We start from the raw sequence: 54,914 nt of genomic DNA on the forward strand, positions 1-54,914 counted from the left end.
GTCGATCTCTCGGGTCTCCACGACCAGGTGGGGGGTGTGCACGCATCCAGCCTATGCCGCTCAGGCGACAGGGATCTGCGTGGCCGTAGGGTGAGCGGATGAGCGATGCACGCCCCGCACCCGGCACCGAGATGGTCTTCCAGTGGCGCAAGTGGGACGGCTCGCCGCACTGGCGGCACGAGTGCGTGTATCTCGGTGCCGACCGGTGGGGCGATTGGCTCGGACAGCCCGTGGGGTGGCACAGCGTGCGACCGGGCGCGGAGTTCCACGCCGGGGGTCCGAACGTCACCCTGGTTCCGGCCGACGGCGACCATGCCGTGACGGTCAACCGCCGTCACCGCAGGGGCATGCGCATCTACATCGACCTGGGGTGGGACATCCACTGGTCCGACGATCCGCTCCTCGTGACCGGGATCGACATGGACCTCGACGTGGTGCGGGTCGCGGGCGAGCACGGCACCTGGGTCGACGACCGCGACGAGTGGGCCGAGCACAGTGTGCGCTACGGGTATCCCGCGGACGTCATGGCCCATCTCGAGTCCCTGGCCCTCGACCTCGAGACGCGGGTGCGTGCGCAGGTCGCCCCGTTCGACGACGCCACCGTCGACCCCTGGCTCGACCACCTCGAAGCGCTGGGCCTCCCGCCTAGACTGGACTCGTGACCTCGAACGAGAAGAACCGCGCCGATCTCGGCAAGGACCCCGCCCGCGTCAGCGGCATGTTCGACCAGGTCGCCGCGGGCTACGACCGCACGAACACCGCCATGACGTTCGGCAACGACGTGCTCTGGCGGGCAGCCACCACGCGAGCCGTGGCTCCGAAGCCGGGTGAGCGCATCCTCGACCTCGGTGCCGGAACGGCGTCGTCGTCGGCCTCCCTCGCGCGCAGCGGCGCCGAGGTGGTCGCAGCCGACTTCTCCCCGGGGATGCTCGCCGAGGGGGAGCGGCGGCACGGCGCGATGCGCAACCTGTCGTTCGTGCAGGCCGATGCCACCGATCTGCCGTTCCCCGACGCCTCGTTCGACGCGGTCACCATGTCTTACGCGCTGCGCAACGTGAACGATCCGAAGAAGGCGCTTCGCGAGCTGTATCGGGTCACGAGGCCCGGGGGCCGGCTCGTGATCAACGAGTTCTCGACGCCGCCGGGGAAGCTCTTCCGCAGCGCATACAGGTTCTACAACGCGCAGGTGCTGCCCCGTGTCGCCCGCGTGGCCGGCACCAACGGCGATGCCTACGACTATCTGAACGAGTCGATCAGGGAGTGGCCCGATCAGAAGCGGCTCTCCGCGTGGATCCGTGAGGCGGGCTGGAGCGAGGTCGCGTACCGCAATCTCTCGTTCGGCATCGTGGCCCTGCACAGAGCGCGCAAGCCGGAGTGAACCGTCCGAGCGAAACCGTGACATCGGACGAAGGTAGGCTGAGAACGTGACTTCGAGCCCCATCGCCCCGGGTTCGCTACTGGCGAGCCGTCTCGGCTTCAGCGATCGCGTCTTCATCGGCCCCGCCGCCCGCCGCGTCGCCCGCGCCATCGAGGACGGGCTGGAACTCGTCGAGACCGGTCTGGCCGACGACGTCCGTGTCGCCGACCCTCTGGCCGATGCCGCGAGTCGCTATCTGTACGAGGCAGGTGGCAAGCGCATCCGCCCCGTGCTCACCCTCCTCGCCGCCCAGCTCGGCGACGGCAACACCGCCCAGGTCATCGACGTCGCGAAGGCGCTCGAGATCACGCATCTCGGATCGCTCTATCACGACGATGTGATGGACGGAGCCGATCGCCGTCGCGGGGTACCGGCTGCCCACGCCGTGTGGGGCAACAACATCGCGATCCTCACGGGCGACATCCTGTTCTCCCGTGCCAGCCAGTTGATGTCCCGACTCGGTGAGCGCGCGATCCGTCTTCAGGCCGACACCTTCGAGCGGCTCGTCCTCGGTCAGATGCACGAGACCCTGGGCCCGCAGGAGGGCGACGACCCGATCGAGTTCTACATCCAGGTGCTCGCCGACAAGACGGGTTCGCTGATCGCCGCGGCCACTCAGGGCGGTGTGATCTTCTCGAACGCTCCGTCGGAGTACGAGGAGCCGCTGCGCGTGTACGGCGAGAAGATCGGCGTGGCTTTCCAGCTGCTCGACGATGTGATCGACCTCTCAGCGAAGCCCGAGGAGACCGGCAAGGTGCCGGGCACCGACCTGCGCGCCGGCGTTCCGACCATGCCCTACCTCCTGTTGAAGGCGGAGCACGATGCGGGTGCGGTCGATCTCGCGGCGCGCATCGACGACGGTGTGGCCCTGATCGCCGATGGCGCGGACTCCGCGATCCTCGACGGCCCGCTGGATGAGCTGCGCGATCACGCGGTCACGCAGAAGACCCTCGAGCTCGCGCACGCCTGGACACAGGATGCGATCGACGCCCTCACGCGCCTGCCGCGGGGGACCGTGCGCGAGGCACTGACCCGCTTCGCAGAGACCCTCGCCGAACGCTCCAGCTGAATCCGCGCGGGCGGCCCGTCGGGTCGCGCGCCTGTTGCGACGGCATACGAAAGGACCTCCCATGACCAAGCTCAGACTGGCCATCGTCGGTGCAGGCCCCGCCGGCATCTACGCCGCGGACATCCTGCTGAAGGCGGAGCGCAAGTTCGACGTCTCGATCGATCTGTTCGAGCAGCTTCCCGCGCCCTACGGTCTGGTGCGCTACGGTGTGGCCCCCGACCACCCTCGCATCAAGGGGATCATCACGGCCCTGCGCGACGTTCTCGACCGCGGTGACATCCGCCTGTTCGGCAACGTGCGCTTCGGCGAGGACATCACCCTCGAAGACCTGAAGAAGCACTACAACGCGGTGATCTTCGCCACGGGTGCCATCCGCGACACGTCTCTGGACATCCCCGGCATCGACGCTGTCGCCTCCTACGGAGCGGCCGACTACGTCAGCTGGTTCGACGGACACCCTGACGTTCCGCGCGAATGGCCGCTGGATGCGGCATCCGTCGGTGTGCTGGGCAACGGCAACGTGGCGCTCGATGTCGCACGCATGCTGGCCAAGCACGCGGAGGATCTGCTGGTCACCGAGGTGCCGTCGAACGTCTACGAGGGCCTCAAGGCCAGCGAGATCACCGACGTGCACGTGTTCGGCCGTCGTGGGCCGGCGCAGGTGAAGTTCACGCCGCTCGAGCTGCGCGAGCTCGGCGAACTGCGGGACGTCGACATGGTCGTCTACGACGAGGACTTCGACTACGACGATGCGGCGAAGGATGCCGTCGCCAGCAACAAGCAGGTCATGGTCATCGACCGCATCTTGCAGTCGTGGCGCAAGCGCGATTCGGTGAACAACGCCGGCGGCACGGCCTCGCGACGCCTGCACCTGCACTTCTGGGCGAAGCCGGTCGAGGTCCGCAAGGATGAGAACGGTCGCGTCGCGGCTCTCGTCTACGAGCGCACCCAGCCCGACGGCCAGGGCGGCGCGATCGGCACCGGTGAGCTGCGCGAGGTGCCCTTGCAGGCCCTGTACCGCGCCATCGGCTACTTCGGCTCGCCGCTTCCCGGCGTCCCGTTCGACAAGAAGCACGGCGTGATCCCCAACCGTGAGGGCCAGGTGCTCGCGAAGGACTCGAACGAGCGCGTCCCCGGCATCTACGCCACGGGGTGGATCAAGCGCGGGCCGGTGGGTCTGATCGGGCACACCAAGTCCGATGCGATGGAGACCGTGCGCCACATCATCAACGACCAGGGCTCCTGGTGGCACCCGGAGGACCCCTCCGAGGAGGCCATCGTCGAGCTCCTGCAGGAGCGCGGTGTGCGCTGGACCGACCTGGACGGATGGCACCGCCTCGACGAGCACGAGATCGCTCTGGGCGCGCCTGAGGAGCGGGCCCGCGTCAAGGTGGTCCCGCGCGACGAGATGGTCCGCGTCTCCCGCGGCGAGTAACGCCGTCTCGGTCGGGCCTCCCCGTCCCTTCGGCACGCTCCGCTAGCCTGGCGTGAACGGGGGAGGAATGCATGGCCGACTGGATTCCCGATGTGCTCGGTGACGAGTTCCAGCAGCGCACTCTCGACCTCGGTGTCGACGATCAGGGTCCGGTCGTGGCCACGCTGGTGCGCGCGCTGCCGACAGAGCCGGGCCTCTGGGAAAGGGTGCGCGGACACCGTCCGCTCCTCGACGGAGTCGATGTGCTGTACGTGCACGGCTGGTCCGACTACTTCTTCCAGAAGCGTCTCGCCCGCTTCTGGACCACGCGGGGCGCCCGTTTCTTCGCGCTCGATCTGCGCAAGTACGGCCGCAGCCTCCGCGACGGGCAGACGCCGGGATACATCGCCGATCTCGCGATCTACGACGAGGACATCGCTGCGGCACTGGACGCCATGGGGCGTGGGGAAGGAGGCGTCGAATCCGACCGGCGCCTGATCCTGCTCGGACACTCCACCGGCGGTCTGACACTGAGCCTGTGGGCGTCTCGGCATCCGGGAGCGGCCGACGCGGTGATCCTCAACAGCCCCTGGCTGGAGTTCCAGTTCGCCCCGGCGAGAGCGGCGATCGCCCCGATGGTCGAACTGCAGGCGAGGATCCGTCCGATGGAGGTGGCACCGCAGGTCGACCTCGGCTTCTACACGCGAGCACAGCAGGAGGTGGCCGACCCTGACGACCCGATGGAGGTGAACCCGGTCTGGCGCCCGGCGCAGACCATGGCCGTGTACGCGGGGTGGCTGCACGCCATCCTGTCGGGGCACAAGGCCGTGGCAGCGGGCCTGTCCATCACGGCGCCGGTGTGCGTGCTGCTCTCCGCGAGATTCGTGCCCCCGACGCGATGGTCGGAGGACCTCACCTCAGCCGATTCCGTGCTGGTCGTCGACGACATCGCCCGTGCGGCACTCCGTCTCGGACCCAGCGTCACCGTGGAGCGCATCGATGGTGCCCTGCACGACGTGTTCCTCTCCCGGCACGAGGCACGGGAGGACGCCTATCGGCGGCTGGACCGGTGGGTCACCGCATGGCGAGCGGTGCAGTGAGCTCTCACAGGTAGTACATCGCCCGGACGAGGCGCTCTGCGGTGTCGCCGTCCGCACTTCGGACGGCATCGCCGAAGTCGGAGTACACCTGACCCATGCGTGCGCGATCCGACGGCGGCACCACCCAATCGCGGAGGTTGCGGAACAGCACCATGCTCGCGTCGTCGATCAGCGTGCGATGCTGCGAGTTGCCGCTGTGATCGCCGAGGTAGGAGAACACCGCCCAGCGCGCGTTCGACGTCTCGGTGCCGTCCTCGAGTGATGCGTGCAAGCCCTCGACCAGGGCGACGACGTGCTCGCGCTGGGCCATCGTGATCCTCGGTACGGCCAGTCTCGCGGCGATGCCCGCCTGGTAGCCGGCGAACTCGAGCGACTGCGCCACGGTCTCCGGGGTCACCGCCGTCACCTCCGTGTATCGGCTCGGATACATCGTCACCATCCCGAGGCGTTCCAGTCGCTGGAGCGCCTCCCGCACCGGTGTCCGTGACACGTGCAGCTCCTCCGCCACGTCGACGTCACGGATGCGCTCACCCGCGGCCAACGTGCCGTCGATGATCTGTCCGCCGATGTGGTGGAAGACTTCTTCGGCCAGGAGCTGCTTGCTCTCGCCGATGTTCGTCGATCCGGTGCTCCCCATGGATCCGCCCCCAGTTGCCCTTCTGATCCCGAGCGCCCCATGATTCGCCCGGGAGGGCAACTACATCATGAAGTCGCTTCGGATGCCAATATCCACCACCGGAGTCCGCGGTCCGCGTGGGGGCGCGCAGCGCGGGCCCCGGTGGGCTCTTCTTACGTGTGGTCGCCCGCTCGCGGTTTCCGTGGCCGGCGGATGCTCAGCATCCGCCGGCCACCGAAGACGCGAGCGCATGGAACTGCCGCGGCCTCGTCCCCACGAGGGCAAGCTCGCAATACCGAAATCGCGCAGCCCTACGACGGCAGTGCGTCACGCGGCGTTCGCGTCGTCGGTCGAGTCGACCGCTTCCCAGTCTTGGGTACCGAAACCCATATATTGGTATGCAATTCGACAATCTGGCACGCAGTCCAGAAATCACGACGGAGGGGCCGGATGCGATCGCATCCGGCCCCTCCGTCGTCGAGCGCGACGCTTACCGGTAGTTGATGAACTGCAGGTCGAGATCGAGGTCGGCGCCCTTCAACAGCGCGATGACCGACTGCAGGTCGTCGCGGCTCTTGGACTGCACGCGCAGCTCGTCGCCCTGGATCTGGCTCTTCACGCCCTTGGGGCCCTCGTCCCGGATGATCTTGTTGATCTTCTTCGCGTTCTCGGAGGAGATGCCGTCCTTGAGCGTCGAGACGATGCGGAACTCCTTGCCGCTGGCGAACGGGTCGCCGGACTCGAGGCTCTTCAGCGAGATGCCGCGCTTGATGAGCTTGGACTGGAACACGTCGAGCACGGCCTTGGCGCGCTCTTCGGTGTTCGCGATGATGAGGATGCTCTCGCCGCTCCAGGCGATCGACGCACCGGTGCCCTTGAAGTCGTAGCGCTGCTCGATCTCCTTGCGGGCCTGGTTCAGAGCATTCTCCGCTTCCTGGTGGTCGACCTTCGAGACGATGTCAAATGAGCTGTCAGCCATGGTTTCATCCTACTCAGGGGCTCAGCGCGTAGACGTTGTCGGAGACCCGGGTGGCTCCGTCCGGCGTGGGGTAGTCGTCGGGGACGGTCACGAAGTGCCCGGCGGGACCACTCATCTCCACGGGGGCGCCTTCTCCGCCGCACGCCATGCCCCACTCGCCGTCCTCGGGGAAGGCGAGCACGCATACCGCTCCGTGTTCGACGCCGCGCAGCAGCCAGATCGAGCTGCCGGAGTGTTCACCCACCAGGCGGGCCGACGACAGGTCGGCGACGTCTCCGGAGTCCTGCTCCGCCACCGCGTCCGGGACGGCGTCTTCCGGCTCGGCTTCTCGATCCAGGACGCCGTAGCTCGGGGCGAACACGGTGCACCCGCTCAGCGCCATCGCCGTGAGCGCCAACGCGAGCGCTGCCGTGATCCTGCGGATGCGAAGTGTGCCACCAGCCATGACCACAGTCTACGGAGCGGGTTTCGTCGGACCCGTGGAAGCGTTTCCATCCAAGTGAAGCGGATTTCGGTGCATCACGGGTTGATATCGACGGCCTCTCTCATTGCGAACACCCCTGATTTCGATGCATACTGTAAGCGCTTGCAGTCCTTGCAGGTGATCAGCACTGAGAGAGGCACACACCAATGAAGGTGAACAAGAGGGGCATCGTCGCCGCGGGCGCGATCGCCATCGTTTCGACTCTGACGCTTGCCGGCTGCTCCACGGGGACCAGCAACGACGACACCTCCGGCTCCGACGACAGCAGTGCGCTGGTCGTCTGGGTCGACGCCGAGCGGGTCGACGCGCTTCAGGGCGCCGCAGATGCCTATGAGGAGAAGACCGGCGTCAAGGTCGAGCTCACGGGCAAGTCGGTCGATGACATGAAGGACGACTTCATCCAGCAGGTCCCGACCGGCAAGGGCCCCGACATCGTCATGGGCGCGCACGACTGGCTGGGCGAGCTCTCCACGAACGGCGTGGTCGCTCCGATCGAGCTGGGCGACAGCTCCGAGGACTACCTCCCCGTCGCGCTGCAGGCGGCGACGTACGACGGCACCGTCTACATGCTCCCGTACGCCGTGGAGAACATCGCCGTGCTCCGCAACGCCGACCTGGTTCCGGCTCCCGCGACCAGCTTCGACGACATGATCTCCAAGGGGAAGTTCGTCGTCGAGCAGGGGACCGAGGGCAACCCGTACCACCTGTACCCGTTCCAGACCGCGTTCGGCGCCCCGGTGTTCGGCACCGACGACACCGGCAGCTACGACTCCACCGACCTCCAGCTCGGCAGCGAGGGCGGCTTCGCCTTCGCCGACTGGCTGGGCGCGCAGGGCGCAGCCGGCGTGCTCAACACCGACGTCGACGGTGAGATCGCCAAGCAGCAGTTCCTCGACGGCACGGCGGCCTTCTGGCTGACCGGTCCGTGGAACGTGGGTGCGGCCACCGACGCCGGCATCAACGTCGCGATCGACCCGATCCCGAGCCCGACCGGTGAGACCGCATCGCCGTTCGCCGGAGTGAAGGGCTTCTTCGTGAGCTCGGAGTCGAAGAACAAGGTCGCCGCGAACGACTTCCTCGTGAACTACATCGGCACCGAAGACGTGCAGCTCGAGCTGTTCAAGGCCGGCAACGTGCTTCCCGCGCTCACCGCTGCCGCCGACACCGCGGCCGCCGACCCGATCATCGCCGGCTTCCAGGCCGTCGGTGCCGACGCCGTGCCGATGCCCGCCATCCCGGCCATGGGTGCGGTCTGGCAGTACTGGGGCGTGGCCGAGGCCGCGATCATCAACGGCGAGGACCCGGCGACGACGTGGCAGAAGCTCGTCGACGACGTGACCGCCGCGATCAAGTAACAGCCAGGACACTGACTCTGCCGGGGTGGGCGCCTTCGCCCGCCCCGGCAGGATCATGACGAGGACGACATGACTGACACCGAAGAGCGCACAGCTCCTCCGACCAAGCGCCAGCGCCAGGCCGCCAAGATCGCCGAGGCTGCATCCGGGCCGATCGGCTGGATGCTGCTGAAGATCCTCCTGCTGGCGGTCGTCGATGCGATCGCCCTGTACGCCGCGTTCGTGCTGTTCGCGCACCAGGAGTGGTTGATCCTCGGCATCGTGGTCGTCGTCGCGGTCCTCGTCAACTACATCTACTTCTCCCGCAAGCGCATCGCGGCGAAGTACCTCACGCCCGGCATCATCTTCCTGATCGTGTTCCAGGTCTTCACGCTGCTCTACACCGGGTACATCGGCTTCACGAACTACGGCACCGGCCACAACGGAACCAAGGACCAGGCGATCTCCTCGCTCCTCGCTTCGGCGCAGGAGCGGGTCGAGGACTCGCCGACGTACCCCGTCACCGTGGTCGAGCAGTTCGGCACCTACGGCCTGCTGGCGACCGACCCGGACACCGGCGATGCACTCCTCGGCACGGCGGAGCAGCCGCTCGCAGAGGTCGACGCGCAGTTCGAAGGTGACAAGGCCGTCGCGGTCGACGGGTGGACCACGCTTCCCCTCGCCACCGTCTTCACGCTGTCGGAGGAGCTGGAGCAGCTCTCCGTCCCGTTCAGCGACGACCCCAACGAGGGCAGCCTGCGCGCCCCGGACGGGCAGAAGGGCTACCTCTACGTCTCGACGCTCGAGTACGACGAGGCTGCAGACACGATCACCGACACCACCACAGGGATCGTCTACTCCGACACGGGTGACGGTGCGTTCACAGCCGAAGGCGGAGAGCAGCTCCTCCCCGGATGGCAGACGACGGTCGGTTTCGACAACTTCGTGCGCGCTGTCACCGACTCCTCCATCCGCGGTCCGCTCATCTCGGTGACGCTCTGGACCTTCGCGTTCGCGCTGATCTCGGTCGCGACCACGTTCTTCCTCGGTCTGCTGCTCGCGCTGGTGTTCAACAACAACCGGATGCGCTTCCGCAACGGCTACCGCATCATCCTGATCCTCCCGTACGCGTTCCCCGCGTTCCTGTCCGCGCTGGTCTGGGCGGGCATGATGAACGAGAGCTTCGGCTTCATCAACCAGGTGATCTTCGGCGGGGCCGCGATCCCGTGGCTGACCGATCCCACGCTCGCCAAGGTGTCGGTGCTGCTGGTGAACCTGTGGCTCGGGTTCCCGTACATGTTCCTGGTCTGCATGGGGGCGCTGCAGGGCATCCCGGAGGACGTCAACGAAGCCGCCGTGATGGACGGCGCGAACCCGTGGCAGGTCTTCCGCCGCATCAAGCTGCCGCTGCTGCTCGTGACCGTGGCGCCGCTGCTGATCTCGTCGTTCGCGTTCAACTTCAACAACTTCAACCTGATCTACATGCTCACCAAGGGCGGGCCGCGCTTCAGCGATGTGTCCATCCCCGTGGGCCACACCGACATCCTGATCTCGATGGTCTACAAGGTGGCCTTCACGGGTCAGACCCGCGACTACGGTCTGGCGTCGGCCTTCACGATCCTGATCTTCATCGTGGTCGCGACGATCTCCATCATCAGCTTCCGCAAGACCAAGGCCCTCGAGGAGCTGAACTGACATGAGCACCGACAGCCCCATCACCGAGCGTCCCGCCACAACCCGGTCCGCCGAGAAGGCGCAGACCCTCGCTCCGCGCCGCCGCAGCTTCGGCGCCTGGTTCGCCGACACCGGATGGCGTCACCTCGTGGCGATCGTCGTGAGCGCGTTCGCGCTGTTCCCGCTGCTGTACGTCGTCTCGGCCTCGCTGAACCCGAAGGGGACGCTGACGGGCTCGAACCAGCTGTTCTCCGCGATCGGCATCGACAGCTACGTGCGCATCCTCAGCGATCCGCAGAACCCGTACGGCACGTGGTTCCTCAACACGCTCCTGATCGCCGTCGTCACCGGCGCGGTCACGGTCTTCATCGGAGCGTGCGCCGCTTACGCCTTCTCGCGCATGAGGTTCGCCGGGCGCCGCGTGGGCCTCGTGACGATCGTGGTCGTGCAGATGTTCCCGCAGCTGCTCGCCGTGGTCGCGATCTTCCTCCTCATGTCGACGCTGGGGGACTGGTTCCCGGCCATCGGTCTGAACACCCACACCGGTCTGATCCTGGTGTACCTCGGTGGAGCGCTCGGTGTGAACACCTACCTGATGTACGGCTTCTTCAACACGATCCCCAAGGAGATCGACGAGGCTGCCCGCATCGACGGTGCCGGTCACGCACGCATCTTCTTCACGATCATCCTTCGTCTGGTCGCGCCGATCCTCGCGGTGGTCGGGCTGCTCTCCTTCATCGGCACCGTCAACGAGTACGTGATCGCGAGCGTCATGCTCGTCGACGTCGATCAGCAGACGCTCGTGGTCGGTCTGACGAAGCTCGTCGCGAACCCGCGGTATGCGGACTGGTCGGCGTTCTCGGCGGGGGCCGTGATGGCCGCGATCCCGGTGATGATCCTGTTCCTCTTCCTGCAGAAGTACATCGTGGGCGGTCTGACGGCCGGAGCGACGAAGGGCTGAGTCGCTGGTCTGCCCGCCGGCGTCGTGATCCGGTGGGCACGGGTGCCCGCACGGTCGGACTCCTCGCGCTCTCTTGTCTCGCATGCTACCTTGTCTTGCATGACAGCTGATGTCGGCGCTCAGATGCGCAAGGGAGTGGTCGAGTACTGCGTGCTCGGGCTGCTCGCGCGCGAGCCGATGTACGGCTGGCAGCTGGCGGATGCGCTCACCGGCGCGGGCCTGATCGCCAGCATCGGCACGCTGTACCCGCTGCTCGGGAGGCTGAAGGACAACGGGTGGGTCACCACGTTCGATCAGCCCTCCGACAGTGGTCCGGTGCGCAAGTACTACCGGCTCACCGGCAGCGGGATCGATCAGTTGGACCGTTTCCGCGCCCAGTGGACACCATTCGCCCGTGTCGTCACGGGCATCGTCGGAGAGGGACGACCATGACAGAGCTCACCGCAGACGACCTCCGCACCGAGTACCTCGCGCGGCTCGACGAGGCCATGCGCAACCTGCCGCACGGTGTCGCGAGCGACATCCGCGCCGGCATCCTCGAGGAGCTGCAGGGGCTCGATGCCGAAGCGACGGCGGCGCGTATCGCGGATCTCGGCGATCCTGTCGCGATCGCCGATGGGGCTCAGGCGGAAGTCCCGTCCGGGCCGACGATCATCGGCGCGCCCGCGGTCGCCGCGTCCCCGGTGCCGCGTCCGCCGGCGACCTCGACGAGAGGGTTTGCGATCGCTGCGGCGCTCACGTTGAGCTTCGGAGGGATCGTCGTGCCCGTACTCGGCTGGTTCGTCGGCACCGCGCTCGTGAGCGCGAGCCCGCTCTGGAGGACGTGGGAGAAGGTGGTCGCGATCGTCGTACCCTTCGTCGTCACCGGCATCTCGTTCCTCACGGTCTCCACGCTGACGGCCTTCTCCTCGTCGGAGTCGGGTGGGAGCTCCTCGGGGACCGGGACGCCCCCGGAGGTCCCCGCCGTCAACCCGCTCGTGCCCGGCGTGGGGGAGTGGCACGTCCTCATCCTCCTCGGATTCCTCCTCGTCCCGCTCTCCGGGCTGTGGCTGCTGTGGCGACTCCGGGGGCGCGCCGCAGGATGAAGCGGGTGCCGCGCACCGGATATCGGCGTTGCTCCTCGGGGGATCGGTGCTTCGGGCCTAGCGTGGAGTCATGGCACGGGTGGGGGGTCGCAACCTCGGGATGAGCTGGTTCGCCGGCATCGTGTGCGTCGGCGTCATCGGCGCCCTCGTGTGGCTGTCGCTTCCGATGGTCCCCGTGCTCGCCCAGTTCGCCGGGGATGCGCTTCCCACCGCTCTTCCCTGACCTGGGGCGACGTATCCGCATGAATGCCGACACGTCGGCACGCCTCCGCGAGCGTCCGTTCGCGCGGAGGTACCCTCGCAATGCACGATTCCGATGAGAGGCGCACCCCATGAGTGACCCCGACGTTCCCCAGCCCGAGAAGCCGGCTGACGTTGACGACGTCGTCGGCAGCGCGAACGCGGGTCTGGATGCCGCCGCGGCCGCAGGTGCGGATGTTCCCGGCTCCGGCGAGACCGCGGCAGACGGTGGCGACGTCACGCCGGCCGCCGCACCCGTGGATCCCGACCTCGCCGCTTTCGAAGCGGCCGAGCGCGAACACCCCGGAACCTTCGCATCGCCGCCCCCCGCGGTGACCCCCGCTTCCTCCGCCGCGTCGTACGACCGCGCCGAAGAGATCAGGGCTCAGGCCGACGCCGAGACCACCTCCTTCTACCCGGAGCCCGTCGTGGGCGAGCCCGTGCCGTTCGGCCACGAGCAGTCGGGCATGGCGGGAGCCGCCTACGCCCAGTACGGCGATGAGGCCGAGACGCGTGTCGTCCCCTCGGAGCCGCTGGTGGTCGCGGCCGCAGCGCAGCCGCAGCCGATCTTCGTCCAGGCTCCCGAGCCTCCCCGTGACCGGGGCAACCGCGGCACGGCAGGGGCCATCGGGCTTCTCGCCACCCTCGTCTTCGCGGTCCTGTACCTCGGTGCATGGCTCGGTCTCGGCGCGATCGCCGGTGACGTGACCGGAGAGAACATCGGTCAGAGTGCTGTCGCCCCGCTGTCCACCTGGGGGTTCTGGACGCCCGTCGTCGTGTTCTTCCTCGGGTTCTGGCTGCTCGGCGCGATCATCAACCGCGGTCGCTGGGGACTCTGGGTCGTCTTCGGTCTCATCGTCGGCGTCATCGCGTACGGCGGCCACATCCTCGGGCAGCTCTTCGAAGCCCCGTTCTGGAAGCTCAGCTCGAGCCAGGGCCTCGACCTCGTCGGCGAGCAGCTGCTCGCTCCGCTCGCGATCGCGGCATTCGTGTTCGCCCGCGAGCTTACGATCTGGTTCGGCGCGTGGGTCGCACGCAGCGGCGCCCGCAAGACCGAGCTGAACGCCGAGGCGCAGCGCGAGTACGAGCGCACGCTCGAAGCCGGCCCGACGCTGGCGAGGTAATCACGAACTCCACCACGCCGAACCCCCGCGGACCCGAGTCCGCGGGGGTTTCGGCCATCCTGGCGGTGGTCCTCGCCACCATCGGCTTCTTCGCGCTCGCCGTCTTCGGGCTCGGAGCGGTGAGCGTCGCCACGGACACCGACATCATCGCGGTCCCGAACCTGGGCCAGGTGCCGGGAGTGGCCGGGATGATCGCCGCCGTCGTCTCCTTCGCCCTCGTCCTGTGGTCGACGCTGCGTCGGTCGCAGCCCTCCTATGTGGCGACGGTCGCGATCGCCCTGACGGCGGGACTCGCCCACCTCGTCGTCGTCTGGCTCGCCGTACTCATCGGCGACGGAGATCTCGTGCTCGCGACTGCGGTCGCCGGAGACTTGGTGCGAGGCGGTGCGAGCGCTGTCATCGTGCTGGCTGCGCTGATCGCCGGGTGGGGCGGTATCGCCCTGCGGCGCACCCGTGCGGAGCATCCACGCTGGCCCTGGGAGCGCGAAGAGGAGGAGTGACCTTCGGGCGCTCGTCCATCTTCGCCCCGCCGGGCTGGGGAAATCGCGACGGCGAGGGGCGACGCGCCGTACGCTGGTGGAGTGGAGCGCTCGTTGGAGACGCAGGTCGACCAGGCCGTCGAAGCCTGGTTGCGCTGGGTGCCGCGCTGGGAGCCGGCGACCCACCGCGGTCGCGTCGCGCCGTGTCGTCGGTGTCTCGGCTCGCCGATCCTCTCGGCGGCCGGCATCGGGGCGAACGTGCCGCACGGGGTGCAGCACGGGCTGTCGACCAGGATCAAGACCATCGTCGATCATGCCGTCGCGGAGTACACGGCGAGGAACCTGCCGATGCTGCAGCGCGAACTCGACCAGCAGGCCGCGCGCAACCGTGCCCGCAGCTATCGCCCGGCGGAGGATCTCGACCCCGAGTTCGACGGCCTCCCGCTCGATCCCGACCCGGTTCCTGGCGCCCCGTTCCTGTTCACCATCGCCGGGCTCGCGGACGACTCTGCCGCGGAGCTCCCCGCGCTGCCTCCGCTCACGGAGGAGGCCAAGATCGCGCTCCGGCAGGAGGTGGCACTCGCCGACGAGTACGCCAACCTGGTGGGCCGCGAGATCTGCGGCATCCTGCTGCGGCACCGGATCTCGATCCAGGCCGCGGTCTCGCAGCACGTCGAGCCGCAGATCGAGGCGCTGCTGGCCGAGCTGACCGAATCGCTCGACTCGCCGTTCGACCCCGACCTGCCCTGAGGTGCGAGCGCAGTCACGCCCATTTGACCGCTACGTTACGCGGCATTACACTTGATCAGGTGTGTGCACGCCTCCGCGTGCGCACTGGGCGCCGGCACCTGTCGGTCTGCCCCCACGGCATACCCATCACACCAAAAGCTCGTCGGTTCCGGCGTGCCGGTGGGTCATGATGTGAAACCCATCACGCTGTCACCGTGCAGCACTATGAGGAGAGAACGTGCCAACCATTCAGCAGTTGGTTCGCAAGGGTCGCTCGCCCAAGGTCACCAAGACCAAGGCGCCGGCGCTCAAGTCGAACCCGCAGCAGGCCGGGGTCTGCACCCGCGTCTACACCACCACGCCGAAGAAGCCGAACTCGGCGATGCGCAAGGTCGCTCGTGTGAAGCTCCGCAACGGCACCGAGGTCACCGCGTACATCCCCGGTGAGGGCCACAACCTGCAGGAGCACTCGCTCGTGCTCGTGCGTGGCGGTCGTGTCAAGGACCTCCCCGGTGTGCGTTACAAGATCGTCCGCGGCGCCCTGGACACCCAGGCAGTCAAGAACCGTAAGCAGGCTCGTTCCCGCTACGGCGCGAAGAAGGGTTGAGTTAGATGCCTCGTAAGGGACCAGCCCCCAAGCGCCCCGTCGTCAACGACCCGGTATACGGCGCACCGATCGTCACCTCGCTGGTGAACAAGATCCTCGTCGACGGCAAGAAGTCGCTGGCCGAGTCGATCGTCTACGGCGCCCTCCGCGGTGTCGAGGCGAAGAACGGTCAGGACGCCGTCGCCACCCTGAAGAAGGCGCTCGACAACGTGCGCCCGACCCTCGAGGTCCGCAGCCGCCGCGTCGGTGGCTCGACCTACCAGGTGCCGGTCGAGGTCAAGCCTCACCGCGCCAACACGCTCGCACTGCGCTGGCTCGTGAGCTACGCGAAGGGCCGTCGTGAGAAGACGATGACCGAGCGTCTGCAGAACGAGATCCTCGACGCGTCGAACGGCCTGGGTGCCGCGGTCAAGCGCCGCGAAGACACGCACAAGATGGCCGAGTCGAACCGCGCGTTCGCTCACTACCGCTGGTAAACAGCTCCGCCGGCCCCTCGGCCACCCGCCGAGGGGCCGGCACCCCCTCTTCGCAGTACACCTGCTCCAAAAGATAAGGACACTCCTGTGGCACAAGACGTGCTCACGGACCTGAGCAAGGTCCGCAACATCGGCATCATGGCGCACATCGATGCCGGCAAGACCACGACGACCGAGCGCATCCTGTTCTACACGGGCGTCAACCACAAGCTCGGCGAGACGCACGACGGCGCCTCGACCACCGACTGGATGGAGCAGGAGAAGGAGCGCGGCATCACGATCACGTCTGCCGCCGTGACCTGCTACTGGAACAAGAACCAGATCAACATCATCGACACCCCCGGCCACGTGGACTTCACGGTCGAGGTGGAGCGTTCGCTCCGCGTGCTCGACGGTGCGGTCGCCGTGTTCGACGGCAAGGAGGGCGTCGAGCCCCAGTCCGAGACCGTCTGGCGTCAGGCCGACAAGTACAACGTCCCGCGCATCTGCTTCGTCAACAAGATGGACAAGCTCGGCGCCGACTTCTACTTCACGGTCGACACCATCATCAACCGCCTCGGCGCCAAGCCGCTCGTGATCCAGCTGCCGATCGGCGCGGAGAGCGACTTCATCGGCGTCGTCGACCTGATCGAGATGCGTGCACTGGTCTGGGCCGGAGACTCCAAGGGTGATGTCACCATGGGCGCCTCCTACGAGATCCAGGAGATCCCGGAAGACCTCAAGGAGAAGGCGGCGGAGTACCGTCAGCAGCTCCTCGAGACCGTCGCCGAGACCGACGACGCGCTGCTGGAGAAGTTCTTCGGTGGCGAGGAGCTCACGGTCGCCGAGATCAAGGGCGCCATCCGCAAGCTGACCGTCGCGAGCGAGATCTACCCGGTGCTCTGCGGCTCCGCGTTCAAGAACCGCGGCGTCCAGCCGATGCTCGACGCGGTCGTCGACTACCTCCCGAACCCGCTCGACGTGGGCTCGATCGAGGCGCACGACCCGAAGGACTACGACACGATCATCGAGCGTCACCCCGACGCCAATGACCCGTTCGCAGCTCTCGCGTTCAAGGTCGCCGTGCACCCGTTCTTCGGTCGCCTCACCTACGTGCGCGTCTACTCGGGCCACCTCGACTCCGGTTCGGCCGTCGTCAACTCGACCAAGAACAAGAAGGAGCGCATCGGGAAGATCTTCCAGATGCACGCCAACAAGGAGATCCCGGTTCCCTCGGTCACCGCCGGCAACATCTACGCGGTCATCGGCCTCAAGGACACCACCACGGGTGACACCCTCACCGACCCGACGGCGCCCGTCGTCCTCGAGTCGATGACGTTCCCGGAGCCCGTCATCGAGGTCGCGATCGAGCCGAAGACCAAGGCCGACCAGGAGAAGCTGGGTGTCGCCATCCAGAAGCTCGCTGAAGAGGACCCGACCTTCCGCACGGAGCTCAACCCCGAGACCGGTCAGACGACCATCAAGGGCATGGGCGAGCTGCACCTCGACATCCTCGTCGACCGCATGAAGCGCGAGTTCAACGTCGAGGCCAACGTCGGCAAGCCGCAGGTGGCGTACCGCGAGACGATCCGCAAGACCGTCGAGAAGCACGACTACACGCACAAGAAGCAGACCGGTGGTTCTGGACAGTTCGCCAAGATCCAGTTCACCATCGAGCCGCTCGACCTCGACTCCGAGAAGACCTACGAGTTCGTGAACGCCGTCACCGGTGGTCGCATCCCTCGTGAGTACATCGGCTCGATCGACGCCGGTTTCCAGGACGCGATGAACGTCGGTGTGCTCGCGGGCTACCCGATGGTCGGCGTCAAGGCGACCATCGTCGACGGTGCGGCCCACGACGTCGACTCCTCGGAGATGGCGTTCAAGATCGCGGGCTCCATGGGCTTCAAGGAGGCCGCGCGTCGTGCCAACCCCGTGCTGCTCGAGCCGCTGATGGCCGTCGAGGTCCGTACTCCTGAGGAGTACATGGGCGACGTCATCGGCGACCTGAACTCGCGTCGAGGCCAGATCCAGTCGATGGAAGACGCTGCCGGCGTCAAGGTCGTCCGCGCTCAGGTCCCGCTGTCCGAGATGTTCGGCTACATCGGCGACCTGCGCTCGAAGACCTCGGGCCGTGCCGTCTACTCGATGGAGTTCCACAGCTACGCTGAGGTGCCCCGCGCTGTGGCCGACGAGATCGTCCAGAAGACCAAGGGCGAGTAATCGCTCTTCTGGGAGCCCTGGGTCGCTGAGCCTGTCGAAGCACCCGGGGTTCCCAGGTCACCTACAACTTCACATTCCCTCTCTACTAAACTGAGAACCTAACCCGTAGAGAACCGGTCGCAAACCAGTGCCCGGTCACCTCTACAACGACGTCCTGAGGAGGACCCAGTGGCTAAGGCCAAGTTCGAGCGGACCAAGCCGCACGTCAACATCGGAACGATCGGTCACGTCGACCACGGCAAGACCACGCTCTCCGCAGCGATCTCGAAGGTGCTTGCTGACAAGTTCCCGTCCGACACCAACGTGCAGCGTGACTTCGCTTCCATCGACTCGGCGCCGGAAGAGCGCCAGCGTGGAATCACCATCAACATCTCGCACATCGAGTACGAGACCCCCAAGCGCCACTACGCGCACGTTGACGCTCCCGGCCACGCCGACTACGTCAAGAACATGATCACCGGTGCGGCTCAGATGGACGGCGCGATCCTCGTGGTCGCCGCCACCGACGGCCCGATGGCTCAGACGCGTGAGCACGTGCTGCTGGCCAAGCAGGTCGGCGTTCCGTACCTGCTGGTCGCGCTGAACAAGTCCGACATGGTCGACGACGAGGAGATCCTGGAGCTCGTCGAGCTCGAGGTCCGCGAGCTGCTCGCAGGCCAGGGCTTCGACGAGGACGCTCCTGTCGTCCGCGTCTCGGCTCTCAAGGCCCTCGAGGGCGACGAGAAGTGGACCCAGGCGATCCTGGACCTGATGCAGGCTGTCGACGACAGCGTTCCGGACCCGGAGCGTGACCGTGACAAGCCGTTCCTGATGCCCGTCGAGGACGTCTTCACGATCACCGGTCGTGGCACCGTCGTCACGGGTCGCGCCGAGCGTGGCACGCTGGCCATCAACTCCGAGGTCGAGATCGTCGGACTCCGTCCGACCGTCAAGACCACGGTCACGGGTATCGAGATGTTCCACAAGCAGCTCGACGAGGCCTGGGCCGGCGAGAACTGTGGTCTGCTGCTCCGCGGCACCAAGCGTGAGGACGTCGAGCGCGGCCAGGTCATCGTGAAGCCGGGTTCGGTCACGCCGCACACCGACTTCGAGGGCACCGCGTACATCCTGTCCAAGGACGAGGGTGGGCGTCACAACCCGTTCTACACGAACTACCGCCCGCAGTTCTACTTCCGCACCACCGACGTCACCGGCGTCATCTCGCTGCCCGAGGGCACCGAGATGGTCATGCCCGGCGACACCACCGACATGACGGTCGAGCTGATCCAGCCGATCGCCATGGAGGAGGGCCTCGGCTTCGCCATCCGTGAGGGTGGACGCACCGTCGGCGCCGGTACGGTCACGAAGATCATCAAGTAAGCATCTGCTTCCTCGCAAAGGGGTCGGACCTTCGGGTCCGGCCCCTTTGTCGTTAGTCCAACGTCACGACGGTTCCGTTTGTCGCGGCGGGGATGCACAATGAGTGTGGTCGGCCCGATCGGCCGGCGGCACACCTTCAGAAGGGGAATCTCATGGGCATCGATGACGCCGTGAACAAGGGCAAGGATCTGTACGAGCAGAACAAGGACAAGATCGCCGAGGCCGTCAAGAGCGACCAGGCCGAGGACATCAGCGACAAGGTGCTCGACGGCGTGGCTGACTTCGCCAAGAAGATCGCTCCCGGCGCCGCAGACAAGATCGACGAGATCCGCGACAGCGCCGACAAGGCCGTCGGCAACGAATAGAGCGGACAGCCTCTGAGCGGCGATCTACTCCGGTAGATCGCCGCTCTTTTGTGTCTGATCGTCGGCATTTGCTTCGGAATGTCGTCGGATGTGGCGGATCCACAGATGCATCCAGTAGCATGGAGGGGACCGCCTGGGGATCTTGCGGTCGGGAAGCCGAAGGGGTTCGGTTTCCCGAAGCACGCGGACTTCCGCGTACGAAACTGGGGATAAGCGATCTTGGGGATCATCGTGCGACGCGCGCCATCACGGCGCCTGAGCGTCTCCCTGCCTGCGCGGCGGGTCTTCCGCCGCGCCCTCGGTCGAGGAGTTCGGCGTCCCTTCACGCCGGGCTACTCGCGTTCGGTGTGCCCCCTCGCACTGAACGCCCTCCCCAAGCGGGGCGAGGCATGGGGATGCCTCGCCCCGCTATCTCCTGGGATCTGACCGCACCGGAGCGGCCTCGCCTTCGGCCGTACACGGCGTGGGGCGACCGGTCCGTGCGCGCCCAGCTTCCCGTGATCGACGGCACATAGGATGAAGCGCGAAATGATGCGATGCCGGACGGCGGCAGGAGGAGCGGGCACGTGACGGATCTGATCGGTGCTCCCCGCGTCCCTGGGCCCGCGCCAGACGCACGGCGGAGGGGCGCCGCGCCCGCGAAGAGCAGCGTCCGCTCCTGGATCACCTTCATCCTGCTGATCTGCTACACCGGGTTCGTCCTCTTCGTCACCCTCATCCCGCGTCTGAGCGATCTGAAGACGGACTCTCTTGCGGAGCGTCTGCTCGGCTTCCTCCACCGCGTCGGCGTGCCCACATGGTTCGGCTACGACAAACTCGAGTTCGCGATGAACGTCGCGATGTTCGTGCCGCTCGGATTCCTGGTCGGCCTCGCGCTCTCGCGCCGCTGGATCTGGCTCGGCGTGTTCCTTCTCCCGGCCTTCTCGGCGTCCATCGAGTGGGCGCAGGGCGCGCTGCTCGAGGAGCGCGTGTCGGACATCCGCGACGTCCTCGCCAACGGAGTGGGTGGCTGGATCGGCCTGCTCATCGCGGTGGTCATCCGCGCCATCGTCTGGTCGCGCGACCAGAAGGTCATCGAGCGCGCGATGTGGGACGCGCGGGCGACCGGCCGGTGATGGGCGTGGCAGCGTCCGGAAACTTCCACTGACTCGATATAATTCGCTAGAACAGAAGAACAAGGCGGGGCGGCGCACACTCCTCACCCCGAAGCAGATAGGACGTGCGTTGTTGGTCGAGCAGAGCGGTGCCTCGCTGCCCCCCGATGTCTGGTGTTCACTGATCACGGTCACGTACAACAGTGCACCGGCCCTGGAGGAGTTCTGGGATCCGGCAGGCCGGCCACCCGCGGGCGTCGAATGGATCGTGGTCGACAACGGCTCCACCGATGCGAGCGCGGAGGTCGCGGAGCGGATCGGCGCGACCCGCGTGATCCGGCTGTCCGACAACCGGGGGTTCTCCGCGGCGAACAACGCGGGATTCGAGCAGTCCCGAGGCTCGTTCATCGGATTCCTCAATCCCGACGTGCGGGTCCGCTACGAGGATCTCGAGTCCCTCGCCGCCGTGGCCGAGAGCGAGCGCGCCATCGTCGCGCCGCAGCTGGTCAACGCCGACGGGAGTCTGCAGCCCAATGGCAGGGGATACCCCTATCTGTGGGACAAGGTGCGCAATCGGCTCGGTCGCTCCGAGAGCCTCGTCGGACGCTATCTGCTGTTCGCTCCCGCGAAGGAACCACGCGCGGTGTGCTGGCTCATGGGTGCGGCCGTGTTCGGCAGGCGGGAGGACATCCGCCGCTTCGACGCCTGGGATTCACATTTCTTCCTCTACTACGAAGACAAGGACTTCTGTCTGCGCGCGTGGGCGGCAGGGGTACGGGTCGTGGTGGCACCGGACAGCCGGTGGCAGCACGGCTGGGCGCGCGAGACGACCGGGCTCAAGCTGGCCCCCTGGCGGCGTGAGATCGCGTCGATGGCCAAGTTCTACTCGCGGTATCCCGAGTTCCTCCTCGCATCGCGTCGAGCTGCCCGCAAGCACGCGAGGATCCAGCGCGAAGTGTTCGGAGGAGCGTCGTGAACGGCACCGCCGAGGTGTCGCTCATCATGACGGTGCTCAATGAGGAATCGGGCATCGTCGAGTTCCTGGACAGCATCGCGTCTCAGTCGGTGATCCCGGCGGAGATCGTCATCGTGGACGGGGGCTCTCAGGACGACACGGTGAACGCGCTCCGCTCCTGGTCGCGACCGCCCGGATGTTCGCTGGTCGTCGAGGTGCTCGCGGGCGCGGGGATCTCGGAAGGGAGGAACCGGGCCATCGAGCTCGCCTCCCACTCCCGCGTGCTGGTGGCCGACGGTGGTACGACTCTCGATTTGCGCTGGGTCGAGCACATGCTAGCGGCGTTCCCCGACGACGGCAGCACCGTCGTCGTCGGCGGCTTCTTCCGTCCGACGGGAGACTCCGTGGTCGAGCGGGCGATCGCTTACGCCGTCACCCCGATGCGGGAGGAGATCGACCCGGAGCGCTTCCTGCCGTCGAGCCGCTCGCTCGGCTTCTCCCGTGATGCGTGGAGCCGCGCCGGCGGGTACCCGGAGTGGCTGGACTACTGCGAGGACCTCGTCTTCGACCTGCGCATGAAGAAGCTCGGTATCCCGTTCCGGTTCGCTCCGGACGCCATCGTGACCTGGGCTGCGCGGCCAAGTATCCGCGGCTTCATGAAGCAGTACTACCGGTATGCCCGCGGCGACGGGAAGGCCTCCCTGTGGGGCAAGCGGCACGCGGCACGCTACGGGGCGTATATCGGCGGCGCCGGACTCCTCGCGTTCGGGTTCGTCACCCCGTGGAGCTGGCTGGCGGCTGCTCTGGGGTTCGCCGCCTATCAGCGGAAGTTTGTCCTCCGTGTGTGGCGACGTCGCTCCGAGTTCCCGATGCCGGTCCGCACCCTCGCGCTCGTTCCCGTGATCGTCGTCGCCGGAGACCTCGCCAAGATGGCCGGGTATCCTGCAGGGCTCGTTTGGCGAGCGAAGAGCGGCCGAACGCGGGCAGACTACTGACGTGAACGAGGAGATATCCGACGTGGCGTGCATCGTCGTCCACCACCGCAGCCCCGACACGGTCCTGCAGACGATCGCGTCCCTCGAGTCGGCGGGGATCGCGCGGAACAACATCCTCGTCGTCGACAACAGCGGCGACGACGAGCTGGTCGGCCGCCTCGAGGAGCGGGGGACGGCCGCCATCCAGACGGAGAACCGCGGCTACGCCGCTGCGGCCAACGTCGGACTCGAGGAGTTGCGCCGCTCCGGCCGCGCACGCGCCTTCACCCTGATCGCGACGCATGAGGTGCTTCCGGAGGCCGACGCCGTCCGCGAGCTGCGTGAGGTCATGGCCGATGAGCGTGTGGCCGTCGCCGGCCCGACGCTGCTCCACGGTGCGCCTGCGCGAACGTGGTCGGAGGGAGGGCGGCTGTCGCCGGTCCTGCGAATCCCCAGCCATCATCGTGAGGAGGACGCGGGAGCGAGGCACGGCGTTGACCGTGATTGGCTCGACGGCGCGTTCACGCTGTATCGGACTGCGGACCTCGAAGCGCACCGCCTGGACGAGATCTACTTCCTGTACTTCGAGGAGACCGACCTGCACACCAGGCTGCGTCGAGCGGGCAAGCGGGTCGTCTGGGTCCCCTCCGCTGCGGTGCACCAGGAGTCGAGCGGAACTCCGCCCCGTCTCATCGGGCGCAATCTCTTCCTGTTCCATCACAAGCTGTTCTCGAACACGAGCGGCCGCTGCGCCGTGGGCGTCCAGTTCGCACGTGCCGTCGCCAAGGCCGTGCTCCGGCGCCGCGACTCGTTCGCCGCGGCAGGCCAGATCCTCGCCGGATGGAGGGACGGCGAGCGGCTCGCCGCCGGGCGTCCGACGAGGAAGCCCTACCCGAACGAGCGCGAGGCCATCGGATGAGCAGGCTCACGGTCGAGCGGTGGGCGCGCGTCGTCGCGGCGCTCCTGGTGGCCGCGGTCATCTTCGCGCCCCATGTGCTCAGCCAGATCGCGAGCCTGCGGGCGATCGCTCTCGTCGCCGCCGTCCTCGCCTGCGGAGTGGAGATCGTCTTCAGCGACATGAGCCGCAGACGAAAGCTCCTCGTGGGGACGGGCCTCCTCCTCTACCTGGGCGCGGGGATGGCGATCATCGAGCTCCTCGCCGCGCTGAGCGGGGATCGGCTGTTCGCGGTGAACGCGGAGCACCTTTTCGTCCTCCTCCCGGTATACGCGGTCCTCGGTGCGGTGGTGTATCGGACGTCGGCCGGTCGCATCTATCTCCGCGTGCTGCTGTCGGTGGCCCTGGCCGTCTCAGCGGTCGCCATCGCCGAGTCGGTCTTCGGGCTGAGCCTGGTCGGCAGGGATTACGAGTTCCTGATCTCGCAGCGCGAGGGGATCACACGTGCCCTGGTGGCCGGAGAGAATTCGCTGACGCTGGGCGTCTCGCTCGCGGCGATGGTGCCGCTGACCTTGAAGATCCCGACGCCGTGGATGCGTTACGGGACCGCGGTGGTGCTGGTCGCCGGAACCTGGGCCACGGGAAGCCGCGGGCCGGCGGCGATCGCCGCGTGCGTCGCTCTCGTACAGTTCATCCCCATCGCCCGTACCCTCCTGCAGCGGTACACGTGGGTCGTCTATGCGGCCGCGGCCGCCGCGATGGTTGGTCTCGCCGTCGCGTCGGTGTTCTTCTGGACTCCGTACATCGCCGGGAGCACGGGGATCGCTTACAGTTCGAACTATCGCGGTGCGCTCTACTCGCTGCTTCCGCAGATGCTCGTGGAACGCCCGTTCGGGTATGCGCTCGGCACCCCCGAAGCAGGCCGGTGGATGGTGGACTCGGAGCTCCACGGGACGTTCGACATCGTGCGCTCGATCGACTCGGAGATCGTCTTCGCGATCCTCGGGCTCGGATGGATCGGGCTCGCCCTGTTCCTCGCCGCCGTGTTCGTCGCGATCGCGACGCTGCGCACCGACACGTCGCTGGGGCTGAGCGCACTCGTCCTCACCGCGCTGGGCTTCATCATCGCACTGCACGGCTGGGACGGCATGAGCATGCTGTGGTACGGACTCCTCGGCGCCTGTCTGAGCGTCACGATCGGTCCGTGGATACGACGCCGCATGGCGTCTCATCGGGGAACGGCGCCGCATTCGCGGCCCGATATGCTGGGTCCGCAGTAAGCCGGAACCGCGGAGGAGGACCACTGTGACTGTCGATGCGGGGACCCGAGTGGTTCCGATGAACGACCTCTCTCGAGGGATCGCGAGGGATCGCGCCGCACTCGACGACGCCGCCGCGAGCGTCTTCGCGTCGGGATACGTCATCAGAGGCCCGCACCACAGCCGCTTCCAATCGGAGCTGGCCGAATATCTCGACGTCGCTCATGCGATCGGTGTCGCGTCAGGCACCGACGCGCTCGAGATCGCGATCAAGGCCGTTATGCCGGAAGGGTGCTCCACCGTGCTCACCGCCGCGAACGCGGGGGGCTACACCTCGGTCGCCGCACATCGCGCCGGGTTCTCGGTGCGGTACGCGGACGTCGATCCCGCGACGCTGTGCGTCGATCTCGAGACGGTGAAGGCGGCGCTGACCGACGACGTCGGGGTCGTCGTCGTCACACACCTCTACGGGCTGCTCACCGACATCGCCGCGCTCGTGGACCACTGCCACGCCCGAGGCGTCCTTGTCGTGGAAGACTGCGCCCAGGCGATCGGCGCGCGGCTGGACGGCCGCGCGGCCGGCACGTTCGGCGACGTCGCCGCGATCAGCTTCTACCCCACCAAGAACCTCGGTGCCCTGGGTGACGGTGGCGCGATCGTCACCGGGGACGAGGAGATCGCCGAGCGCGTGGCCACGCTGAGCCAGTACGGCTGGGCCGCCAAGTACCGCATCGAGACGCCGGGCGGCACCAACTCGCGGCTCGACGAGATCCAAGCGGCCTTCCTGATGGCGCGCCTTCCGCTGCTGGACGGGTTCAACGAACGCCGCAGGCAGATCATCAAGCGCTATCGGGCCGCAGCCTCAGGGGGGCCCGTCACGGTGCTCCCGGCGAGCGGTCCCCACCACGTCGGACACCTCGCCGCGGCGCTCACCTCGGATCGCAAGGCGGTGCGCGAGGCGCTCGCCGCCCGCGGCGTGCAGACCGACATCCACTTCCCCGTGCCCGACCATGCTCAGCCGGGCCTGGTCTCCCACGGGGAGGTGCTGCCGGTCACCGAGAGCATCGTCGATCAGGTGTTCTCGCTGCCGTGCTTCCCCGAGCTGACGGACGACGAAGTGCAGCACGTCTGCGACGCGATCTCCGAGCTGCGCTGACGCTCACCCGTTCCCGAGGAGCACATCACATGAGCAAGAACCCGCCCTTCATCCACCCGCAGGGGATCTGCGACAGCGCCGTCGTCGGCGACGGAACCACGATCTGGGCGTTTACCCACGTGCTCGCCGGCGCCGTGATCGGCAGCGACGTCAATCTCAACGATCACGTGTTCGTGGAGAACGACGTCGTGATCGGTGACCGCGTCACGGTCAAGTCCGGCGTGCAGCTCTGGGACGGCATCGAGCTGCAGGACGACGTGTTCATCGGGCCGAACGCGACGTTCACGAACGACCGCTTCCCGAGGAGCAAGCAGTACCCGGATTCCTTCCCCCGCACGGTCGTGGAACGACGCGCCTCGGTGGGCGGCGGCGCCGTCATCCTCCCCGGCATCCGGATTGGGGAGAGCGCGATGGTCGGGGCCGGGGCCGTCGTGACCCGAGACGTGCCGCCCTACGCCATCGTCGTCGGGAACCCCTCGCGGATCGTCGGCTACGCCGACACCCGTGACGCCCCGGCAGTCGGGACGAGTGCAGCGGAGGTCGACGAGCGTCAGGGCCTCCATCCGCTGCGTGTCGTCAACGACATGCGGGGATCGCTCATGGCGCTGGAGTTCGGCGCCGATCTGCCGTTCGTCCCGCAGCGCTTCTTCACCGTCTTCGACGTCCCGTCGCGCGATGTGCGGGGCGAGCACGCCCACCACGAGTGCGAGCAGTTCCTGGTCTGCCTGCGGGGGTCGGTGCGGGCCATCGTCGATGACGGGCAGACGCGGGAGGAGTATCTCCTCGACGGACCGGGAGCAGGTCTCCATCTGCCCGCCATGACCTGGGGAACGCAGTACGCGTACTCCCCGGACGCCCTCCTCGGCGTCTTCGCGTCGCTTCCCTACGACGACGCCGACTACATTCGCGACTACGCGGAGTTCACGGCGATCGCCGCTCGTCGCCGCGCCGCCGACGCGGCATCCGTTCAGGTCTGACATGACCAGGGGCGTTCCCGCGACGACGCAGCGGCGTCGAGCATGAAGCGCATCCTCCGCGCGGTCGTCCTGGTCGGTCTGAGCTCGGTGGCCGTCGTCCTGCTCGGCGCGGTGCGGCACAAACTCATCGCCGTCGGGGTCGGGGCGGACGGGATCGGAACGCTCGGGATCCTGACCTCGATCGTCAATCTGGGTGTCGTGATCTTCAGCCTCGGTCTCAACACCAGCGGCATCCAGGCCATCGCCGCGGCGGTCGACGACCCGTCCCTGTTCCCCCGGGTGCGAGCGGCCCTGCTGCGCGGATCCGGCTGGCTGGGAGCCGTCGGGGTGGCGACCGTGATCGCCGGGGGGCTCCTGTGGGGCCTCGTGTCCGGCGGAGAGGGCCCAGGGCTGCTGATCATCCTCGCCCTCGGTCTGACCGTGGGAGCGATGGTCGTCTCGGGCGCGCAGCTCGCGATGCTGAACGGGATCGGCCGGATCCGGGCGCTCGCGATCTGCAACAGCCTGGGCGCGGCGATCGGCACGGGGGCGACGGCGCTGTGTCTCGGCGTCTCGGACGACATCGCGCTCGTGGCCGCGCTCGCCGCCGCCCCGGTCGCCACCGCAGCGTGCACGTCGTGGTTCGTGTACCGGTCCCGCGAGCCGCAGAAGGCGCGCGTGGGCTTCCGCCTGTGGCGGTCCGAGTTCCGCGGCATGGCCACGCTCGGCGGCATGGTCATGGTCGGCCTCCTGGTCACCAACGGTGCGCAGCTCGTCGTCCGACTGTGGATCGAGAGCCGCCACGGACTCGCCGCCGCGGGCCACTTCCAGGCGTCCTGGACGATCACCACGCTGTACGTCGGCTTCGTCCTCACCGCGCTCGCCGCGGAGTACTTCCCTCGGATCAGCGGTGAGGCGAGTCAGACGCGCAGCCTGAATCGAAGCGTCGACATGCAGATCAGGATCGCGCTCCTGCTCGCAGGACCCGTGCTGCTGATCATGATCGTCCTGGCGCCGATCGTGCTGAACGTGCTCTACTCGCCGGAGTTCCTGTCCGCCGTCCCTCTGCTGCGGTGGCAGCTCGTCGGCGACGTCATGAAGATCGTCGGCTGGGCCATCGCCTTCCTCCTCCTCGCGCGCAGGGCGAGACTGTCGTTCCTCATCGGCGAGCTCTGCTTCAACGCCGTGTACCTCATCGGCGTCTTCCTGCTGCCGTCGACGAGCGCGCTCGAGGGGGTGGGCATCGCCTACATGCTCGCCTACACGGTCTACGTCGGGGTGCTCGTGCTCCTCGCGTACAAGGAGAGCCGCTTCCGCATGAGCGGAGGGTCCTGGCTGATCACGGGAGGGCTCTTCGCGACGGCGTTCGGGGTGAGAGCGGCGGCCCAGGAGGGCTCGCCGCTCGGCATCGCGCTGGCGGCATCCCTCACCGCAGGGGTCACCATCGGGGCGCTCCTGCTCCTGCTCCAAGCCAGACGGCGGGAGAAGCAGGAGGCCGAGGCGCACATCGCCGCAGAGGAAGTCGTGGACCGGGCGCGACCCGAGGGAACGGAGAAGGCCACGTGAACGAGCTGGACCGCCCGCGAGATGAGCTGCGGGCCAATCGAGCGGAGTTCGATCGCCTGATGGACCTCGCGGAGGCGGAGGTCGACCGGCACCGCCCAGATGCCGCCGCCGCTAGGCTCCAGTCCGCCGCCCGCTTCGCCTGGTTCAACCACCCCGGTGTCTTCCGGGACGAACGCTGGGAACGACTCGCCTCGCGCATCGCCGTGCCTGCCGGATCCGCCGCTGCCTCGGGCTTCCCGTCGACGACGGATCACGTGATCCACGTGGTCACCCAGGCGTACGAACTCGGTGGGCACACGCGCCTCATCGCGCGCTGGATCGAGAACGACGCGGCACGCATTCATTCCCTCGTCCTCACCGGCCAGCAGGGTCTGCCGGTCCCTCCGGGGCTCCTCGCCGCGGTCGCGAACTCGGGTGGACACGTCATGGACCTCGGGCACACGAGCAGCCTGGTCTCGCGCGCGCGGATGCTCGGAGCGCTGGCGTCGGGCGATGCCGGGGCGTTCGTGCTCCACACCCATCCGTACGACGTCGTCCCCTCCCTCGGCCTGCGGGGATCGACGACGAAGGTGGTGTTCCTCAACCACGCGGATCACGTCTTCAGCGCCGGGATCGAGGTCGCCGATGTCGTGGCGGACATCCGCCCTGCGGGGCAGCGGCTCAGCCGGGCCGCCCGCGGCGTCTCCGCGCGTGCCAGCGTCCTGGTCCCACTTCCTCTGGCGGCGGCACCCGTGGTGGACCGCGCCTCCGCCCGCGCGGCGCTGGGCATCGCCGCCGACAGCGTCGTCCTCCTCTCGATCGCCTCGGAGTACAAGTTCGGCGCAGCGGGCGAGGAGCATTTCGCCGCGGTGCACGCCGACCTCATAGCCAGGACGCCGAATGCCGAGCTGCTCGTCGTCGGCCCGTCGCCGGCGGGCGTCTGGGCGGAGCTGTCCGACCGGACCGGAGGGCGCGCTCGCGCTCTCGGGCCCCGCTCCGACATCGCCGAGATCTACGCGGCGGCGGACGTCTACCTCGATTCGATGCCGTTCTCCTCGCTGACGTCGCTCCTGGACGCCGCACTGAGGGGGGTGCCTGTGGTCGCCCTCACCCGACGGCGGACGCACACGGTCCTGAGCGCCGACGATCTGTCGTTCCAGGGGATGAGCACGGAGTTCCGCGAGCGGGAGGACTATCTCGCTCACCTCGAGCGGCTGCTCGGCGATCCCGAGTTCCGACGGACGAGCGGCATCGCGACGCGCGAGGTCGTCGAGCGACACCACATCGTCCCGCATTGGCTCGAGCACGTCGATGCCCTCATGGCCCGCCTCGAGGGGGACGACGCGGAGACGCAGACGGTCGACGTGCGGGACGACGTCGACCGCGAATGGCTCGACGCGGAGCTGGTGAGCTTCCAGATCGCCTCCCGGCTCTCCGAGCCGTCGTGGCTCGCGCAACTCAGAGACGCGCCGTACGCTCCGGTGGGGATGCGCCTGCGCGCGTTCGCCGCCGTCCCCCGCGGACACCGTCTGGGCTCGCTCACCTTCCTCCTCCCGGATGCGATGCGCTCTCGGGTGAAGCGGCTCGTCCGACGCTGACGGCCGCTGCGGTCGGTGGCGAAGTGGGGCGAGCGGCTCAGGGGCGGAGGACGGGCGTCGGCTTCGCCGCGCCGACGGCCTTTCGGCGCATGCGGATCATGGGGCGTTCGAGACCGAACCAGCTCAGCATCGCGACGGGAATCGTCAGGATCGTCGCGAGGAGTGCGAAAAGCAGAGGCGCCGAGTTCGCGCCGCCCCAGGTCGCGAGGAGTTGCTGCAGGGGGAACGCGTAGATGTAGACGCCGTACGAGATGTCGTTGCGCAGTGCCAGGCGCTCGTGGCTGACCAGACCGCCGACCGCGACGAGCAGGTACGCGAGCGCCGGACCGCCGAGCAGTCGATAGTCGGGCATCCACGCGGAGACGGTCACGAGGACCGCCGCCGTCGCGGCAGCCAGCCACGAGATCCGGATGCGGTCCTGGAACTGGGCGAGCACGCACCCCGAGAGGAACATCATCGAGAAGCGCAGGGCGGTGGTCACGTTGTCGCTTCCGACGACGTCGCCGAGGGCGAACGCGGACGCCAGCCAGACGGCGGCCAGGGCGGCGGAGGCCAGCCAGCGGTGCTTCCAGAGGCCGAGAACCCCGAGGCCCAGCACCGCGAGGTAGCAGAGAAACTCCCAGGCGAGGGTCCACAGGGAACCGTTCCACACGTCGGGATACGGCACGTCCTGGAGAGTGTCCTGGATCCCGAACTGGAAGATCCAGAGCCCCGCATTGTGCGCGACGTAGAGCGCATTGTCGGCGTGGAGCGAGGGAGGCGACCCCGCGAGCATCTGGCTCAGCGGCGCGAACACCACCGCCGTGGCCAGGAGGCAGACCCAGAACGCGGGAAAGATCCTCAGCGCGCGCGCGGCCAGGAAGGCCCCGACCCGCGGTGTGCGCTCCCAGCTGCGCAGGATGAGGAATCCTGAGACCGCGAAAAAACCGTCGACGAAGACGGCGCCCAAGAACTCCGCCGCCACCCCGTCGTACGGCTTTCCCGTCAACGCGGTGGAGTGCCAGACGATGACGCCGATCGCGAGCAGGAGCCGGATGAGGTTCAGGAGATTGGGGCGGCGTGGGGCGTATGCATCCGCGATGATCACCAGACGAGCATACGGGTGGTCACCACAGGCGTCGGGAATCGATATTCTGCTTTCACAGCATGAAACGGCTGAGCGTGCCAAGAGAGGACTCAGGGCACTCGTCGTTTCCGATCGACGGCGATGGGCGCCGGATGCGGCCGGTGCGACTCCTCACGGGTCGTCAGACCAGGGGGAGTGAGCAGTTGGCGTATGCAACGACGGGTAGTCGCAAAGGGGTCGGCCGGCGTTGGCCACGGCGATACGCGCTCCGGCTACGATTCACGGACGCCATCGTGCTCGCCACGACGCTCACGGTCTATTTCCTCCTCGCCTTCGCATTGGGCGAGCCGCTCAGCACGGTCTCCTGGCCGGGCGACCTCGAGATCCCTTATGCGATCGTGCTGCCCGTCATCGGTCTGATCTGGATGTTCGCGCTCGATGCTGCCGACAGCCTCGACGACCACGTCATCGGCCACGGCACCACCGAGTACGACCGCGTCTTCCGTGCGACGCTCGCGGCATGCGCCCTCGTCATCGCCGTGGCGTTCTTCTTCCGCCTCGATCTTGCGCGGGTGATCTTCCTCGTGGTCTTCCCGGTGGGGCTGGTCCTGCTGGTGCTCACACGATGGATGTGGCGCCAATGGCTGCGTGGACGTCAGCGCTCAGGCCAGTACGAGTACCGCACCGTCGTGATCGGTGAGACCCGCAAGGCGGAGCACATCATCAAGACGCTGAACGGTGCGGACGGGACCGGGATGAAGGTCATCGGCGTCCTCACGGAGCGGGCGAGCGGGATGATGGTCGACGGCGTCCCGGTGCTGGGCGAATTCGCGGAGCTCGAACGCGTCGCCGTACAGCTCGACGTCGACACTGTCGTCTTCGCCGGCGCCGACCAGATGTCCCCGAAGACCATCCGGCGCATCGGGTGGAACATGGCGGATCTCGACATCGACTGGATCGTGGTCCCCTCGCTCACCGACGTCGCCGGCCCTCGCATCCACTCGCGCCCTGTCGCCGGGCTCCCGCTCGTGCACGTCTCGTTCCCGCGGCTCGACGGTGCACGTCGATTCCTCAAACGCGGATTCGACGTCGTCGGATCCGCGGCGCTCTTCCTCCTCCTCTCGCCGGTCCTGCTCGCCGTGGCGGCGGCGGTCAGGTTCACCAGTCCCGGTCCCGTGCTGTACGGCCAGGAGCGCATCGGCCGCAACGGAGTCCCGTTCCGGATGCTCAAGTTCCGTTCGATGGTGACCGACGCGGACGAACGCCTCGCGGAGCTGCTGGAGGCCCAGGGGCGCAGTGACCAGCCGCTGTTCAAGATCGAGGATGACCCCCGCATCACTCCGGTAGGACGATTCATCCGCAAGTACTCGCTCGATGAGCTTCCGCAGCTCTTCAATGTGCTCCGCGGTGAGATGAGCCTCGTCGGGCCGCGGCCGCAGCGCGAGGCGGAGGTGGCCCTCTACGACCACGCCGCGCATCGGCGCTTGATGGTCAAGCCGGGGATGAGCGGACTCTGGCAGGTGAGCGGGCGGTCCACCCTCTCCTGGGAGGATACGATCCGGCTCGATCTCTACTACGTCGAGAACTGGTCGTTCATGCAGGACATCGTCATCCTCTTCCGCACGGTCAAGGCTGTGACGGCCCCGGGGGCGTCCGCGCACTGATCAGCGTCCTGCAAGGGACGAGACGTTACTATCGGGCGAACCTAAGGAGCACATCATCAGCAGTCATCACCGTCCTCGGACCCGACGGGAAGCTCGCATGGCGGCGGCCGCAGAGGAAGCGGGCAAGGGGCTGACGGAACCGAGAACGGGCCGCAAGACGGGCGACGGTTCGCCGGTGCGCAAGCGGCGGCGGTGGCCCTGGATCGTCTTCCCGATTCTCGGCCTGCTCCTCATCGTCGCGGTGATGGGCGGGATCTTCGTGCTGCAGGCGCTCACGGTCCGAGACAACCTCCAGGCGGCGAAGGGACAGATCTCCCAGGTCGTGCCGCTGGTCAAGGCCGGTGACACCGAGGGCGTGCAGAAGGTCGCAGACGAGGTGCTCGCCCTCACGACGGAGTCGAACGACATCGTCGGCAACCCCTTGTGGCAGCTGGCGGGCGCCGTGCCGTTCGTCGGCGAGAACGTCTCCGCCGTCGGCCAGACGACCATGGCCACGCACGTGCTGGTCCGAGACGCAATGCCCATTGCCCTCGATCTGCTCGCCAAGACCGACGTCAAGAATCTGATGGTCGAAGGCGGAGGCATCAACCTTCAACCGCTCCGAGACATGCAGCCGCAGCTGCCGGCATTGCGCACCGCGTTCGACGAGGCGAAGGCGCACGTCGATCAGATCGATCGCGAGGCGATTCTGCCGTTCGTTGACGAGAACATCGGCCAGCTCGTCGACATCGTCGACCAGGCGGTGCCGATGCTCGGCCTGGCGGAGAAGTACCTTCCGAACGTGCTCGGCGTCCTCGGCGACGGGGGAGTGCGCACCTACGCGATCCTGTTCCAGAACAACGCTGAGAGCCGCGCGACTGGGGGGAACCCCGGTGCCGCCGCGATCCTGACCGTGGCAGACGGGCGAGTGCAGATGCGGGTCGACGCCGATGTCGCCCGATTCCTGCTGGAGGGCCGCGGAGGCGACTTCAGTCAGCAGATCGACCCTCCCGAGAAGGCCCAGCTGTTCGAGAAGGACACCTGGCGCTACACGCAGAACTTCACGCGCACCCCCGACTTCAGTGACACCGCCACGATGGTGTCCGGGCTCTGGACCGACACGACGGGGGAGACCCTCGACGGCGTCTTTTCGCTCGACCCGGTCATCCTCTCGTATATGTTGTCCGTCGCGGGGCCGGTCACCCTCGAAGGCGAGACCGAGCCGATCACGGCCGACAACGCAGTCTCACTGCTGCTGTTCGACACGTACGAACGGTTCGGGACCGATGCTGTGGCGTCTGATGCGTACTTCGCCAAGGCGACCGCCGGCATCTTCTCCCGGATCATGGGGGGCGGCTGGGACCCGCTGGCGATGATCGACCAGGTCCGCAAGGGGATGGACGAGCAGCGCCTGTACCTCTGGTTCGCTGACCCGGGACAGCAGGCCATGGCAGTGGAGTTCGGCCTTGAGGGAACCGTCACAGCGTCGAACGACGAGATGACGCAACTCGGGATCTACCTGAACAACGCCTCTTACTCGAAACTCGAGTACTTCCTCTCCACCTCCATAGCGGTCACCTGTTCCGCAGAGGATCGCACGGTCACGACGTCCATCACGATGAACAACGCGGTGCCGACGCCCGACTTGAACGGCTGGACTCTCGCCTGGCGCAACCAGAGCCTCGGTTACCCCCGCACCACGATGCTGTTCGATGTGCTCTCCTTCGCACTGCCCGGCGGGACGCTGGTTTCGACTGACCCCGCGGCGGGCGATCGCGATGACCAGTGGGATCGCGACGGCATCTACAACGGCCGCCACGGCAAGAGCCTGTTCATCGCGATCCCCATGGGAGAGTCGCGCACCGTGTCGTTCACCTCGACGGTGCCGGAGGGTGCTTCGGCGCCGCTCTCGGTGCGCTACACGCCGACCGTTACGCAGACGCCGGTGACGATCGATCCGGGCTGCGAGGGCATGTTCGCACCTGCTGCGGAGTGAGCGGATCCGAGCGCGACACGCCCGGGTTTGCGCAAGTGAAATCAGCCGTGGCAGAATAGACAGGTTCGATATTCCGTCGCCGCTGTGCGCGCGAGGGATCACTGCCAGGGCAGTGCATAGACGGTGCCCCCTCCGGGACGGTGCAGGGTTCTAGGCCGCGGGTAGCAGAACACAACCCCGACACCCCTCTACATGAAGGGTTCTGCCGTGCGCGGCGGAAGGTCGGCATCCGGTCGCTTCACGGCGTCCGGCTGACAGAAGAACAGTGGTGCAGCAGATCGACTCGCAAGAGCCGTTCTCGTGCCGAGGCGCGAACAGCGCCGACGTGCGTCCAATGCCCCAGGGCCACCCGGTCCCGGACGGTAAGACGCTTAAAGAGAGAGAGCAGACAATGGCGGGACAGAAGATCCGCATTCGCCTGAAGTCGTATGACCACGAGGTCATCGACACGTCCGCACGCAAGATCGTCGACACCGTGACCCGTGCGGGCGCAACCGTCGTCGGCCCCGTGCCCCTTCCGACCGAGAAGAACGTCGTGTGCGTCATCCGGTCGCCGCACAAGTACAAGGACAGCCGCGAGCACTTCGAGATGCGCACCCACAAGCGTCTGATCGACATCGTCGACCCGACGCCCAAGGCCGTCGACTCGCTGATGCGTCTCGACCTGCCGGCCGATGTCAACATCGAGATCAAGCTCTGAGGTTCGACATGGCTGACATCAACTCCAAGGTTTCCAAGGGCATGCTGGGCACGAAGCTCGGCATGACCCAGGTGTGGAACGAGAGCGGCAAGCTCGTTCCCGTCACCGTCATCGAGCTGGCACCCAACGTGGTCACCCAGGTCCGCACGCCCGAGAAGGACGGCTACAACGCCGTGCAGATCGCGTACGGCCAGATCGACCCCCGCAAGGTGAACAAGCCGCTCTCCGCCCACTTCGAGGCAGCAGGCGTCACGCCGCGTCGTCACGTCACCGAGATCCGCACCGCGGACGCCGGCGACTACAACCTGGGCCAGGAGCTCACGGTCGACGGCACCTTCGAGGCCGGCCAGCTCGTCGACGTCGTCGGCACGAGCAAGGGCAAGGGCTTCGCCGGTGTCATGAAGCGTCACAACTTCAAGGGTGTCTCGGCTTCGCACGGTTCGCACCGCAACCACCGCAAGCCCGGCTCCATCGGCGCATCGTCGACCCCGAGCCGCGTCTTCAAGGGCATGCGCATGGCCGGCCGTATGGGTGGCGAGCGCGTGACCGTCCTCAACCTCACGGTGCACTCCATCGACATCGAGAAGGGACTCATGCTCGTCAAGGGCGCCGTCCCCGGTGCTCGTGGCCGCATCGTCTATGTCCGCAACGCAGTGAAGGGTGCCTGATCATGGCTGACTCCACTCTCGCGCTCGACGTCCTCAAGGCAGACGGCAAGAAGGCAGGCTCGATCGAGCTTCCCGCCGCGCTGTTCGACGCCAAGACGAACATCCCGCTCATCCACCAGGTCGTCGTCGCGCAGCTCGCGGCGGCTCGCCAGGGCACGCACTCGACCAAGCGTCGTGGCGAGGTCTCCGGTGCCGGCCGCAAGCCCTTCAAGCAGAAGGGCACGGGTAACGCCCGTCAGGGTTCCATCCGCGCGCCGCACATGACCGGTGGTGGCATCGTGCACGGCCCCAAGCCGCGCGACTACTCGCAGCGCACCCCCAAGAAGATGATCGCCGCCGCCCTGCTGGGCGCGCTCAGCGACCGCTTCCGCGGTGACCGCATCCACGCCATCGAGTCCTTCGGGATCGACGGCACGCCTTCGACCAAGACCGCGGTGAACTTCCTCACCAACGTCGTCTCGTCGAAGAACGTGCTCGTCGTGATCGAGCGCAACGACGATGTGACGCTGAAGAGCATCCGCAATCTGTCGAACCTGCACGTGCTGACGTTCGACCAGCTCAACGCATACGACGTGCTCGTCTCCGACGACATCGTCTTCACCCAGGCCGCGCTCGAGGGCTTCATCGCCTCCAAGTCCGGCGCCAACCAGGAGGTCTCCGCATGAGCGAGCAGGCATCTGTTCTCCAGACGGCCCTGAACAAGGACCCGCGCGACATCATCCTGAAGCCGGTTGTGTCCGAGAAGAGCTACGGTCTCATCGATGAAGGCAAGTACACCTTCCTCGTCGACCCGCGCGCTTCGAAGACCGAGATCAAGCTCGCCATCGAGAAGATCTTCGGCGTCAAGGTCGCAGGGGTCAACACCCTCAACCGCGTCGGCAAGGCTCGTCGCACCCGCTTCGGCACCGGCAAGCGCAAGGACACCAAGCGCGCCATCGTCACCCTGAAGTCGGGCACCATCGACATCTTCACGGCAATCGGCTGATCCGGGGGATAAGGACAATAATGGCTATTCGCAAGTACAAGCCCACGACCCCGGGCCGTCGCGGCTCGTCGGTGGCTGACTTCGCCGAGATCACTCGATCGACGCCGGAGAAGTCGCTGCTGCGCCCGCTCTCGAAGACCGGTGGTCGCAACAACCAGGGCCGCATCACGACCCGTCACATCGGTGGTGGCCACAAGCGCCAGTACCGCGTCATCGACTTCCGTCGTAACGACAAGGACGGCGTCAACGCCAAGGTCGCTCACATCGAGTACGACCCCAACCGCACCGCGCGGATCGCGCTGCTGCACTACTTCGACGGTGAGAAGCGCTACATCCTCGCTCCGGCGAAGCTGAAGCAGGGCGACATCGTCGAGTCGGGTGCCGGGGCTGACATCAAGCCGGGTAACAACCTCCCGCTGAAGAACATCCCCACGGGTACCGTGATCCACGCGATCGAGCTCCGCCCCGGCGGCGGCGCGAAGATGGCACGTTCGGCCGGCGCGTCCGTCCGTCTCGTCGCCAAGGACGGCCCCTACGCCCAGCTGCGTCTGCCCTCGGGCGAGATCCGCAACGTCGATGCGCGCTGCCGCGCGACCATCGGCGAGGTCGGCAACGCCGAGCAGTCGAACATCAACTGGGGCAAGGCCGGCCGCATGCGCTGGAAGGGCGTCCGCCCGACCGTGCGTGGTGTCGCGATGAACCCGGTCGACCACCCGCACGGTGGTGGTGAGGGTAAGACCTCTGGTGGTCGTCACCCCGTCTCCCCCTGGGGCCAGGCTGAGGGTCGTACCCGTCACGCCAACAAGGAAAGCGACAAGTACATCGTGCGTCGTCGTAACGCCGGCAAGAAGCGTAAGTAGGAGTAAGAGAAGATGCCTCGCAGTCTTAAGAAGGGCCCCTTCGTCGACGATCACCTGCTTCGCAAGGTGGTCGTGCAGAACGAAGCCGGCACCAAGAACGTCATCAAGACCTGGTCCCGTCGGTCCATGATCATCCCGGCCATGCTGGGTCACACGATCGCGGTCCACGACGGACGCAAGCACATCCCTGTGTTCGTGTCCGAGACCATGGTCGGTCACAAGCTGGGCGAGTTCGCGCCCACCCGCACCTTCCGCGGCCACGAGAAGGACGACAAGAAGGGGCGGCGCCGCTAATGGTCGAATCGATCGCACGCGTGAAGCACATTCGCGTGACCCCTCAGAAGGCTCGTCGTGTCGTCGCGCTCATCAAGGGCAAGCAGGCCCAGGAGGCTCTGGCGATCCTGAAGTTCGCTCAGCAGTCCGCCAGTGAGCCGATCTACAAGCTCGTCGCGTCGGCCATGGCCAACGCGCAGGTGAAGGCAGATCGCGACGGCGAGTTCCTCGACGAGAAGGACCTGTACGTGGCCAACGCGTACGTCGATGAGGGCACCACGCTCAAGCGTTTCCAGCCCCGTGCACAGGGTCGCGCTTTCCAGATCAAGAAGCGCACGAGCCACATCACGGTCGTGCTCTCGACGCCTGAGGTGGCTCCGGCCGCCGCGGGCGACAGCAACAAGAAGGCGAGCAAGTAATGGGACAGAAGGTAAACCCGTACGGCTTCCGTCTCGGCATCACGACGGACCACGTCTCGCGTTGGTTCTCTGACTCGACGAAGCCGGGTCAGCGCTACGCCGACTACGTCGCCGAAGACATCAAGATCCGTAACCTGCTCAAGACGCAGCTCGACCGCGCCGGTGTCTCGAACATCGAGATCGAGCGCACCCGTGACCGCGTCCGCGTCGACATCCACACCGCCCGACCGGGCATCGTGATCGGTCGTCGTGGAGCCGAGGCCGAGCGCATCCGCGGCGACCTCGAGAAGCTCTCGGGCAAGCAGATCCAGCTGAACATCCTCGAGGTCAAGAACCCCGAGGCCGATGCACAGCTCGTCGCACAGGGCATCGCCGAGCAGCTCTCTGCTCGTGTGGCGTTCCGTCGTGCGATGCGCAAGGGTCTGCAGGGCGCTCAGCGCGCCGGCGCCAAGGGCATCCGCATCCAGGTCTCCGGCCGCCTCGGCGGCGCCGAGATGAGCCGTTCGGAGTTCTACCGTGAGGGTCGTGTGCCGCTGCACACGCTGCGCGCGAACATCGACTACGGCTTCTACGAGGCGAAGACCACCTTCGGCCGCATCGGCGTGAAGGTCTGGATCTACAAGGGCGACCTGACCGCGAAGGAGCTCGCTCGCGAGCAGGCCAACGCACCCAAGGCTCGTCGTGACGACCGTGGTGGCGACCGCCGCCGTGCCCCGCGCAACGAGGCACCTGTCGCAGAAGGAGCGTCGGCATAATGCTCATCCCCCGTAAGGTCAAGTTCCGCAAGCAGCACCACCCGGGTCGCTCGGGTCAGGCCACCGGCGGCACGAAGGTCTCCTTCGGCGAGTACGGTATCCAGGCCCTCACGCCCGCTTACGTGACGAACCGTCAGATCGAGTCCGCTCGTATCGCGATGACCCGTCACATCAAGCGTGGTGGAAAGGTGTGGATCAACATCTACCCCGACCGTCCGCTCACGAAGAAGCCGGCCGAAACCCGCATGGGTTCCGGTAAGGGTTCCCCCGAGTGGTGGGTCGCCAACGTCAAGCCGGGCCGTGTCCTCTTCGAGGTCGCGGGTGTCGACGAGGAGCTCGCTCGCGAAGCTCTGACCCGTGCAATTCACAAGCTGCCGCTCAAGGCACGCATCATCAAGCGCGAGGAGGGCGACGCGTAATGGCGATCGGCACCAAGGAGCTCGCCCCGGCAGAGCTCGACACATTCGAAGACCAGCGCCTCGTCGAGGAGCTGCGCAAGGCCAAGGAGGAGCTGTTCAACCTCCGTTTCCAGTCGGCCACCGGCCAGCTGGAGAGCCACGGCCGCATCCGCGCCGTCAAGCGCGACATCGCGCGCCTCTACACCGTGATCCGCGAACGCGAGCTGGGCATCCGTGCGACGCCCGCTCCGGTCGAGGCTCCGGCGAAGAAGGCGACCAAGTCGAAGGCGAAGAAGGCGGACTCCGCCGACGACGCCGTGAAGGAAGAGGCTGAGTGATGGCCACCAAGAAGGAAGCGACTGCGGAGACGCAGGCCGCAGGACACGAGTCGTCCGAGCACGACGTCCGCGACTCCGCTGCCCGCGGTTACCGCAAGGCACGCCGCGGCTACGTCGTCAGCGACAAGATGGACAAGACCATCGTGGTCGAGGTCGAGGACCGCGTGAAGCACCCGCTTTACGGCAAGGTCATCCGCCGCACCTCGAAGGTCAAGGCGCACGATGAGGCGAACTCCGCCGGCATCGGCGACCTGGTCCTGATCAACGAGACCCGCCCGCTGAGCGCCACGAAGCGCTGGCGTCTGGTGGAGATTCTGGAGAAGGCCAAGTGATCCAGCAGGAATCCCGACTCAAGGTCGCCGACAACACCGGCGCCAAGGAGCTGCTCACCATCCGCGTTCTCGGTGGCTCGAAGCGCCGTTACGCGGGCCTCGGCGACACCATCGTCGCGACCGTCAAGGACGCGATCCCCGGTGGAAACGTCAAGAAGGGCGACGTCGTCAAGGCGGTCATCGTCCGCACCAAGAAGGAGGTCCGTCGTCCGGACGGCTCCTACATCAAGTTCGACGAGAACGCCGCAGTGATCCTGAAGAACGACGGGGAGCCCCGCGGCACCCGTATCTTCGGGCCGGTCGGTCGTGAGCTTCGCGACAAGAAGTTCATGAAGATCGTCTCGCTGGCGCCGGAGGTCATCTAATCATGGCGAAGATCAAGAAGGGTGACCTGGTTCAGGTCATCACCGGTGCCACGCAGGAGCGTGGCGGCGACCGTGGCAAGCAGGGCAAGGTCCTGGATGTCCTCGCCGACAAGAACCGCGTGATCGTCGAAGGCGTGAACTACGTCACCAAGCACACCCGCGTCGGCCAGACGCAGCGTGGCACCAAGACCGGAGGCATCGAGACCGTCGAAGCCTCCATCCACATCTCGAACGTCGCACTCGTCGACCCCTCGACCAAGAAGCCGACCAAGGTCGGCCACCGGGTCGAGGAGCAGACGAAGGACGGCGTGAAGCGCACCGTCCGTGTGCGCTACGCGAAGAAGAGCGGTAAGGACCTCTGATGAGCACCGACACTGCCGCGCCGGCTGGCAAGATCCAGCCGCGCCTGAAGCAGAAGTACAACACCGAGATCAAGAAGGCTCTGCAGGAAGAGTTCGGCTACGCGAACGTCATGCAGATCCCCGGACTGGTCAAGGTCGTCGTGAACACCGGTGTCGGCGAGGCAGCTCGCGACAGCAAGGTGATCGATGGCGCGGTCGACGATCTCACCAAGATCACCGGCCAGAAGCCGATCGTCACGAAGGCTCGCAAGTCCATCGCGCAGTTCAAGCTGCGCGAGGGACAGGCCATCGGCGCGCACGTCACCCTCCGTGGTGACCGCGCGTGGGAGTTCGTGGATCGCCTCGTCTCGCTCGCACTGCCCCGTATCCGCGACTTCCGCGGTCTCTCGGGCAAGCAGTTCGACGGCAACGGCAACTACACCTTCGGTCTCCAGGAGCAGAGCGTGTTCCACGAGATCGATCAGGACAAGATCGACCGGGTTCGCGGTTTCGACATCACCGTCGTCACCACCGCGAAGACGGATGACGAGGGTCGGGCACTGCTCCGCCACCTCGGCTTCCCGTTCCGCTCGGAAGACGCACAGGCGTAACACCCTCGACGGGCTCAGTGGTCTCGTGTCACTGAGCCCGTCGATGTGCACGTACAATTGAAAATTGCGTGTCATCGCAGGCCGTCTGTCGTGTAACGGCAGCCGGAACCTCATGAACAAAGGAAAACAACAATGACAATGACAGACCCGGTCGCAGATCTGCTGACCCGTCTGCGCAACGCGAACTCGGCGCACCACGATTCCGTGACCCTGCCGTCGAGCAAGCTCAAGACGCACATCGCTCAGATCCTCCAGCAGGAGGGCTACATCGCCGGCTGGGAGACCTCTGACGCCCGCGTCGGACAGAACCTCACGCTGACGCTCAAGTACGGTCCCAACCGTGAGCGCTCCATCGCTGGCATCAAGCGCGTCTCGAAGCCCGGTCTCCGTGTTTACGCGAAGTCGACCGAGCTCCCCACGGTCCTCGGCGGCCTTGGCGTGGCGATCCTGTCCACCTCCTCCGGTCTTCTCACCGACCGTCAGGCAGAGCAGAAGGGCGTGGGCGGAGAAGTTCTCGCCTACGTGTGGTAATTCGAAATGTCGCGTATTGGACGACTTCCCATCGACGTTCCTGCGGGCGTGACCGTTTCGGTCAACGGCCGTGAGGTCGCGGTGAAGGGCCCCAAGGGTGAGCTCACCCTCACGGTGGCCAGCCCCATCGAGGTCGCGGTCGAGGAGAACCAGGTTCTGGTCTCCCGTCCCGACGACGAGCGCGAGTCGCGGTCGCTTCACGGCCTGACCCGCACGCTCATCAACAACAACATCATCGGCGTGACCCAGGGCTACACCAAGGGTCTCGAGGTCGTCGGTACCGGTTACCGCGTGCAGCAGAAGGGCAGCTCGGTCGAGTTCGCCCTCGGCTTCTCGCACCCGGTCCTGATCGACCCGCCCGCCGGCATCACGCTCACGGTCGAGGGCACCACGAAGCTCACCGTCAGCGGGATCGACAAGCAGGCTGTCGGCGAGGCAGCTGCCAACATCCGCAAGATCCGCAAGCCCGAGCCGTACAAGGGCAAGGGTGTGCGCTACGCCGGCGAGAACGTGCGTCGCAAGGCCGGAAAGAGTGGTAAGTAACCATGGCTCTCAAGTCAAAGTCTGACGCCCGCGCGCGTCGTCACGCCCGCCTTCGCAAGAAGGTCGTCGGCACCGAGGCGCGTCCGCGTCTCGTCGTCAACCGCTCGGCCCGCCACGTCTTCGTGCAGCTGGTCGACGACAGCAAGGGTCACACCGTTGCGTCGGCTTCGACGCTCGAGACCGACCTGCGCTCGCTCGAGGGTGACAAGACCGCCAAGGCCCGCAAGGTCGGCGAGCTCCTCGCCGAGCGTGCGAAGGCTGCCGGCGTTTCCGAGGCAGTGTTCGACCGTGGCGGCAACCGCTACGCCGGTCGTGTCGCCGCCATCGCCGACGGCGCCCGCGAGGGGGGTCTGGCACTGTGAGTGACAACAAGGAGAACGAAGTGACCGAAGCGGCTGCTGCCACTTCCGAGACGGCTGCCGGCACCACGCAGGCCGAGCCGGCTCGCGACTCGCGTGACGGCCGCCGCGGCGGCCGTGGCGACCGCAACCAGGGTGGCGGTCGTGACCGCAACTCCCGTGACCGCGGCGACAACCAGTTCCTGGAGCGCGTCGTCACCATCAACCGCGTCTCGAAGGTCGTGAAGGGTGGTCGTCGCTTCAGCTTCACCGCCCTCGTGGTCGTCGGTGACGGCAACGGTCTGGTCGGTGTCGGCTACGGCAAGGCCCGCGAGGTCCCTCTGGCGATCTCGAAGGGTGTCGAAGAGGCCAAGCGCAACTTCTTCCGCGTTCCGCGCGTCGGCAGCACCATCCCGCACCCCGTGCAGGGTGAGGCGGCCGCCGGTGTGGTCCTGCTCCGTCCGGCTGCCGCCGGTACCGGTGTCATCGCCGGTGGTCCGGTCCGCGCCGTGCTCGAGTGCGCCGGTATCCACGACGTGCTGTCGAAGTCGCTCGGCTCGTCGAACACGATCAACATCGTGCACGCGACGGTCACCGCCCTGAAGCAGCTCGAGGAGCCCCGTGCGGTCGCCGCACGTCGTGGCCTCGAGTTCGACCAGGTTGCCCCTGCGCGTCTCGTGCGCGCCGAGGCAGACGCCATCGCCGCACAGAAGGTAGGTGCCTGATGGCCGCGCGACTGAAGGTCACGCAGATCAAGTCCAAGGTGAGCGAGAAGCAGAACCAGCGCGACACGCTGCGCAGCCTCGGTCTGAAGCGGATCGGTGACACCACCGTCCGCCCCGACGACGCGCAGACGCGCGGTTACGTCAAGACCGTCGCCCACCTCGTCAAGGTTGAGGAGATCGACTAATGGCCGAGAAGAACGAGGCCGTCGAGGCTGAGAAGGCCCCGAAGAAGGCTGCGGCTCCCAAGGCTGCCGCCGAGAAGAAGCCGGCTGCGAAGAAGGCTCCGGCCAAGACCGCTGCCGCCGACGCCAAGGCTGAGGGCGCTGTCAAGAAGCCTGCCGCCAAGAAGGCGACGCCGGCGAAGGATGCTCCGGCATCCCGCCCCGGCGTGCTGAAGGTGCACCACCTGCGTCCGGTCCCCGGATCCAACACCGCCAAGACTCGCGTCGGCCGTGGTGAGGGTTCCAAGGGTAAGACCGCTGGTCGTGGAACCAAGGGCACCAAGGCGCGCAACACGGTTCGCGTCGGCTTCGAGGGTGGGCAGATGCCGCTGCACATGCGCACCCCGAAGCTGCGCGGGTTCAAGAACCCGTTCCGCGTGGAGTACCAGGTCGTGAACCTGGAGAAGCTCGCGGAGCTGTACCCGAAGGGTGGCGACGTCACCGTCGGCGACCTGGTCGCCAAGGGTGCCGTTCGCAAGAACGAGAAGGTCAAGGTTCTCGGAAACGGCGACATCGCCGTGAAGCTCACCGTTTCGGTCGACAAGGTCTCGGGTTCTGCCGAGCAGAAGATCGTCGCGGCCGGCGGATCCGTCAAGTAACCGCACAGCAAGAGGGGCCGGAGATTCTCCGGCCCCTCTTGTGGTTTCACACTCCGAGACCTTGCTCTGGGGCCGCATCCGGCGGGCCTGGTATCGGTGGCGAATTCCGGGAAGCCCGGTTTGCGTTACCCTGGTCTTTCAGCCGTCCTTCGGGAATCGGCAACCTTTTCAGGAGGAACGTCCTTGTTTAGCGCCATCGCGCGGATCTTCCGCACCCCAGACCTGCGGCGGAAGATCGGTTTCACTCTCGCCATCGTCGCGATCTACCGACTCGGCTCCAACGTCCCGGCTCCGTTCGTGGACTTCCCGAACGTCGAGGAGTGTCTCGCCGCCAACGCCGGCACCGATGGGCTGCTCGGGCTGGTCAACCTGTTCTCCGGTGGTGCACTGCTGCAGCTGTCGATCTTCGCGCTCGGTGTCATGCCGTACATCACCGCGACGATCATCACGCAGCTCCTGCGCGTGGTCATCCCGCACTTCGAGGCGCTGCACAAGGAAGGACAGGCCGGTCAGGCCCGTCTGACGCAGTACACGCGTTACCTCACTATCGCCCTCGCGCTGCTGCAGTCGACGACTCTCGTCACGGTGGCGCGCAGCGGCCAGCTCTTCGGAACCACCGACCTCGCGGCCTGCCAGCAGCTTCTGACGAACGACGTGTGGTGGGCGCAGCTGCTCATCATCATGGCGATGACGGCCGGTACCGGTCTGATCATGTGGTTCGCAGAGCTCGTCACCGAGCGCGGCATCGGCAACGGCATGTCGCTGCTCATCTTCACCTCGATCGCCGCGACGTTCCCCGGCGCCATGGGTCTGATCTGGCAGACCAAGGGCTTCGAGGTCTTCCTGCTCGTGCTGCTGGTCGGGATCATCGTGATGGGGCTCGTCGTGTTCGTCGAGCAATCCCAGCGACGGATCCCCGTGCAGTACGCCAAGCGCATGGTCGGTCGACGCACCTACGGCGGCACGAACACCTACATCCCGATCAAGGTGAACATGGCGGGTGTGATCCCCGTGATCTTCGCCTCGTCGCTGCTGTACATCCCAGCCCTCATCGCGCAGTTCAACACCCCGCAGGACGGATCCACTCCGGCCGCCTGGGTGACCTGGATCACGACGAACTTCACGACCGGCAACAGCCCCGTGTACATGGCGGCCTACTTCCTGCTGATCATCGGGTTCACCTACTTCTACGTGGCGATCACCTTCAACCCGGTCGAGGTCGCCGACAACATGAAGAAGTACGGCGGGTTCATCCCCGGCATCCGTGCGGGGCGTCCGACGGCCGAGTACCTCGACTACGTGCTCACCCGTATCACGCTCCCCGGCTCCCTCTACCTCGGTCTGATCGCGCTCATCCCGCTCATCGCCCTGGCCACCGTCGGCGCCAACCAGAACTTCCCGTTCGGCGGCGCCTCGATCCTCATCATCGTCGGTGTGGGTCTCGAGACGGTCAAGCAGATCGATGCGCAGCTGCAGCAGCGACACTACGAAGGGCTCCTCCGATGACAGCTTCCGCACGTCTTCTCATCGTCGGCCCGCAGGGCTCGGGCAAAGGCACGCAGGGCGTGCGGATCGCCGAGTCCTACGGCATCCCGGTCGTGTCGACCGGCGACATCTTCCGCGCGAACATCAAGGAGGGAACGCCGCTCGGCCAGCAGGTCACGGCGATCCTCGACAAGGGTGACCTCGTTCCGGATGAGCTGACCAGCGAGATCGTGCGCGACCGTCTGTCGCAGGAGGACGCAGCGCAGGGTTTCCTCCTCGACGGCTACCCGCGCAACACCACACAGGTCGACCACCTCGAGTCGTTCCTCTCCGAACGGGGTGAGGCGCTCGACGCCGTCATCCTCCTCGACGTGCCCCGCGAGGAGAGCCTGGAGCGTCTGACGCTCCGTGCGACCGAGCAGGGACGCTCCGACGACACCCCCGAGGCCATCGGTCACCGTCTCGACATCTACGAGAACGAGACCGCCCCGATCCTTGAGGTCTACGGCGCCAAGGGCATCGTCGACCGCATCGACGGCGTCGGCTCGCTCGACGAGATCACCGAGCGCATCGCACAGGCTCTGGCCGCGCGCGGCCTGCGTCCCGCGGTCTCCACCTCCTGAGATGTTCCGCCGGTCGATCTACAAGACCCCGGCTCAGTTGCGGGCCATGGTGGAGCCCGGCCTGATCACGGCAGCGGCACTGGACGCCGTCCGCCCGCTGATCAAGGCCGGGGTCACCACCCTCGAACTCGACACCGTGGCGAACCGCACCATCCTCGCCCGCGGCGCCGAGTCGAATTTCCAGCTGGTGCGCGGCTACCACCACACGACCTGCATCTCGGTGAACGAGCAGGTCGTGCACGGGATCCCGGGGGAGCGGGTGCTCCAACCGGGAGACATCGTGTCGGTCGACTGCGGTGCGCAGTTCCACGGGTGGAACGGCGACAGCGCCATCACGGTCGTCGTGCCCGACCCGGAGCGCCCGGAGCTCGTCGCCCAGCGCGAAGAGCTCTCCCGCGTCACCGAGGGGTCGATGTGGGCCGGGATCGCCGCCATGGCCTCGGTCTCGTCCATCGACGAGATCGGTGCGGCCATCCAGGACTACATCGAGGCTCAGGGGCCCTCAGCGGTCTCGGGCGAGCCCTACGGCATCCTGCGCGAGTACGTGGGTCACGGCATCGGGCGCAAGATGCACGAGGCCCCCAGCGTCTTCAACTACCGCACGCCCGATCGTGGCGAAGACGTGAAGCCCGGTCTGGTGCTCGCGATCGAGCCCATGGTCACCGCCGGCGGAGATGCGACCTTCATCGAGGAGGACGACTGGACCGTCACGACGGTGGACGGTACGGACGGCTCCCATTGGGAACATAGCGTCGCCCTGCATGATGGGGGTATCTGGGTGCTCACCGCGCCCGATGGAGGAAGAGCCGGACTCGCCCCGTTCGGGGTAGAGCCTCGAGAGATCGGAAAGTAATGGCAGCGGCGAAGAGCAACACCAACTGGTTCGCGATCGGCGTCTCGATCGCCGTCGTCGTGGTGCTGGTGGCGATCGGCGGTCTCGTGGTGTTCCTCAACAACCAGGCCACCGCGCCCGGTGCGACGCCCAAGGCCAACGACACGTTCAACTCCGAGACCGGGGCGATCTCGTTCGGGGACGGCGAAGACACGATTGCGGTGTTCGTCGACTTCCAGTGCCCGGTCTGCAAGACCTTCGAGGACCAGTTCGGTGGACAGCTGGAGGCTGCGGCCGCCGACGGTCGTATCACCCTCGAGTACCACCCCATCGCGATCCTCGACCGGTTCTCGCAGGGGACCGAGTACTCGTCGCGCTCGGCCGGTGCCGCGGTGTGCGTCGCCGAGTCGAACCCGGAGCTGTACCTCGACTTCGCCAAGACACTGTTCGAGAACCAGCCCGCGGAGAACACCTCGGGTCTCACCAACGACCAGCTCGCGGGCTTCGCGACGCAGGTCGGCGCAGACGACGCCGTGTCGTGCATCACCGATGAGACGTACCGCAAGTTCGGGGCAGCCCAGGCGAAGTCGCACGAGATCGCGGGAACGCCGACGGTCGAGATCAACGGAACGCGCCTCAACCTGCAGGACCAGGCCGACCTCAAGAAGTTCACCGACCTGATCAGCTGAGCCCGCTGCTCGTCCGCCGCGCGCGGTCGAGTTGCCGGATGGCTCCGGAGCGTCTAACATAGATCTTTGGTGCTTTGTGCCTCGATTCGGCGTGTCCGTCGGCGCAGTACCGCAATCCCATCACCCACCGCAGATCGACCGATCTGCAGAAGCGTCAGCGAGGCTATGGCTAAGAAAGACGGTGTCATCGAGATCGAGGGCGTGATCTCCGAGGCTCTGCCCAACGCGATGTTCCGCGTTGAGCTCAGCAACGGACACAAGGTCCTTGCAACGATCTCCGGCAAGATGCGGCAGAACTACATCCGCATCATCCCCGAGGACCGCGTGGTCGTGGAGCTCAGCCCCTACGACCTCACCCGCGGCCGTATCGTCTACCGCTACCGCTGATCGGTCGAGAAGTAACGGCCTGCCCCTGCCGGGGGCGGTACGAAGACAGCGAACAGGAAACATCATGAAGGTCAACCCCAGCGTCAAGCCCATCTGCGATCACTGCAAGGTGATCCGCCGTCACGGCCGCGTCATGGTGATCTGCAAGAGCAACCCGCGTCACAAGCAGCGCCAGGGCTGAGTCCCTGGCGGGCCCGCCGGTCTGATCGACGGGCCCGCGCTGTGCGGTATCGCTCACGCACATCTCACAACTGAATACACAACGGCAGGATCAGAACCCGCGCATGCGGGGGACACCTCGGGGCGGAGGCCCGGGCACCGATCCTGTTCCACACCTCCACAACACCCAGGAGAACCGCATGGCACGTCTTGCCGGCGTTGACATCCCGCGCGACAAGCGCGTGGTGATCGCCCTTACCTACATCTACGGCGTCGGCCGTACCCGCTCGGTCGAGATCCTCAAGGCGACGGACATCGACGAGAGCATCCGCGTGAAGGACCTCAGCGACGACCAGCTGATCGCCCTCCGCGACCACATCGAAGGCAACTACAAGGTGGAGGGTGACCTGCGCCGCGAGGTTGCAGCAGACATCCGCCGCAAGGTCGAGATCGGCTCCTACGAGGGCATCCGCCACCGTCGTGGTCTCCCGGTCCGTGGTCAGCGCACCAAGACCAACGCCCGTACCCGCAAGGGCCCGAAGCGCACCGTCGCAGGCAAGAAGAAGGCCCGCTAAGCGCGGCCCCAGGGACTAGGAGAACACTTTCATGGCTGCACCCAAGGCCGCCGCGCGCAAGCCGCGCCGCAAGGAAAAGAAGAACATCGCGCTGGGCCAGGCCCACATCAAGTCGACGTTCAACAACACGATCGTCTCGATCACCGACCCGTCCGGCGCCGTCATCGCCTGGGCATCGTCGGGTGGCGTGGGCTTCAAGGGCTCCCGCAAGTCGACCCCGTACGCCGCCGGCATGGCTGCCGAGTCCGCTGCCCGTCAGGCTGCGGAGCACGGCGTCAAGAAGGTCGACGTCCTCGTGAAGGGTCCGGGCTCCGGCCGCGAGACCGCGATCCGCTCGCTCCAGGCCGCAGGCCTCGAGGTCGGCTCGATCCAGGACGTCACCCCGCAGGCACACAACGGCTGCCGTCCGCCGAAGCGTCGCCGCGTCTGATTCGCGTGTCGAGCCGCTCGGTCCCTTCGCGGTCTGAGCGGCTCGACGCCCGCGTGCGGGCATCGACTTCCACAACTCAAAACCTCACCCCACCACATGTCATATAGCGGGCATGTGATCGAAAGGAACACAGAGTGCTTATTGCACAGCGTCCCACACTGACCGAGGAAAAGATCGTCGAGAACCGTAGCCGGTTCATCATCGAGCCTCTGGAGCCCGGCTTCGGTTACACGATCGGCAACGCGCTGCGCCGCAGCCTGCTGTCGTCGATCCCCGGTGCTGCTGTCACCAGCGTTCGCATCGACGGCGTGCTGCACGAGTTCAGCACCATCCCCGGCGTGAAGGAGGATGTCACCGAGATCATCCTCAACATCAAGCAGCTCGTCGTCTCGTCGGAGCGCGATGAGCCCATCACCGCGTACCTGCGCAAGACCGGTGCGGGCGAAGTCACCGCCGCTGACATCTCGGCTCCGGCCGGTGTCGAGGTGCAGAACCCCGAGCTCGTCATCGCGACGTTGAACGACACCGCGAAGTTCGAGCTCGAGCTCACCATCGAGCGTGGCCGTGGCTACGTCTCGGCGACGCAGAACCGCAACGAGTACGCCGAGGCCGGTCAGATCCCGATCGACTCGATCTACTCGCCGGTCCTCAAGGTCAGCTACCGCGTCGACGCGACCCGTGCCGGGGAGCGCACCGACTTCGACAAGCTCGTCCTGGATGTCGAGACCAAGTCGGCGATCAGCCCCCGCGACGCCGTCGCTTCGGCTGCGAAGACGCTCACCGAGCTGTTCGGTCTCGCCCGCGAGCTGAACGTCGAGGCCGAGGGCATCGAGATCGGCCCGGCGCCGGTGGAGGCAGTGAACTCCAGCGAGCTGTCGATGCCGATCGAGGACCTCGACCTGTCGGTCCGCTCGTACAACTGCCTGAAGCGTGAGGGCATCAACACCGTTTCCGAGCTCGTCGCCCTGTCGGAGACGCAGCTCATGAACATCCGCAATTTCGGCCAGAAGTCGGTCGACGAGGTGCGCGACAAGCTCATCTCGCTCGGTCTGTCGCTCAAGGATTCGGTGCCCGGTTTCGACGGCGCCCACTTCTACGGCGGCAGCGAAGACGAGTCCTTCTGATACCCGACCTTTCTGACCAGGAGTTAGACGATTATGCCCAAGCCCACTAAGGGTCCCCGCCTCGGAGGCGGCCCCGCCCACGAGCGCCTGATGCTTGCCAACCTCGCGGCGGCGCTCTACACCCACAAGTCGATCAAGACGACCGAGACCAAGGCCAAGCGCCTTCGTCCGCTCGCCGAGCGACTGATCACGTTCGCCAAGCGTGGCGACCTGCACGCGCGTCGTCGCGTGCTCTCGGTCATCGGTGACAAGGAAGTCGTGCACGTCCTGTTCTCCGAGATCGCGCCGCTCGTCGCGGACCGTGAGGGTGGCTACACCCGCATCACGAAGGTCGGCAACCGCAAGGGCGACAACGCTCCGATGGCCGTGATCGAGCTCGTCCTCGAGCCCGTCACCCCGAAGGCGAAGTCGACCAAGAAGGCTGCTGCTCCGAAGGCCGAGAAGGCCGAGAAGCCGGCTGAGGTCGTCGAGGAGGCTCCCGCTGAGGAGGCTCCCGCCGACGAGACCGTCGAGGCCGGCGCCGAGTCGCAGGCCGAAGGCGAAGCCGCTGAGGCTGCTGCCGAGGACGCTGTCGAGAAGAAGTCCGAGTAAGCACTCGCTCACGAAGAAGCCCGCCGTCCTTTCGGGGTGGCGGGCTTCTTCGTGTTCCGGGCGACGTCGTCAGCGCGCGCGCAGATCCTTGCGCAGGATCTTCCCCGAGCTCGATTTGGGGATCACATCGATGAACTCCACCTGCCGGACTTTCTCGTGCGGTGCCACGTGTGCGGCCACGTGCGCCATGACCGACTCCGCATCGAGGTCGGCGCTCGGCTGACGGACGACGAACGCCTTCGGCACCTCCTGCCCGTCTTCATCGAAGGCACCGATGACGGCCGCATCGGCGATGGCGGGGTGCTCGAGCAGCACGGCTTCCAGCACGGCGGGTGCCACCTGATAGCCCTTGTACTTGATGAGCTCCTTGAGCCGGTCGACGATCCGGTAGATGCCGTCGTGCGTGACAGTCGCCACATCGCCGGTGTGCAACCAACCATCGGCGTCGAGCATCTCCGCCGTGGCATCCGGGCGATTGAGGTACCCGACCATCACCTGGGGGCCGCGCACCCACAGCTCACCGGGCTCGCTCGTTCCCGACTCGGGCACCGTGACGTCCTCGCCCGACTCGGGGTCGACGAGGCGTGCTTCCGTGTTCGGAACGAGGGGACCGATGCTCGAGCGGTCGATGTCGGTGCGTGTCTCGGAGGTGAGGTTCACCGCGGGACTGGTCTCGGTCATGCCGTAGCCCTGGGTGACGATACAGCCCAGCCGGTTGGCCACCGCCGAGGCCAGCGCTCCGTCGAGAGGGGCGGCGCCGGAGAAGACGACCTTCACAGAGGAGAGGTCGTACTGGTCGATGATCGGGTGCTTCGCGAGCGCGACCGCGATCGGTGGAGCGACGAACACCCACGTGGTGCGGTGCTCGGCGATGATGCGCAGGAACTCGGGAAGGTCGAACTTCGGCATCGTGACGAGTCCGGCGCGCTGTCGCAGTGCGAAGTTCAGCAGCACCGTCATGCCGTAGATGTGGAAGAAGGGCAGGACGGCGAGCACCCGGTCGCTCGCATCGACGCCGAGCACCGGGGCGCACTGCGACACGTTCGCGACCAGGTTGCGGTGCGTGAGCATCACGCCCTTCGGGCGTCCGGTCGTTCCCGAGGAGTAGGGGAGCACGGCGAGGTGGGTGGACGGGTCGAAGGACACAGCCGGTGCCGGGTGCCCTTCGCCGAGGAGTGCAGCGAGCGATGGGTGTCCGTCCGCGCCGTCGAGCACGATCACATGATCGGCGTCGAAGCCGAGCTTCTCGGCAGCGGCCTGAGCTCCGGGGAGGAGCGGGGAGACCGTCACGAGCCAGGTCGCGCCGGCATCTGTGAGCTGATTCGCGATCTCCTCCGCCGTGTAGAGGGAGTTGATCGTGGTGGCCGTCGCCCCCGCGCGGAGGATGCCGTGGAACACGGTCGCGAAAGCGGGGACGTTGGGGCAGAGCACCCCGACCGTCGTGCCGACCCCCACCCCACGCGCCGCGAGAGCGCCGGCGAACAGATCGATCTGCCCGACGAGTTGACGATAGGTCGTGGTCGCGCCGCTCACGCCGTCGACGAGCGCGACGGTGTCGAGTTCGGCGTCGGTGAGGTCGCCGAAGAGGAACTGGTGGATGGAGACCTCGGGGATCTCCACATCGGGATAGGTACTGCGAACCATGAGATCTCCTTCGATCCGGGCAGGCTGACGACGTCGTCGGATGCGATCCAGTGTCGCACACAATGGCACTGCGTCCCAGGGGAATGGCGTACGTCCGAGAGTCAGACGGCGGCGCGATACCGGGTGCTCGGGCGGCCCTTGGTCGAGTAGTCGAGGGAGCGCGTCGCACTGCCGGACGCGGCGAGGTGCTCGAGGTAGCGGCGGGCACTGACGCGCGAGATGTCGAGGTCTTCGCCGATCTCGGTCGCCGACGCATCGGGGCGGGCGACGAGGGCGGCGGAGACACGGTCGAGCGTCTCCGCGCTGAGGCCCTTTGGCAGGCCGAGCCGCTGTCGGAAGGCGATGATGGCATCCGCCGCCTCCACGCGGCGGACCACGTCGTGCAGCTCGGTGTGATCGCGCAGCAGGAGCGTCGCGCCGATGCCACCGGTGCCCGCATCGCTTCCGGTGCTCCGGGCGACGAGCACGTGCGACCCCACGATCACCGGCCGTCCGGCCGACTCGCCCTCTCGGAGCACGGTCGTGAGCTCCTCGCCGAGCGCGTCGGCGGCGGGTTCACCGTCGAGGTCAGCCGCGTCTCGGCCCAGGAAGCGGGCGGCGGCGTCGTTCACGAGCGTGATCCGTCCGCCGTCGTCCACCGTGATGACCCCTTCGCTGAGACCGTGCAGCGTCGTCTCCTGGTTCTTGACGAGGGCGGCGATCTGATGCGGCTCGAGACGGTAGATGCGCCGACGGATGATCGAGGTCACCCACGCGGATCCGAACACTCCGAGCACCGCGGCGGCCAGCATGGCGGAGATCAACCACACCAGGTTGGACGAGAACTCCTCGCTGAGCTCCGACTCGAGGATGCCGACGGACGCGGTGCCGATCACGGCGCCCTCGTCGTCGCGGATGGGAACCTTGACCCGCCAGGAGGTGCCCAGCGTGCCGGTCTGCGTGCCGACGTAGATCTCGCCCGAGAGCGGGATCGACGGGTCGGTGGAGACCTTCTCGCCGATGCGGTCGGGGTTCGGGTGGGAATAGCGGATGCCCTCTTCGTTGGCGACGACGACGTAGGCGAGATCGGATGCCTCGCGGATGACCTCGGCGATCGGCTGGATCACGGCGGACGGCTCGACGTCGTCGAAGGCCGCGTGCACCGTGGGGAGGGCGGCGACCGATTGCGCGACGGCCTGCATCCGATCCTTGTAGGCCTCGCGGAGCGCCTGTTCCTGGAACGCTCCGGCCACGATGCCGGTCGCCAGGGTCACCAGGAACACGATCAGCGCTTGCAGCACGAGCAACTGCACGCGGAGCGTCATCTTCGAGGCCACGTGCTCATTCTGGCCTCTCCACGAGTGGGGCGCGAGCGGGGTCGGGAGCCGCTCGCGACCAATAGTTCCGAAACTCCGACCAATGGTTTCCGAAGCTGGAGCACCGGTACTCCGACCTCCATGGTGGATCCACAGCATCACGAACGCTCAAGGAGGAGCGCACATGAAGAACGCACGCATCGGAACGTGGACCACCCTGGCCGCGG

The 54,914-nt window shown here is 66.9% G+C and carries 68 protein-coding genes (2 of these 68 only partly in view); 61 read left to right on the top strand and 7 right to left on the bottom strand.

Annotated features, from left to right (window positions below):
- A protein-coding gene (locus AAY78_RS07955) for an isochorismate synthase (RefSeq protein WP_046747794.1) crosses the window boundary here: on the bottom strand, positions 1-42 show its beginning. 1,227 nt of this gene lie to the left of the window's left edge; the window shows 42 of its 1,269 coding nt (coding positions 1-42); it begins with the start codon at positions 40-42; its stop codon lies off the left edge, out of view.
- A 56-nt stretch (positions 43-98) separates the two neighbouring features.
- Between AAY78_RS07955 and AAY78_RS07960 the strand changes: the two genes are divergently transcribed.
- From AAY78_RS07960 to AAY78_RS07980, 5 genes are all read left to right on the top strand, one after another.
- Positions 99-662 (top strand): DUF402 domain-containing protein, encoded by a 564-nt coding sequence (locus tag AAY78_RS07960; protein WP_046747795.1) that lies wholly within the window; start codon positions 99-101, stop codon positions 660-662.
- On the top strand, positions 659-1,378 hold the full coding sequence (locus AAY78_RS07965; RefSeq protein ID WP_046747796.1) for a class I SAM-dependent methyltransferase: 720 nt from the start codon (positions 659-661) through the stop codon (positions 1,376-1,378). The genes AAY78_RS07960 and AAY78_RS07965 overlap by 4 nt, the downstream gene beginning before the upstream one ends.
- A gap of 46 nt (positions 1,379-1,424) precedes the next feature.
- Entirely contained in the window at positions 1,425-2,486 is a 1,062-nt protein-coding gene (locus AAY78_RS07970; protein ID WP_046747797.1) for a polyprenyl synthetase family protein, read from the top strand.
- A 61-nt stretch (positions 2,487-2,547) separates the two neighbouring features.
- Positions 2,548-3,921, top strand: a complete 1,374-nt coding sequence (locus AAY78_RS07975) for an FAD-dependent oxidoreductase (protein WP_046747798.1) — start codon at positions 2,548-2,550, stop codon at positions 3,919-3,921.
- A gap of 71 nt (positions 3,922-3,992) precedes the next feature.
- Complete coding sequence (locus AAY78_RS07980; protein ID WP_046747799.1) at positions 3,993-5,000, top strand: alpha/beta hydrolase; 1,008 nt, start codon at positions 3,993-3,995, stop codon at positions 4,998-5,000.
- A gap of 4 nt (positions 5,001-5,004) precedes the next feature.
- Here AAY78_RS07980 and AAY78_RS07985 read toward each other — a convergent pair whose 3' ends face one another.
- From AAY78_RS07985 to AAY78_RS07995, 3 genes are all read right to left on the bottom strand, one after another.
- Positions 5,005-5,637: a GntR family transcriptional regulator gene (locus tag AAY78_RS07985; RefSeq protein WP_046747800.1), complete on the bottom strand. Its 633-nt coding sequence runs from the start codon at positions 5,635-5,637 to the stop codon at positions 5,005-5,007.
- Between the two features lie 469 nt (positions 5,638-6,106).
- Entirely contained in the window at positions 6,107-6,595 is a 489-nt protein-coding gene (locus AAY78_RS07990; RefSeq protein WP_017829222.1) for a YajQ family cyclic di-GMP-binding protein, read from the bottom strand.
- A gap of 13 nt (positions 6,596-6,608) precedes the next feature.
- On the bottom strand, positions 6,609-7,040 hold the full coding sequence (locus AAY78_RS07995) for a hypothetical protein (RefSeq protein WP_046747801.1): 432 nt from the start codon (positions 7,038-7,040) through the stop codon (positions 6,609-6,611).
- A 185-nt stretch (positions 7,041-7,225) separates the two neighbouring features.
- Here AAY78_RS07995 and AAY78_RS08000 point away from each other — a divergent pair, with 185 nt between their 5' ends.
- The 23 genes from AAY78_RS08000 to AAY78_RS08105 all read left to right on the top strand — a co-directional run bounded on the left by AAY78_RS08000 (position 7,226) and on the right by AAY78_RS08105 (position 30,146).
- Positions 7,226-8,434 carry a sugar ABC transporter substrate-binding protein gene (locus tag AAY78_RS08000; RefSeq protein WP_046747802.1) on the top strand — a complete coding sequence of 403 codons (1,209 nt, stop codon included), beginning with the start codon at positions 7,226-7,228 and terminating at the stop codon, positions 8,432-8,434.
- A gap of 69 nt (positions 8,435-8,503) precedes the next feature.
- Positions 8,504-10,108 carry an ABC transporter permease subunit gene (locus AAY78_RS08005; RefSeq protein ID WP_046747803.1) on the top strand — a complete coding sequence of 535 codons (1,605 nt, stop codon included), beginning with the start codon at positions 8,504-8,506 and terminating at the stop codon, positions 10,106-10,108.
- Position 10,109: 1 nt separating this feature from the next.
- The gene (locus AAY78_RS08010) at positions 10,110-11,048 is read left to right on the top strand and encodes a sugar ABC transporter permease (protein WP_046747804.1); all 939 of its coding nucleotides are present in this window, start codon (positions 10,110-10,112) and stop codon (positions 11,046-11,048) included.
- 99 nt (positions 11,049-11,147) lie between these two features.
- On the top strand, positions 11,148-11,480 hold the full coding sequence (locus tag AAY78_RS08015) for a PadR family transcriptional regulator (protein WP_046747805.1): 333 nt from the start codon (positions 11,148-11,150) through the stop codon (positions 11,478-11,480).
- Positions 11,477-12,133 (top strand): HAAS signaling domain-containing protein, encoded by a 657-nt coding sequence (locus tag AAY78_RS08020; RefSeq protein ID WP_046747806.1) that lies wholly within the window; start codon positions 11,477-11,479, stop codon positions 12,131-12,133. Before AAY78_RS08015 ends, AAY78_RS08020 begins: the two co-directional genes overlap by 4 nt.
- A 70-nt stretch (positions 12,134-12,203) precedes the next feature.
- Complete coding sequence (locus AAY78_RS19900; protein WP_197077678.1) at positions 12,204-12,356, top strand: hypothetical protein; 153 nt, start codon at positions 12,204-12,206, stop codon at positions 12,354-12,356.
- 109 nt (positions 12,357-12,465) lie between these two features.
- A complete protein-coding gene (locus AAY78_RS08025) occupies positions 12,466-13,497 on the top strand; it encodes an ABC transporter (RefSeq protein ID WP_046747807.1) in 1,032 nt (343 codons plus the stop codon).
- Between the two features lie 65 nt (positions 13,498-13,562).
- On the top strand, positions 13,563-13,997 hold the full coding sequence (locus tag AAY78_RS08030; RefSeq protein WP_052748698.1) for a hypothetical protein: 435 nt from the start codon (positions 13,563-13,565) through the stop codon (positions 13,995-13,997).
- A gap of 81 nt (positions 13,998-14,078) precedes the next feature.
- Positions 14,079-14,726, top strand: a complete 648-nt coding sequence (locus tag AAY78_RS08035; protein WP_046747808.1) for a hypothetical protein — start codon at positions 14,079-14,081, stop codon at positions 14,724-14,726.
- Between the two features lie 217 nt (positions 14,727-14,943).
- The gene (rpsL, locus tag AAY78_RS08040; RefSeq protein ID WP_017201609.1) at positions 14,944-15,312 is read left to right on the top strand and encodes a 30S ribosomal protein S12; all 369 of its coding nucleotides are present in this window, start codon (positions 14,944-14,946) and stop codon (positions 15,310-15,312) included.
- Positions 15,313-15,317: 5 nt separating this feature from the next.
- Positions 15,318-15,788: a 30S ribosomal protein S7 gene (gene rpsG, locus AAY78_RS08045; protein WP_017201608.1), complete on the top strand. Its 471-nt coding sequence runs from the start codon at positions 15,318-15,320 to the stop codon at positions 15,786-15,788.
- Between the two features lie 87 nt (positions 15,789-15,875).
- On the top strand, positions 15,876-17,990 hold the full coding sequence (gene fusA, locus AAY78_RS08050; RefSeq protein WP_046747809.1) for an elongation factor G: 2,115 nt from the start codon (positions 15,876-15,878) through the stop codon (positions 17,988-17,990).
- Between the two features lie 168 nt (positions 17,991-18,158).
- On the top strand, positions 18,159-19,349 hold the full coding sequence (gene tuf / locus AAY78_RS08055) for an elongation factor Tu (RefSeq protein WP_046747810.1): 1,191 nt from the start codon (positions 18,159-18,161) through the stop codon (positions 19,347-19,349).
- A 152-nt stretch (positions 19,350-19,501) separates the two neighbouring features.
- Positions 19,502-19,714, top strand: coding sequence for a hypothetical protein (locus AAY78_RS08060; protein WP_029260920.1), 213 nt, complete (start codon positions 19,502-19,504; stop codon positions 19,712-19,714).
- A 566-nt stretch (positions 19,715-20,280) separates the two neighbouring features.
- Complete coding sequence (locus tag AAY78_RS08065) at positions 20,281-20,829, top strand: VanZ family protein (protein ID WP_052748699.1); 549 nt, start codon at positions 20,281-20,283, stop codon at positions 20,827-20,829.
- Positions 20,830-20,941: 112 nt separating this feature from the next.
- Positions 20,942-21,784 (top strand): glycosyltransferase family 2 protein, encoded by an 843-nt coding sequence (locus AAY78_RS08070; RefSeq protein ID WP_197077679.1) that lies wholly within the window; start codon positions 20,942-20,944, stop codon positions 21,782-21,784.
- Positions 21,781-22,758 (top strand): glycosyltransferase, encoded by a 978-nt coding sequence (locus AAY78_RS08075; protein WP_052748700.1) that lies wholly within the window; start codon positions 21,781-21,783, stop codon positions 22,756-22,758. The genes AAY78_RS08070 and AAY78_RS08075 overlap by 4 nt, the downstream gene beginning before the upstream one ends.
- Before the next feature lies 1 nt (position 22,759).
- Positions 22,760-23,656 (top strand): glycosyltransferase family 2 protein, encoded by an 897-nt coding sequence (locus tag AAY78_RS08080; RefSeq protein ID WP_046747811.1) that lies wholly within the window; start codon positions 22,760-22,762, stop codon positions 23,654-23,656.
- Positions 23,653-24,912, top strand: a complete 1,260-nt coding sequence (locus tag AAY78_RS08085) for a hypothetical protein (protein WP_046747812.1) — start codon at positions 23,653-23,655, stop codon at positions 24,910-24,912. Before AAY78_RS08080 ends, AAY78_RS08085 begins: the two co-directional genes overlap by 4 nt.
- Before the next feature lie 58 nt (positions 24,913-24,970).
- Positions 24,971-26,047, top strand: coding sequence for a DegT/DnrJ/EryC1/StrS family aminotransferase (locus AAY78_RS08090; RefSeq protein ID WP_046747813.1), 1,077 nt, complete (start codon positions 24,971-24,973; stop codon positions 26,045-26,047).
- Positions 26,048-26,076: 29 nt separating this feature from the next.
- A complete protein-coding gene (locus AAY78_RS20170) occupies positions 26,077-27,024 on the top strand; it encodes a WxcM-like domain-containing protein (RefSeq protein WP_046747814.1) in 948 nt (315 codons plus the stop codon).
- A gap of 42 nt (positions 27,025-27,066) precedes the next feature.
- The gene (locus AAY78_RS08100) at positions 27,067-28,569 is read left to right on the top strand and encodes an oligosaccharide flippase family protein (RefSeq protein ID WP_046747815.1); all 1,503 of its coding nucleotides are present in this window, start codon (positions 27,067-27,069) and stop codon (positions 28,567-28,569) included.
- Complete coding sequence (locus AAY78_RS08105; RefSeq protein ID WP_046747816.1) at positions 28,566-30,146, top strand: glycosyltransferase; 1,581 nt, start codon at positions 28,566-28,568, stop codon at positions 30,144-30,146. The genes AAY78_RS08100 and AAY78_RS08105 overlap by 4 nt, the downstream gene beginning before the upstream one ends.
- Positions 30,147-30,183: 37 nt before the next feature.
- Here AAY78_RS08105 and AAY78_RS08110 read toward each other — a convergent pair whose 3' ends face one another.
- Positions 30,184-31,233, bottom strand: coding sequence for an acyltransferase family protein (locus tag AAY78_RS08110; RefSeq protein ID WP_046747817.1), 1,050 nt, complete (start codon positions 31,231-31,233; stop codon positions 30,184-30,186).
- 272 nt (positions 31,234-31,505) lie between these two features.
- On the opposite strand from AAY78_RS08110, the gene AAY78_RS08115 reads away from it, so the two are divergent.
- From AAY78_RS08115 to rplQ, 32 genes are all read left to right on the top strand, one after another.
- Entirely contained in the window at positions 31,506-32,876 is a 1,371-nt protein-coding gene (locus AAY78_RS08115; RefSeq protein ID WP_231589684.1) for a sugar transferase, read from the top strand.
- 97 nt (positions 32,877-32,973) lie between these two features.
- The gene (locus tag AAY78_RS08120; RefSeq protein WP_046747819.1) at positions 32,974-34,851 is read left to right on the top strand and encodes a DUF4012 domain-containing protein; all 1,878 of its coding nucleotides are present in this window, start codon (positions 32,974-32,976) and stop codon (positions 34,849-34,851) included.
- Positions 34,852-35,242: 391 nt separating this feature from the next.
- Positions 35,243-35,551: a 30S ribosomal protein S10 gene (gene rpsJ, locus AAY78_RS08125; protein WP_017201594.1), complete on the top strand. Its 309-nt coding sequence runs from the start codon at positions 35,243-35,245 to the stop codon at positions 35,549-35,551.
- An 8-nt stretch (positions 35,552-35,559) separates the two neighbouring features.
- Positions 35,560-36,219 (top strand): 50S ribosomal protein L3, encoded by a 660-nt coding sequence (gene rplC / locus AAY78_RS08130; protein ID WP_021201123.1) that lies wholly within the window; start codon positions 35,560-35,562, stop codon positions 36,217-36,219.
- A gap of 2 nt (positions 36,220-36,221) precedes the next feature.
- Complete coding sequence (gene rplD, locus AAY78_RS08135) at positions 36,222-36,884, top strand: 50S ribosomal protein L4 (protein ID WP_021201122.1); 663 nt, start codon at positions 36,222-36,224, stop codon at positions 36,882-36,884.
- Entirely contained in the window at positions 36,881-37,204 is a 324-nt protein-coding gene (gene rplW / locus AAY78_RS08140) for a 50S ribosomal protein L23 (RefSeq protein WP_017829206.1), read from the top strand. The genes rplD and rplW overlap by 4 nt, the downstream gene beginning before the upstream one ends.
- A gap of 20 nt (positions 37,205-37,224) precedes the next feature.
- A complete protein-coding gene (rplB, locus tag AAY78_RS08145) occupies positions 37,225-38,064 on the top strand; it encodes a 50S ribosomal protein L2 (RefSeq protein ID WP_017201590.1) in 840 nt (279 codons plus the stop codon).
- 12 nt (positions 38,065-38,076) lie between these two features.
- Positions 38,077-38,358, top strand: coding sequence for a 30S ribosomal protein S19 (gene rpsS, locus AAY78_RS08150; protein ID WP_017829205.1), 282 nt, complete (start codon positions 38,077-38,079; stop codon positions 38,356-38,358).
- Positions 38,358-38,756, top strand: a complete 399-nt coding sequence (gene rplV, locus AAY78_RS08155; protein WP_045264641.1) for a 50S ribosomal protein L22 — start codon at positions 38,358-38,360, stop codon at positions 38,754-38,756. Before rpsS ends, rplV begins: the two co-directional genes overlap by 1 nt.
- The gene (gene rpsC / locus AAY78_RS08160; protein ID WP_017201587.1) at positions 38,756-39,511 is read left to right on the top strand and encodes a 30S ribosomal protein S3; all 756 of its coding nucleotides are present in this window, start codon (positions 38,756-38,758) and stop codon (positions 39,509-39,511) included. Before rplV ends, rpsC begins: the two co-directional genes overlap by 1 nt.
- On the top strand, positions 39,511-39,930 hold the full coding sequence (gene rplP / locus AAY78_RS08165; RefSeq protein ID WP_017829203.1) for a 50S ribosomal protein L16: 420 nt from the start codon (positions 39,511-39,513) through the stop codon (positions 39,928-39,930). The genes rpsC and rplP overlap by 1 nt, the downstream gene beginning before the upstream one ends.
- Entirely contained in the window at positions 39,930-40,247 is a 318-nt protein-coding gene (gene rpmC / locus AAY78_RS20175) for a 50S ribosomal protein L29 (RefSeq protein ID WP_017829202.1), read from the top strand. Before rplP ends, rpmC begins: the two co-directional genes overlap by 1 nt.
- Positions 40,247-40,579, top strand: coding sequence for a 30S ribosomal protein S17 (rpsQ, locus tag AAY78_RS20180; RefSeq protein ID WP_046747820.1), 333 nt, complete (start codon positions 40,247-40,249; stop codon positions 40,577-40,579). The genes rpmC and rpsQ overlap by 1 nt, the downstream gene beginning before the upstream one ends.
- Positions 40,576-40,944: a 50S ribosomal protein L14 gene (gene rplN, locus AAY78_RS08180; RefSeq protein WP_017201583.1), complete on the top strand. Its 369-nt coding sequence runs from the start codon at positions 40,576-40,578 to the stop codon at positions 40,942-40,944. Before rpsQ ends, rplN begins: the two co-directional genes overlap by 4 nt.
- 2 nt (positions 40,945-40,946) lie before the next feature.
- Positions 40,947-41,306, top strand: a complete 360-nt coding sequence (gene rplX, locus AAY78_RS08185) for a 50S ribosomal protein L24 (RefSeq protein WP_045264644.1) — start codon at positions 40,947-40,949, stop codon at positions 41,304-41,306.
- Positions 41,306-41,896, top strand: a complete 591-nt coding sequence (gene rplE / locus AAY78_RS08190) for a 50S ribosomal protein L5 (RefSeq protein ID WP_045264645.1) — start codon at positions 41,306-41,308, stop codon at positions 41,894-41,896. The genes rplX and rplE overlap by 1 nt, the downstream gene beginning before the upstream one ends.
- A gap of 132 nt (positions 41,897-42,028) precedes the next feature.
- Entirely contained in the window at positions 42,029-42,427 is a 399-nt protein-coding gene (rpsH, locus tag AAY78_RS08195) for a 30S ribosomal protein S8 (RefSeq protein ID WP_021201117.1), read from the top strand.
- 6 nt (positions 42,428-42,433) lie between these two features.
- On the top strand, positions 42,434-42,970 hold the full coding sequence (rplF, locus tag AAY78_RS08200; RefSeq protein ID WP_045264646.1) for a 50S ribosomal protein L6: 537 nt from the start codon (positions 42,434-42,436) through the stop codon (positions 42,968-42,970).
- Between the two features lie 2 nt (positions 42,971-42,972).
- Positions 42,973-43,332: a 50S ribosomal protein L18 gene (gene rplR / locus AAY78_RS08205; protein WP_017201578.1), complete on the top strand. Its 360-nt coding sequence runs from the start codon at positions 42,973-42,975 to the stop codon at positions 43,330-43,332.
- Between the two features lie 20 nt (positions 43,333-43,352).
- A complete protein-coding gene (gene rpsE / locus AAY78_RS08210) occupies positions 43,353-44,033 on the top strand; it encodes a 30S ribosomal protein S5 (protein ID WP_269430495.1) in 681 nt (226 codons plus the stop codon).
- Positions 44,033-44,218, top strand: a complete 186-nt coding sequence (gene rpmD, locus AAY78_RS08215; protein ID WP_017201575.1) for a 50S ribosomal protein L30 — start codon at positions 44,033-44,035, stop codon at positions 44,216-44,218. The genes rpsE and rpmD overlap by 1 nt, the downstream gene beginning before the upstream one ends.
- Positions 44,218-44,853: a 50S ribosomal protein L15 gene (gene rplO, locus AAY78_RS08220; protein ID WP_052748701.1), complete on the top strand. Its 636-nt coding sequence runs from the start codon at positions 44,218-44,220 to the stop codon at positions 44,851-44,853. Before rpmD ends, rplO begins: the two co-directional genes overlap by 1 nt.
- Positions 44,854-45,036: 183 nt before the next feature.
- A complete protein-coding gene (secY, locus tag AAY78_RS08225) occupies positions 45,037-46,359 on the top strand; it encodes a preprotein translocase subunit SecY (protein WP_046747821.1) in 1,323 nt (440 codons plus the stop codon).
- Positions 46,356-46,961 carry an adenylate kinase gene (locus AAY78_RS08230; RefSeq protein WP_046747822.1) on the top strand — a complete coding sequence of 202 codons (606 nt, stop codon included), beginning with the start codon at positions 46,356-46,358 and terminating at the stop codon, positions 46,959-46,961. The genes secY and AAY78_RS08230 overlap by 4 nt, the downstream gene beginning before the upstream one ends.
- Position 46,962: 1 nt before the next feature.
- Positions 46,963-47,814, top strand: a complete 852-nt coding sequence (gene map / locus AAY78_RS08235; RefSeq protein ID WP_046747823.1) for a type I methionyl aminopeptidase — start codon at positions 46,963-46,965, stop codon at positions 47,812-47,814.
- Positions 47,814-48,482 (top strand): DsbA family protein, encoded by a 669-nt coding sequence (locus AAY78_RS08240; RefSeq protein WP_046747824.1) that lies wholly within the window; start codon positions 47,814-47,816, stop codon positions 48,480-48,482. Before map ends, AAY78_RS08240 begins: the two co-directional genes overlap by 1 nt.
- Positions 48,483-48,647: 165 nt before the next feature.
- Entirely contained in the window at positions 48,648-48,869 is a 222-nt protein-coding gene (gene infA / locus AAY78_RS08245) for a translation initiation factor IF-1 (RefSeq protein ID WP_017201569.1), read from the top strand.
- 64 nt (positions 48,870-48,933) lie between these two features.
- Positions 48,934-49,050 carry a 50S ribosomal protein L36 gene (gene rpmJ / locus AAY78_RS08250; RefSeq protein WP_005050492.1) on the top strand — a complete coding sequence of 39 codons (117 nt, stop codon included), beginning with the start codon at positions 48,934-48,936 and terminating at the stop codon, positions 49,048-49,050.
- Positions 49,051-49,228: 178 nt separating this feature from the next.
- Positions 49,229-49,603 carry a 30S ribosomal protein S13 gene (rpsM, locus tag AAY78_RS08255; RefSeq protein ID WP_017201568.1) on the top strand — a complete coding sequence of 125 codons (375 nt, stop codon included), beginning with the start codon at positions 49,229-49,231 and terminating at the stop codon, positions 49,601-49,603.
- A 31-nt stretch (positions 49,604-49,634) separates the two neighbouring features.
- On the top strand, positions 49,635-50,033 hold the full coding sequence (rpsK, locus tag AAY78_RS08260) for a 30S ribosomal protein S11 (protein WP_017829189.1): 399 nt from the start codon (positions 49,635-49,637) through the stop codon (positions 50,031-50,033).
- 134 nt (positions 50,034-50,167) lie between these two features.
- Entirely contained in the window at positions 50,168-51,157 is a 990-nt protein-coding gene (locus tag AAY78_RS08265) for a DNA-directed RNA polymerase subunit alpha (RefSeq protein WP_021201111.1), read from the top strand.
- A 33-nt stretch (positions 51,158-51,190) separates the two neighbouring features.
- Positions 51,191-51,748 carry a 50S ribosomal protein L17 gene (gene rplQ / locus AAY78_RS08270; protein ID WP_031207971.1) on the top strand — a complete coding sequence of 186 codons (558 nt, stop codon included), beginning with the start codon at positions 51,191-51,193 and terminating at the stop codon, positions 51,746-51,748.
- A gap of 69 nt (positions 51,749-51,817) precedes the next feature.
- Here rplQ and AAY78_RS08275 read toward each other — a convergent pair whose 3' ends face one another.
- Together AAY78_RS08275 and AAY78_RS08280 are read right to left on the bottom strand one after the other, a co-directional pair.
- Positions 51,818-53,392, bottom strand: a complete 1,575-nt coding sequence (locus tag AAY78_RS08275) for an AMP-binding protein (RefSeq protein WP_046747825.1) — start codon at positions 53,390-53,392, stop codon at positions 51,818-51,820.
- A gap of 101 nt (positions 53,393-53,493) precedes the next feature.
- Positions 53,494-54,708, bottom strand: a complete 1,215-nt coding sequence (locus AAY78_RS08280; protein WP_046747826.1) for a PAS domain-containing protein — start codon at positions 54,706-54,708, stop codon at positions 53,494-53,496.
- Between the two features lie 163 nt (positions 54,709-54,871).
- Here AAY78_RS08280 and AAY78_RS08285 point away from each other — a divergent pair, with 163 nt between their 5' ends.
- Positions 54,872-54,914, top strand: the 5' end (the start) of a protein-coding gene (locus AAY78_RS08285; RefSeq protein WP_046747827.1) for a Bug family tripartite tricarboxylate transporter substrate binding protein. 977 nt of this gene lie beyond the right edge of the window; the window shows 43 of its 1,020 coding nt (coding positions 1-43); its start codon is at positions 54,872-54,874; its stop codon lies off the right edge, out of view.

It is taken from the genome of Microbacterium sp. Ag1 (assembly GCF_001005635.1).
GTDB lineage: Bacteria > Actinomycetota > Actinomycetes > Actinomycetales > Microbacteriaceae > Microbacterium > Microbacterium oxydans.

Excerpts from the sequence above, each read along its gene's own strand:
- AAY78_RS07960 (WP_046747795.1), top strand. The coding sequence starts at position 99 with ATGAGCGATGCACGCCCCGCACCCGGCACCGAGATGGTCTTCCAGTGG.
- AAY78_RS07975 (WP_046747798.1), top strand. The coding sequence starts at position 2,548 with ATGACCAAGCTCAGACTGGCCATCGTCGGTGCAGGCCCCGCCGGCATC.
- AAY78_RS07980 (WP_046747799.1), top strand. The coding sequence starts at position 3,993 with ATGGCCGACTGGATTCCCGATGTGCTCGGTGACGAGTTCCAGCAGCGC.
- AAY78_RS07985 (WP_046747800.1), bottom strand. The coding sequence starts at position 5,637 with ATGGGGAGCACCGGATCGACGAACATCGGCGAGAGCAAGCAGCTCCTG.
- AAY78_RS07990 (WP_017829222.1), bottom strand. The coding sequence starts at position 6,595 with ATGGCTGACAGCTCATTTGACATCGTCTCGAAGGTCGACCACCAGGAA.
- AAY78_RS07995 (WP_046747801.1), bottom strand. The coding sequence starts at position 7,040 with ATGGCTGGTGGCACACTTCGCATCCGCAGGATCACGGCAGCGCTCGCG.
- AAY78_RS08000 (WP_046747802.1), top strand. The coding sequence starts at position 7,226 with ATGAAGGTGAACAAGAGGGGCATCGTCGCCGCGGGCGCGATCGCCATC.
- AAY78_RS08005 (WP_046747803.1), top strand. The coding sequence starts at position 8,504 with ATGACTGACACCGAAGAGCGCACAGCTCCTCCGACCAAGCGCCAGCGC.
- AAY78_RS08010 (WP_046747804.1), top strand. The coding sequence starts at position 10,110 with ATGAGCACCGACAGCCCCATCACCGAGCGTCCCGCCACAACCCGGTCC.
- AAY78_RS08015 (WP_046747805.1), top strand. The coding sequence starts at position 11,148 with ATGACAGCTGATGTCGGCGCTCAGATGCGCAAGGGAGTGGTCGAGTAC.
- AAY78_RS08020 (WP_046747806.1), top strand. The coding sequence starts at position 11,477 with ATGACAGAGCTCACCGCAGACGACCTCCGCACCGAGTACCTCGCGCGG.
- AAY78_RS19900 (WP_197077678.1), top strand. The coding sequence starts at position 12,204 with ATGGCACGGGTGGGGGGTCGCAACCTCGGGATGAGCTGGTTCGCCGGC.
- AAY78_RS08025 (WP_046747807.1), top strand. The coding sequence starts at position 12,466 with ATGAGTGACCCCGACGTTCCCCAGCCCGAGAAGCCGGCTGACGTTGAC.
- rpsG (WP_017201608.1), top strand. The coding sequence starts at position 15,318 with ATGCCTCGTAAGGGACCAGCCCCCAAGCGCCCCGTCGTCAACGACCCG.
- AAY78_RS08060 (WP_029260920.1), top strand. The coding sequence starts at position 19,502 with ATGGGCATCGATGACGCCGTGAACAAGGGCAAGGATCTGTACGAGCAG.
- AAY78_RS08085 (WP_046747812.1), top strand. The coding sequence starts at position 23,653 with ATGAGCAGGCTCACGGTCGAGCGGTGGGCGCGCGTCGTCGCGGCGCTC.
- AAY78_RS08090 (WP_046747813.1), top strand. The coding sequence starts at position 24,971 with ATGAACGACCTCTCTCGAGGGATCGCGAGGGATCGCGCCGCACTCGAC.
- AAY78_RS20170 (WP_046747814.1), top strand. The coding sequence starts at position 26,077 with ATGAGCAAGAACCCGCCCTTCATCCACCCGCAGGGGATCTGCGACAGC.
- AAY78_RS08100 (WP_046747815.1), top strand. The coding sequence starts at position 27,067 with ATGAAGCGCATCCTCCGCGCGGTCGTCCTGGTCGGTCTGAGCTCGGTG.
- AAY78_RS08120 (WP_046747819.1), top strand. The coding sequence starts at position 32,974 with ATGGCGGCGGCCGCAGAGGAAGCGGGCAAGGGGCTGACGGAACCGAGA.
- rpsJ (WP_017201594.1), top strand. The coding sequence starts at position 35,243 with ATGGCGGGACAGAAGATCCGCATTCGCCTGAAGTCGTATGACCACGAG.
- rplC (WP_021201123.1), top strand. The coding sequence starts at position 35,560 with ATGGCTGACATCAACTCCAAGGTTTCCAAGGGCATGCTGGGCACGAAG.
- rplD (WP_021201122.1), top strand. The coding sequence starts at position 36,222 with ATGGCTGACTCCACTCTCGCGCTCGACGTCCTCAAGGCAGACGGCAAG.
- rplW (WP_017829206.1), top strand. The coding sequence starts at position 36,881 with ATGAGCGAGCAGGCATCTGTTCTCCAGACGGCCCTGAACAAGGACCCG.
- rplB (WP_017201590.1), top strand. The coding sequence starts at position 37,225 with ATGGCTATTCGCAAGTACAAGCCCACGACCCCGGGCCGTCGCGGCTCG.
- rpsS (WP_017829205.1), top strand. The coding sequence starts at position 38,077 with ATGCCTCGCAGTCTTAAGAAGGGCCCCTTCGTCGACGATCACCTGCTT.
- rplV (WP_045264641.1), top strand. The coding sequence starts at position 38,358 with ATGGTCGAATCGATCGCACGCGTGAAGCACATTCGCGTGACCCCTCAG.
- rpsC (WP_017201587.1), top strand. The coding sequence starts at position 38,756 with ATGGGACAGAAGGTAAACCCGTACGGCTTCCGTCTCGGCATCACGACG.
- rplP (WP_017829203.1), top strand. The coding sequence starts at position 39,511 with ATGCTCATCCCCCGTAAGGTCAAGTTCCGCAAGCAGCACCACCCGGGT.
- rpmC (WP_017829202.1), top strand. The coding sequence starts at position 39,930 with ATGGCGATCGGCACCAAGGAGCTCGCCCCGGCAGAGCTCGACACATTC.
- rpsQ (WP_046747820.1), top strand. The coding sequence starts at position 40,247 with ATGGCCACCAAGAAGGAAGCGACTGCGGAGACGCAGGCCGCAGGACAC.
- rplX (WP_045264644.1), top strand. The coding sequence starts at position 40,947 with ATGGCGAAGATCAAGAAGGGTGACCTGGTTCAGGTCATCACCGGTGCC.
- rplE (WP_045264645.1), top strand. The coding sequence starts at position 41,306 with ATGAGCACCGACACTGCCGCGCCGGCTGGCAAGATCCAGCCGCGCCTG.
- rpsH (WP_021201117.1), top strand. The coding sequence starts at position 42,029 with ATGACAATGACAGACCCGGTCGCAGATCTGCTGACCCGTCTGCGCAAC.
- rplF (WP_045264646.1), top strand. The coding sequence starts at position 42,434 with ATGTCGCGTATTGGACGACTTCCCATCGACGTTCCTGCGGGCGTGACC.
- rplR (WP_017201578.1), top strand. The coding sequence starts at position 42,973 with ATGGCTCTCAAGTCAAAGTCTGACGCCCGCGCGCGTCGTCACGCCCGC.
- rpmD (WP_017201575.1), top strand. The coding sequence starts at position 44,033 with ATGGCCGCGCGACTGAAGGTCACGCAGATCAAGTCCAAGGTGAGCGAG.
- rplO (WP_052748701.1), top strand. The coding sequence starts at position 44,218 with ATGGCCGAGAAGAACGAGGCCGTCGAGGCTGAGAAGGCCCCGAAGAAG.
- AAY78_RS08230 (WP_046747822.1), top strand. The coding sequence starts at position 46,356 with ATGACAGCTTCCGCACGTCTTCTCATCGTCGGCCCGCAGGGCTCGGGC.
- map (WP_046747823.1), top strand. The coding sequence starts at position 46,963 with ATGTTCCGCCGGTCGATCTACAAGACCCCGGCTCAGTTGCGGGCCATG.
- AAY78_RS08240 (WP_046747824.1), top strand. The coding sequence starts at position 47,814 with ATGGCAGCGGCGAAGAGCAACACCAACTGGTTCGCGATCGGCGTCTCG.
- infA (WP_017201569.1), top strand. The coding sequence starts at position 48,648 with ATGGCTAAGAAAGACGGTGTCATCGAGATCGAGGGCGTGATCTCCGAG.
- rpmJ (WP_005050492.1), top strand. The coding sequence starts at position 48,934 with ATGAAGGTCAACCCCAGCGTCAAGCCCATCTGCGATCACTGCAAGGTG.
- rpsM (WP_017201568.1), top strand. The coding sequence starts at position 49,229 with ATGGCACGTCTTGCCGGCGTTGACATCCCGCGCGACAAGCGCGTGGTG.
- rpsK (WP_017829189.1), top strand. The coding sequence starts at position 49,635 with ATGGCTGCACCCAAGGCCGCCGCGCGCAAGCCGCGCCGCAAGGAAAAG.
- rplQ (WP_031207971.1), top strand. The coding sequence starts at position 51,191 with ATGCCCAAGCCCACTAAGGGTCCCCGCCTCGGAGGCGGCCCCGCCCAC.
- AAY78_RS08275 (WP_046747825.1), bottom strand. The coding sequence starts at position 53,392 with ATGGTTCGCAGTACCTATCCCGATGTGGAGATCCCCGAGGTCTCCATC.